The 57,671-nt window shown below is 30.8% G+C and carries 61 protein-coding genes (2 of these 61 cut by a window edge); 37 read left to right on the forward strand and 24 right to left on the reverse strand.

What is annotated here, in order from left to right; translation table 11 throughout:
* The 3 genes in view from mltG to dapF are tightly spaced (each overlapping or abutting the next) and all read right to left on the reverse strand, a layout consistent with a single transcriptional unit that may run on beyond the window.
* A protein-coding gene (gene mltG, locus ACKTTV_RS09475) for an endolytic transglycosylase MltG (RefSeq protein WP_408030598.1) crosses the window boundary here: on the reverse strand, positions 1 to 860 show its 5' portion. Its footprint begins 169 nt before the window's first position; the window shows 860 of its 1,029 coding nt (coding positions 1-860); it begins with the start codon at positions 858 to 860; its stop codon lies beyond the left edge, outside the window.
* Positions 853 to 1,377, reverse strand: coding sequence for a GNAT family N-acetyltransferase (locus ACKTTV_RS09480; protein WP_408030599.1), 525 nt, complete (start codon positions 1,375 to 1,377; stop codon positions 853 to 855). The genes mltG and ACKTTV_RS09480 overlap by 8 nt, the downstream gene beginning before the upstream one ends.
* Positions 1,377 to 2,153 (reverse strand): diaminopimelate epimerase, encoded by a 777-nt coding sequence (gene dapF, locus ACKTTV_RS09485; protein ID WP_408030600.1) that lies wholly within the window; start codon positions 2,151 to 2,153, stop codon positions 1,377 to 1,379. The genes ACKTTV_RS09480 and dapF overlap by 1 nt, the downstream gene beginning before the upstream one ends.
* Before the next feature lie 132 nt (positions 2,154 to 2,285).
* Here dapF and ACKTTV_RS09490 point away from each other — a divergent pair, with 132 nt between their 5' ends.
* From ACKTTV_RS09490 to ACKTTV_RS09530, 9 genes are all read left to right on the forward strand, one after another.
* Entirely contained in the window at positions 2,286 to 3,662 is a 1,377-nt protein-coding gene (locus ACKTTV_RS09490) for a trypsin-like peptidase domain-containing protein (RefSeq protein ID WP_408030601.1), read from the forward strand.
* Positions 3,663 to 3,792: 130 nt separating this feature from the next.
* Complete coding sequence (locus ACKTTV_RS09495; protein ID WP_408030602.1) at positions 3,793 to 5,235, forward strand: glyceraldehyde-3-phosphate dehydrogenase; 1,443 nt, start codon at positions 3,793 to 3,795, stop codon at positions 5,233 to 5,235.
* A 99-nt stretch (positions 5,236 to 5,334) separates the two neighbouring features.
* Positions 5,335 to 5,709, forward strand: a complete 375-nt coding sequence (locus ACKTTV_RS09500; RefSeq protein WP_408030603.1) for a lipocalin-like domain-containing protein — start codon at positions 5,335 to 5,337, stop codon at positions 5,707 to 5,709.
* 168 nt (positions 5,710 to 5,877) lie between these two features.
* Positions 5,878 to 6,450 carry a DinB family protein gene (locus ACKTTV_RS09505; protein ID WP_408030604.1) on the forward strand — a complete coding sequence of 191 codons (573 nt, stop codon included), beginning with the start codon at positions 5,878 to 5,880 and terminating at the stop codon, positions 6,448 to 6,450.
* Between the two features lie 21 nt (positions 6,451 to 6,471).
* Complete coding sequence (ligA, locus tag ACKTTV_RS09510) at positions 6,472 to 8,469, forward strand: NAD-dependent DNA ligase LigA (RefSeq protein WP_408030605.1); 1,998 nt, start codon at positions 6,472 to 6,474, stop codon at positions 8,467 to 8,469.
* A gap of 27 nt (positions 8,470 to 8,496) precedes the next feature.
* Positions 8,497 to 9,147 (forward strand): lysoplasmalogenase, encoded by a 651-nt coding sequence (locus tag ACKTTV_RS09515; RefSeq protein WP_408030700.1) that lies wholly within the window; start codon positions 8,497 to 8,499, stop codon positions 9,145 to 9,147.
* Between the two features lie 93 nt (positions 9,148 to 9,240).
* Positions 9,241 to 9,909, forward strand: coding sequence for a lysoplasmalogenase (locus ACKTTV_RS09520; protein WP_408030606.1), 669 nt, complete (start codon positions 9,241 to 9,243; stop codon positions 9,907 to 9,909).
* A gap of 55 nt (positions 9,910 to 9,964) precedes the next feature.
* Positions 9,965 to 10,684: a helix-turn-helix transcriptional regulator gene (locus ACKTTV_RS09525; RefSeq protein ID WP_408030607.1), complete on the forward strand. Its 720-nt coding sequence runs from the start codon at positions 9,965 to 9,967 to the stop codon at positions 10,682 to 10,684.
* A 37-nt stretch (positions 10,685 to 10,721) separates the two neighbouring features.
* Complete coding sequence (locus ACKTTV_RS09530) at positions 10,722 to 11,180, forward strand: GyrI-like domain-containing protein (protein WP_408030608.1); 459 nt, start codon at positions 10,722 to 10,724, stop codon at positions 11,178 to 11,180.
* 53 nt (positions 11,181 to 11,233) lie between these two features.
* On the opposite strand, the gene pdxR is transcribed toward ACKTTV_RS09530, so the two are convergent.
* Entirely contained in the window at positions 11,234 to 12,688 is a 1,455-nt protein-coding gene (gene pdxR, locus ACKTTV_RS09535) for a MocR-like pyridoxine biosynthesis transcription factor PdxR (RefSeq protein ID WP_408030609.1), read from the reverse strand.
* 84 nt (positions 12,689 to 12,772) lie between these two features.
* Between pdxR and ACKTTV_RS09540 the strand changes: the two genes are divergently transcribed.
* Genes ACKTTV_RS09540 through ACKTTV_RS09555 form a run of 4 tightly spaced genes read left to right on the forward strand, consistent with a single transcriptional unit; the run spans position 12,773 to position 17,738 of the window.
* Entirely contained in the window at positions 12,773 to 14,005 is a 1,233-nt protein-coding gene (locus ACKTTV_RS09540; RefSeq protein WP_408030610.1) for a M14 family metallopeptidase, read from the forward strand.
* 18 nt (positions 14,006 to 14,023) lie between these two features.
* Complete coding sequence (locus ACKTTV_RS09545) at positions 14,024 to 15,019, forward strand: NAD(P)H-dependent amine dehydrogenase family protein (protein ID WP_408030611.1); 996 nt, start codon at positions 14,024 to 14,026, stop codon at positions 15,017 to 15,019.
* A gap of 9 nt (positions 15,020 to 15,028) precedes the next feature.
* Positions 15,029 to 16,195: a M14 family metallopeptidase gene (locus ACKTTV_RS09550; RefSeq protein WP_408030612.1), complete on the forward strand. Its 1,167-nt coding sequence runs from the start codon at positions 15,029 to 15,031 to the stop codon at positions 16,193 to 16,195.
* Positions 16,185 to 17,738: an N-acyl-D-amino-acid deacylase family protein gene (locus tag ACKTTV_RS09555; RefSeq protein ID WP_408030613.1), complete on the forward strand. Its 1,554-nt coding sequence runs from the start codon at positions 16,185 to 16,187 to the stop codon at positions 17,736 to 17,738. The genes ACKTTV_RS09550 and ACKTTV_RS09555 overlap by 11 nt, the downstream gene beginning before the upstream one ends.
* Before the next feature lie 61 nt (positions 17,739 to 17,799).
* Here the strand turns inward: ACKTTV_RS09555 and ACKTTV_RS09560 are convergent, their stop codons facing one another.
* A complete protein-coding gene (locus ACKTTV_RS09560; RefSeq protein WP_408030614.1) occupies positions 17,800 to 18,186 on the reverse strand; it encodes a DoxX family membrane protein in 387 nt (128 codons plus the stop codon).
* Between the two features lie 100 nt (positions 18,187 to 18,286).
* Between ACKTTV_RS09560 and ACKTTV_RS09565 the strand changes: the two genes are divergently transcribed.
* From ACKTTV_RS09565 to dapA, 3 genes are all read left to right on the forward strand, one after another.
* Positions 18,287 to 19,363 (forward strand): esterase-like activity of phytase family protein, encoded by a 1,077-nt coding sequence (locus tag ACKTTV_RS09565; RefSeq protein WP_408030615.1) that lies wholly within the window; start codon positions 18,287 to 18,289, stop codon positions 19,361 to 19,363.
* A 63-nt stretch (positions 19,364 to 19,426) separates the two neighbouring features.
* On the forward strand, positions 19,427 to 19,939 hold the full coding sequence (locus ACKTTV_RS09570; protein WP_408030616.1) for a DUF6913 domain-containing protein: 513 nt from the start codon (positions 19,427 to 19,429) through the stop codon (positions 19,937 to 19,939).
* On the forward strand, positions 19,939 to 20,814 hold the full coding sequence (gene dapA, locus ACKTTV_RS09575) for a 4-hydroxy-tetrahydrodipicolinate synthase (RefSeq protein WP_408030617.1): 876 nt from the start codon (positions 19,939 to 19,941) through the stop codon (positions 20,812 to 20,814). The genes ACKTTV_RS09570 and dapA overlap by 1 nt, the downstream gene beginning before the upstream one ends.
* A gap of 88 nt (positions 20,815 to 20,902) precedes the next feature.
* Here dapA and ACKTTV_RS09580 read toward each other — a convergent pair whose 3' ends face one another.
* Positions 20,903 to 21,088: a hypothetical protein gene (locus tag ACKTTV_RS09580; protein WP_408030618.1), complete on the reverse strand. Its 186-nt coding sequence runs from the start codon at positions 21,086 to 21,088 to the stop codon at positions 20,903 to 20,905.
* Positions 21,089 to 21,440: 352 nt separating this feature from the next.
* Between ACKTTV_RS09580 and ACKTTV_RS09585 the strand changes: the two genes are divergently transcribed.
* The 10 genes from ACKTTV_RS09585 (at position 21,441) to ACKTTV_RS09630 (ending at position 30,959) form a co-directional block, all read left to right on the forward strand.
* Positions 21,441 to 21,953, forward strand: coding sequence for a ferritin (locus tag ACKTTV_RS09585; protein WP_408030619.1), 513 nt, complete (start codon positions 21,441 to 21,443; stop codon positions 21,951 to 21,953).
* A 213-nt stretch (positions 21,954 to 22,166) separates the two neighbouring features.
* Complete coding sequence (locus ACKTTV_RS09590; RefSeq protein ID WP_408030620.1) at positions 22,167 to 22,988, forward strand: outer membrane protein assembly factor BamD; 822 nt, start codon at positions 22,167 to 22,169, stop codon at positions 22,986 to 22,988.
* 3 nt (positions 22,989 to 22,991) lie between these two features.
* Positions 22,992 to 23,312: a DNA-directed RNA polymerase subunit omega gene (locus tag ACKTTV_RS09595; protein WP_408030621.1), complete on the forward strand. Its 321-nt coding sequence runs from the start codon at positions 22,992 to 22,994 to the stop codon at positions 23,310 to 23,312.
* Between the two features lie 6 nt (positions 23,313 to 23,318).
* Positions 23,319 to 24,527: a bifunctional phosphopantothenoylcysteine decarboxylase/phosphopantothenate--cysteine ligase CoaBC gene (gene coaBC / locus ACKTTV_RS09600; RefSeq protein WP_408030622.1), complete on the forward strand. Its 1,209-nt coding sequence runs from the start codon at positions 23,319 to 23,321 to the stop codon at positions 24,525 to 24,527.
* Positions 24,520 to 25,410 (forward strand): type IX secretion system protein PorD, encoded by an 891-nt coding sequence (gene porD / locus ACKTTV_RS09605; RefSeq protein ID WP_408030623.1) that lies wholly within the window; start codon positions 24,520 to 24,522, stop codon positions 25,408 to 25,410. The genes coaBC and porD overlap by 8 nt, the downstream gene beginning before the upstream one ends.
* A 72-nt stretch (positions 25,411 to 25,482) precedes the next feature.
* A complete protein-coding gene (gene recN, locus ACKTTV_RS09610) occupies positions 25,483 to 27,138 on the forward strand; it encodes a DNA repair protein RecN (RefSeq protein WP_408030624.1) in 1,656 nt (551 codons plus the stop codon).
* A 255-nt stretch (positions 27,139 to 27,393) separates the two neighbouring features.
* Positions 27,394 to 28,206: an enoyl-ACP reductase FabI gene (locus tag ACKTTV_RS09615; RefSeq protein WP_408030625.1), complete on the forward strand. Its 813-nt coding sequence runs from the start codon at positions 27,394 to 27,396 to the stop codon at positions 28,204 to 28,206.
* A gap of 187 nt (positions 28,207 to 28,393) precedes the next feature.
* Positions 28,394 to 29,182 carry a DUF3050 domain-containing protein gene (locus ACKTTV_RS09620; protein ID WP_408030626.1) on the forward strand — a complete coding sequence of 263 codons (789 nt, stop codon included), beginning with the start codon at positions 28,394 to 28,396 and terminating at the stop codon, positions 29,180 to 29,182.
* A 4-nt stretch (positions 29,183 to 29,186) separates the two neighbouring features.
* Complete coding sequence (locus tag ACKTTV_RS09625) at positions 29,187 to 30,188, forward strand: glycosyltransferase (protein WP_408030627.1); 1,002 nt, start codon at positions 29,187 to 29,189, stop codon at positions 30,186 to 30,188.
* A gap of 120 nt (positions 30,189 to 30,308) precedes the next feature.
* Positions 30,309 to 30,959, forward strand: a complete 651-nt coding sequence (locus tag ACKTTV_RS09630; RefSeq protein ID WP_408030628.1) for an outer membrane beta-barrel protein — start codon at positions 30,309 to 30,311, stop codon at positions 30,957 to 30,959.
* A 72-nt stretch (positions 30,960 to 31,031) separates the two neighbouring features.
* On the opposite strand, the gene ACKTTV_RS09635 is transcribed toward ACKTTV_RS09630, so the two are convergent.
* The 4 genes from ACKTTV_RS09635 to prfB form a co-directional block, all read right to left on the reverse strand.
* Entirely contained in the window at positions 31,032 to 33,854 is a 2,823-nt protein-coding gene (locus tag ACKTTV_RS09635; protein ID WP_408030629.1) for a M16 family metallopeptidase, read from the reverse strand.
* A gap of 140 nt (positions 33,855 to 33,994) precedes the next feature.
* Positions 33,995 to 36,823: a M16 family metallopeptidase gene (locus ACKTTV_RS09640; protein WP_408030630.1), complete on the reverse strand. Its 2,829-nt coding sequence runs from the start codon at positions 36,821 to 36,823 to the stop codon at positions 33,995 to 33,997.
* Positions 36,824 to 36,931: 108 nt separating this feature from the next.
* A complete protein-coding gene (gene arsC, locus ACKTTV_RS09645) occupies positions 36,932 to 37,273 on the reverse strand; it encodes an arsenate reductase (glutaredoxin) (protein WP_408030631.1) in 342 nt (113 codons plus the stop codon).
* Positions 37,274 to 37,284: 11 nt separating this feature from the next.
* Positions 37,285 to 38,385 carry a peptide chain release factor 2 gene (prfB, locus tag ACKTTV_RS09650; RefSeq protein ID WP_408030632.1) on the reverse strand — a complete coding sequence of 367 codons (1,101 nt, stop codon included), beginning with the start codon at positions 38,383 to 38,385 and terminating at the stop codon, positions 37,285 to 37,287.
* A gap of 156 nt (positions 38,386 to 38,541) precedes the next feature.
* On the opposite strand from prfB, the gene ACKTTV_RS09655 reads away from it, so the two are divergent.
* Positions 38,542 to 39,513, forward strand: a complete 972-nt coding sequence (locus ACKTTV_RS09655; RefSeq protein ID WP_408030701.1) for a threonine aldolase family protein — start codon at positions 38,542 to 38,544, stop codon at positions 39,511 to 39,513.
* A gap of 32 nt (positions 39,514 to 39,545) precedes the next feature.
* On the opposite strand, the gene ACKTTV_RS09660 is transcribed toward ACKTTV_RS09655, so the two are convergent.
* The 4 genes from ACKTTV_RS09660 to ACKTTV_RS09675 all read right to left on the reverse strand — a co-directional run bounded on the left by ACKTTV_RS09660 (position 39,546) and on the right by ACKTTV_RS09675 (position 41,966).
* A complete protein-coding gene (locus ACKTTV_RS09660; RefSeq protein ID WP_408030633.1) occupies positions 39,546 to 40,199 on the reverse strand; it encodes a hypothetical protein in 654 nt (217 codons plus the stop codon).
* Between the two features lie 7 nt (positions 40,200 to 40,206).
* Positions 40,207 to 40,701 carry an RNA polymerase sigma factor gene (locus tag ACKTTV_RS09665; protein WP_408030634.1) on the reverse strand — a complete coding sequence of 165 codons (495 nt, stop codon included), beginning with the start codon at positions 40,699 to 40,701 and terminating at the stop codon, positions 40,207 to 40,209.
* A 157-nt stretch (positions 40,702 to 40,858) separates the two neighbouring features.
* Positions 40,859 to 41,464 carry a hypothetical protein gene (locus tag ACKTTV_RS09670; RefSeq protein WP_408030635.1) on the reverse strand — a complete coding sequence of 202 codons (606 nt, stop codon included), beginning with the start codon at positions 41,462 to 41,464 and terminating at the stop codon, positions 40,859 to 40,861.
* Positions 41,465 to 41,471: 7 nt separating this feature from the next.
* Positions 41,472 to 41,966, reverse strand: a complete 495-nt coding sequence (locus tag ACKTTV_RS09675) for an RNA polymerase sigma factor (RefSeq protein ID WP_408030636.1) — start codon at positions 41,964 to 41,966, stop codon at positions 41,472 to 41,474.
* A 193-nt stretch (positions 41,967 to 42,159) separates the two neighbouring features.
* On the opposite strand from ACKTTV_RS09675, the gene ACKTTV_RS09680 reads away from it, so the two are divergent.
* From ACKTTV_RS09680 to ACKTTV_RS09715, 8 genes are read left to right on the forward strand one after another with little or no spacing between them, the layout of a single operon-like run.
* Complete coding sequence (locus ACKTTV_RS09680) at positions 42,160 to 42,573, forward strand: DUF2141 domain-containing protein (protein WP_408030637.1); 414 nt, start codon at positions 42,160 to 42,162, stop codon at positions 42,571 to 42,573.
* 9 nt (positions 42,574 to 42,582) lie between these two features.
* Entirely contained in the window at positions 42,583 to 43,941 is a 1,359-nt protein-coding gene (locus tag ACKTTV_RS09685) for a 2TM domain-containing protein (protein WP_408030638.1), read from the forward strand.
* Positions 43,942 to 43,952: 11 nt separating this feature from the next.
* A complete protein-coding gene (locus ACKTTV_RS09690; RefSeq protein ID WP_408030639.1) occupies positions 43,953 to 44,237 on the forward strand; it encodes a 2TM domain-containing protein in 285 nt (94 codons plus the stop codon).
* 6 nt (positions 44,238 to 44,243) lie between these two features.
* Complete coding sequence (locus ACKTTV_RS09695) at positions 44,244 to 44,531, forward strand: 2TM domain-containing protein (RefSeq protein WP_408030640.1); 288 nt, start codon at positions 44,244 to 44,246, stop codon at positions 44,529 to 44,531.
* A 6-nt stretch (positions 44,532 to 44,537) separates the two neighbouring features.
* Entirely contained in the window at positions 44,538 to 44,849 is a 312-nt protein-coding gene (locus tag ACKTTV_RS09700) for a 2TM domain-containing protein (RefSeq protein WP_408030641.1), read from the forward strand.
* Entirely contained in the window at positions 44,839 to 45,168 is a 330-nt protein-coding gene (locus ACKTTV_RS09705) for a 2TM domain-containing protein (RefSeq protein ID WP_408030642.1), read from the forward strand. The genes ACKTTV_RS09700 and ACKTTV_RS09705 overlap by 11 nt, the downstream gene beginning before the upstream one ends.
* An 8-nt stretch (positions 45,169 to 45,176) precedes the next feature.
* Entirely contained in the window at positions 45,177 to 45,494 is a 318-nt protein-coding gene (locus ACKTTV_RS09710) for a 2TM domain-containing protein (RefSeq protein ID WP_408030643.1), read from the forward strand.
* 15 nt (positions 45,495 to 45,509) lie between these two features.
* The gene (locus tag ACKTTV_RS09715) at positions 45,510 to 46,268 is read left to right on the forward strand and encodes a LytR/AlgR family response regulator transcription factor (RefSeq protein WP_408030644.1); all 759 of its coding nucleotides are present in this window, start codon (positions 45,510 to 45,512) and stop codon (positions 46,266 to 46,268) included.
* A gap of 7 nt (positions 46,269 to 46,275) precedes the next feature.
* Here ACKTTV_RS09715 and ACKTTV_RS09720 read toward each other — a convergent pair whose 3' ends face one another.
* From ACKTTV_RS09720 to ACKTTV_RS09765, 10 genes are all read right to left on the reverse strand, one after another.
* Positions 46,276 to 47,448 (reverse strand): hypothetical protein, encoded by a 1,173-nt coding sequence (locus ACKTTV_RS09720; RefSeq protein WP_408030645.1) that lies wholly within the window; start codon positions 47,446 to 47,448, stop codon positions 46,276 to 46,278.
* Positions 47,449 to 47,556: 108 nt separating this feature from the next.
* Positions 47,557 to 48,345, reverse strand: coding sequence for a helix-turn-helix domain-containing protein (locus ACKTTV_RS09725; protein ID WP_408030646.1), 789 nt, complete (start codon positions 48,343 to 48,345; stop codon positions 47,557 to 47,559).
* A gap of 4 nt (positions 48,346 to 48,349) precedes the next feature.
* Positions 48,350 to 48,628 (reverse strand): putative quinol monooxygenase, encoded by a 279-nt coding sequence (locus ACKTTV_RS09730; RefSeq protein ID WP_408030647.1) that lies wholly within the window; start codon positions 48,626 to 48,628, stop codon positions 48,350 to 48,352.
* Between the two features lie 60 nt (positions 48,629 to 48,688).
* Positions 48,689 to 49,696, reverse strand: a complete 1,008-nt coding sequence (locus ACKTTV_RS09735) for a formimidoylglutamase (RefSeq protein ID WP_408030648.1) — start codon at positions 49,694 to 49,696, stop codon at positions 48,689 to 48,691.
* Between the two features lie 5 nt (positions 49,697 to 49,701).
* Positions 49,702 to 50,934 (reverse strand): imidazolonepropionase, encoded by a 1,233-nt coding sequence (gene hutI / locus ACKTTV_RS09740; RefSeq protein WP_408030649.1) that lies wholly within the window; start codon positions 50,932 to 50,934, stop codon positions 49,702 to 49,704.
* A gap of 167 nt (positions 50,935 to 51,101) precedes the next feature.
* Positions 51,102 to 51,983 carry a nuclear transport factor 2 family protein gene (locus ACKTTV_RS09745; RefSeq protein ID WP_408030650.1) on the reverse strand — a complete coding sequence of 294 codons (882 nt, stop codon included), beginning with the start codon at positions 51,981 to 51,983 and terminating at the stop codon, positions 51,102 to 51,104.
* A 139-nt stretch (positions 51,984 to 52,122) separates the two neighbouring features.
* A complete protein-coding gene (locus ACKTTV_RS09750; protein ID WP_408030651.1) occupies positions 52,123 to 53,001 on the reverse strand; it encodes an AraC family transcriptional regulator in 879 nt (292 codons plus the stop codon).
* 49 nt (positions 53,002 to 53,050) lie between these two features.
* Positions 53,051 to 53,359: a DUF6122 family protein gene (locus ACKTTV_RS09755; protein ID WP_408030652.1), complete on the reverse strand. Its 309-nt coding sequence runs from the start codon at positions 53,357 to 53,359 to the stop codon at positions 53,051 to 53,053.
* A 2-nt stretch (positions 53,360 to 53,361) separates the two neighbouring features.
* A complete protein-coding gene (locus tag ACKTTV_RS09760) occupies positions 53,362 to 54,156 on the reverse strand; it encodes a TrmH family RNA methyltransferase (RefSeq protein WP_408030653.1) in 795 nt (264 codons plus the stop codon).
* Between the two features lie 49 nt (positions 54,157 to 54,205).
* Positions 54,206 to 54,718: a thioredoxin family protein gene (locus ACKTTV_RS09765; RefSeq protein WP_408030654.1), complete on the reverse strand. Its 513-nt coding sequence runs from the start codon at positions 54,716 to 54,718 to the stop codon at positions 54,206 to 54,208.
* A 498-nt stretch (positions 54,719 to 55,216) separates the two neighbouring features.
* Here ACKTTV_RS09765 and ACKTTV_RS09770 point away from each other — a divergent pair, with 498 nt between their 5' ends.
* Both ACKTTV_RS09770 and ACKTTV_RS09775 read left to right on the forward strand, forming a co-directional pair.
* A complete protein-coding gene (locus ACKTTV_RS09770; RefSeq protein WP_408030655.1) occupies positions 55,217 to 56,170 on the forward strand; it encodes a hypothetical protein in 954 nt (317 codons plus the stop codon).
* 229 nt (positions 56,171 to 56,399) lie between these two features.
* Positions 56,400 to 57,671, forward strand: partial view of a M1 family aminopeptidase gene (locus tag ACKTTV_RS09775; protein WP_408030656.1) — the 5' portion only. 1,179 nt of this gene lie beyond the right edge of the window; 1,272 of the gene's 2,451 nt are visible here — the first part of the coding sequence; the start codon lies at positions 56,400 to 56,402; its stop codon lies off the right edge, out of view.

The following is a 57,671-nucleotide window of genomic DNA, read 5'->3' on the forward strand; positions in this document are numbered from 1 at the left end:
TCCGGCATTGATATTAGAGTGGGAGGTAAACCTGTATTTTTATATGTATTGTAGGGAGAGTCAATAACAAGATCTTTATTCAGAACTCTTTTGACAACAAAATCTTGACCATTAAGTTGTTTTAAACAATAAATAATAGTAGGATCGGCTTGAAGGGGCCAATTACTTTTTAAACGATTTAAATATAACCCGGCAACAATTGGGCGCTCGCTTTTTTGAGCGGTTTCTTTTTGAACAATGGAAGCTAATGCGAGAACTTCAGATTTAGACAAATTCAATTTTTTAGCTTTAGCAACTCTTTTCTCATTCCAAAAGCGCTTGTATTCTTTTAACATGCGATTTCTGAATTTTTCAGCTGATGTATTCCAATAGAGTTCATAACTGTTGGGAACATACATTCCTAAAGCTGATTTTTCATTAAAACCATTAGTCTCTAAAAATTTCGGGTCTTTCATTACTTGTAATAAAGAAATAGAATCAGCCTCAATTTGTTTAGATATTCTACCAGCAAGTTTTTCTAAAGTGTCTTGGTTATTAAAAGAAAGTTTAATTGGTGTTTGCTTACCACTTCTTAAAAGATTGATAAGATCATTTAGACTCATGCCTTCTATTAATTCATAACGACCTCCTTTTGGATTTACATAATTTTTCTTTTTAGCAATCCATTCAAAATTGGAAGGAGTATCAATGAATTGTGCTAGCTTTGTTTTAACATCTGTTAATTCATCTGTAGATTTAATGAATAGAATACCGTTTTTAGTAACTGCGTTTCCAAAAATTTTGTTGTAGAAGCTAAACCCTGCAATTACAGCTATTGCTAAAACAATAGCTATAATTCCTAAAATAATTTTTTTACTCATTGATTAGTTGAAATAAAATTTCGTCTTTAAATTTTCCTTGATTATAAATCCAATCTTTTTTGGTTCCCACTTCTATAAAGTGTTTACCACGAAACAAATGTAAGCTATTTAAATTATCGGAAGTAATATTAGCATAAAGTTGATGTAAATTGAGATGTTTGAAGCAATACTCTATTAAATGATCCAAAGCTTCATTTGCATAACCATTTTTTTGATAGTTTGGATGAATAAGAATACCAATACCAGCACGTTTATGTTGAGGATTGAAATCAAACAGGTCAACCATACCGATAGGTTGTTCACTATTAGCAAGCTCAATTATTAAGCGTAACTGTTTTGCTTCATAAATATCCAAATGAGAATTTTCTAGATATTGTTTCAAGAGAAAACGTGAAAAAGGAGTTTGTGTATGACTTATTCCCCAGAATTGTTCATTGTTTTCAATATTGAATAAAAATGATAAATCTTCAGGTTCTAAAGCTCTTAAGTTAATATGTTTTCCTCTTAGCGTTTGCATTAAATAGTTATTTCTCCTTTAAAAACAAAGGTAGCAGGTCCAATTAAAAAAATGTTGGTATAACCATTATTATTTTTTTCAAAAGAAACGGAAAGTTCACCTCCTTTTACTGGTAATGTAATTGCAGAGTTATTTGTTTTTCCAGAAGCATGCATAGCAAGAGCAACCGCTGTAACACCAGTACCGCAAGCTAATGTTTCATCTTCAACACCTCTTTCATAAGTCCTTACCTTAAAAGTAGAATCATTTAAAGGTTCTACAAAGTTTACATTACTTCCTTCTTTACCATAAACATTATTTCTAATATCTCTTCCTTCGGTGAAAACATCGTAAGAATCTAAATTTTCGACTAATTCAACATGGTGTGGAGAACCAGTGTTAGCAAAACAATAGGTATCATATATAGAAACTTCATTAACATCTATCATTTGCAAAGAAACTATTCCATTTTCAATAGAAGCATGATGTAAACCATCAATAGCAATAAAAGAAGTGTTTTTTTCAAACAACTCTAATTTATGGGCAAAGGCAACAATACATCTTCCTCCATTTCCACACATAGTACTTTCGTTACCATCGGCATTATAATATACCATTCTAAAATCGGTATCGTTATCGTTTTCTAATAAGATAAGTCCATCAGCACCAATACCGAAATAGCGATTACACAATGATGAAATAATGTCAGCGTTATCTTTTGGAAAGATATTTGATCTATTATCAATAATTACAAAATCGTTACCTGTACCTTGGTATTTATAAAATGTCAAATTCATAAGGCAAAGATACGTATTTAGGTATTGATTCATCACTGTTAAACAGCGGTTAAAAATCGTTAAAAAGAAGTTAAACAGATTTTGTTAAAATGTTAAAATTGTATATTTGAGTAACTAAATTATTGTAAGCATATGAAGAAAATTTTAGGAATTTTAGTAGTAGCGTTTATTGGGGGCGCGGCGTCGCTTACTGGCTACAAAGTATTTGTGGAACAGCCTCAAGTGATTGTTCAAGAGGGAACACCAGCTTTACAAACAGTAAAAGCGAATTATGTAGCCCCAACTTTAACTAATTCTTCAGTACCAACAAATTTTACTGAAGCAGCAGAAAGTACTGTAAATGCAGTAGTGCACGTAAAAAACACGGCTATTCGGACACAACAGAACCCTTGGGCTGAGTATTTATTTGGAAGAGGTAAAGGTGGTAGAAAATATGAACAAGTAGGAACGGGAAGTGGTGTTATTATTTCCCCTGACGGATATATCGTAACAAACAACCATGTTATTGAAGGAGCTTCAGAAATTGAAATAACTCTAAATAATAGTAAGAAATTAAAAGCTGAATTAATAGGAACCTCAAAGAGTAATGATATAGCTCTCTTAAAAGTTGAAACAGACGAAGATTTACCGTATCTACCGTTTGCAAATTCAGATTTTGTAAAGATTGGTGAGTGGGTGTTAGCGGTTGGAAACCCTTACAACTTGACTTCTACAGTTACGGCAGGGATTGTTAGTGCAAAAGGGCGTGATTTAGATGGAAATAATAATACTGAATCATTTATTCAAACCGATGCTGCTGTAAACCCGGGGAATAGTGGTGGAGCCTTGGTGAATACAAGAGGTGAGTTGATAGGGATTAACACAGCTATTACATCAAGAACAGGTTCATTTATTGGGTATTCATTTGCCGTACCTTCAAATATTGCTAAGAAAATTATCGATGATTTGTTAGAGTTCGGTTCTGTTCAAGAAGCTATTTTAGGAATTTCAATAGACCCAGTAGATAAAGAAATAGATGGTGTTAAAATAGGGACAATTGATGAGAAAAGTGAAGCTTTAAAGGCAGGTTTAAAAGAAGGAGATGTTATTACAAAAGTGAATAATGTGAAAATTTCTAAGTTTTCTGATTTAAAAGGTCAATTAACTGCAAAAAGACCTGGTGACCTTGTTGATGTAACCGTTGATCGTGATGGAGAGAGTTTGACAAAAACTATAAAATTAAGCAAAAGAACATCTTACATTTCTCAATATTTAGGCACACAGTTTAAAGACTTAACCAAGGCGGATAAGGAAAAATATGGTTTAAGTGGAGGTGCTAAAATAGAAATTACTCAAAATCGAGCATTTTTAGAATATAAGGTTGGTAAAGGGTATATTTTGACAAAAATAAATGGTAAGAATATAAATTCAGCCTCGGAAGCTGTTGAGATTTTAGATAAGAACCAAAATGCAAGATTTGTTTTAGAAATGATAAATCCTGATGGTGAAATTGAAAGATTTAGGTACTAATATGAAGCCTATAAAATAAAAAAAAATCCTGTCCTAAAAAAGACAGGATTTTTTTATTTCAAAAAATTTACGAAATCGATTGAAATATGTACTTTTGCACAAATTTTTTAAAATTAGTTAACACACAACTATGTCAACAATAATAAATTACGAAAGTGAAGTAGCCAATCAAGCTCAGGTAAGAAGAGCTACTGTTGAATTTATCAATATTGTAAATGATTTATGGTATGATAAATCGATAGAATTAGTTTTATTTCGAAATCCTTTAGTTGATAAAAGAGCTAGTGAAGTTCTTAACTTAATCAATTATGCAAAAGAGTTTGTTGCTAAACCAATTTCTATAATAGATGCTCTTGAAATAGCTAGAGCAATACAGTCAATTGAATTGCCTGCTTCTAAGTTAGATATAGGAAAATTAGCTTACGAGTATCATTTAACAGATAATTCAGACTTAGATAAAGTTGAGTTTGTAAAAAATCAATTAAAAGATGCTACTGAGGCTGCTCCTTTTCAACCAAAAGATGTGGTTTTATACGGTTTTGGACGTATTGGACGTTTATTAGCTCGTGAGTTAAGTAGCAAAATGGGGAAAGGTTCTCAATTACGTTTACGTGCTATTGTAACTCGTGGTAAAATCGATCAATCTGTATTAGAAAAAAGAGCTTCTTTGTTAAGTGTTGACTCTGTTCATGGTGACTTTTTAGGAACTGTTCAGGTAGATGCTGAAAATAGCGCGTTAATTATTAATGGAACTACGGTTCAGATGATTTCTGCAAGTCAACCAGAAGATATAGACTATACTGAATATGGAATTAATGATGCTTTAGTAATTGACAATACAGGAGCATTTAGAGATAAAGAGGCTTTAAGTCGTTTATTAGCTTCAAATGGAGCAAGTAAAGTGTTATTGACTGCTCCAGGAAAAGGTATTCCTAATATTGTTCACGGTGTTAATCACTTAGAGAATAATCCTGATAATATCGATATTTTCTCAGCAGCTTCATGTACAACGAATGCTATTACTCCTGTGTTAAAAGTTATCGAAGATAATTTTGGAATTAAAAAAGGACACTTAGAAACAATTCATGCATATACTAATGATCAAAATTTGGTAGATAATATGCATAGTAAATACAGAAGAGGTAGAGCAGCTGGATTGAATATGGTAATTACAGAAACTGGTGCTGGAAAAGCAGTTTCAAAGGCGTTACCAGCTTTAGAGGGTAAGTTAACTTCAAGTGCAATTCGTGTACCAGTGCCAAATGGATCTTTGGCTATTTTAAACTTACAGTTAAATTCTAATGCCACAGTTGATTCGGTAAATGCTATTATGAAGCAATACGCTTTGGAGGGTGATTTAGTTGAACAAATTCAATATTCTTTGAGTAATGAATTGGTTTCTTCTGATATTATAGGAACAACAGCACCTTCAATTTTTGATAGTAAAGCCACTATTGCAGAAGGTGATACAATAGTAATTTATGTATGGTATGATAATGAGTATGGTTACTCGCATCAAGTAATGCGTTTAGCAAAACACATAGCAAAAGTACGTAGATATACTTACTATTAAGACAAGATTAAATCTTTACATAATTAAACCGAAACATGGAAATGTTTCGGTTTTTTTTTATATTTGGTATATTAACCTTATATAAATCCCCGAAATAACATGAAAAAAGCTTTGGCATTTTTTGTTCTGGCTATTGGTATTACCATGGCTTCTTACGCTCAGGATAGTTCTGATCAATCGTTTCTAACTTCTGGAAAATGGAAAATTGAATCCTTAAAAATTGGTGAAGAAAAAGAAGATTTTTCTGACTGTAAAAACAGTTGGTTAGTTTTTCAGGAAAATGGAAGTTATAAAATGATGATGAGAAAAAACCAAAAGCTAGGTCAATGGACCTTGGAGAACAACGAAAAATTATTAAAATTTGAAAACCAAGGAGCAGTAGATAACTTTAAAATATTAAAGTTAACAGAAAAGGAATTGTTGTTTTCAACTACAGATCAAGATATCGTATATACGATGACTCTAAAAAGATAAAAAATAATTTTTTATACATCAAAAACCGAGGTAAATACCTCGGTTTTTTTTGTACTCAATTTAACTGTTAAAATGTAAAGAAGTTTTCCTTAACTTAGCCAGTAGAACTGTGGTAAAACATGTTTTAGCTAGTAGTTCATTTTTAGTATTATAGATAATTAGATTTATATGAGAATTGTATTAAGTTTTGTAATGTTATTTGTCATGGGGAAAATAAACGCACAAGAATTACCGTATTATGAAATACCAGAGGCTCCAAAAAAATATACCGAAGGTACAGTAGCAGCCAGAATGTTAGATGGTTTAGGATTTCGTTATTATTGGGGAACTGAAGGGTTGAGAGAAAAAGATTTACAATATAAACCAAATGAAGAAGCAAGAACCGTTCGTGAAACTTTAGATCATATTTTAGGGTTGTCTATTATGACATTGAGTGCGTTAGAAGGGAAAGAGGTTGTTTTTAAAAAGAGTGATCATCTTTCATTTAATGAACTACGCAAAGAAACACTTGAAAATTTCAAAAAAGCTAGTGATATTTTAAAGGAATCTGACGATTTATCAAAATTTGTAATGAAAATAGCCAGACGTGATGGTGTTGCTGAATTTCCATTTTGGAATCAATTAAACGGACCTATTGCGGATGCTCTATGGCATGTTGGTCAAATAGTATCGTTCAGAAGATCTTCAGGAAACCCTTTTCCTAAAGGGGTTAGTTTATTAACAGGAAAAGTGAAAAAGTAAATAAAACAGTTATATTTTTCGATGACAATTAAGGATAAGATAGAAGCACTTAGAGAAGAATTACGTGAGCATAACTATAATTATTATGTATTGGATAATGCCACGATTACTGATTATGAATTCGATATTAAATTAAAAGAGCTAGAAAAGTTAGAGAAAGAACACCCAGAGTTTTTCGACGCAAACTCCCCAACACAACGTGTAGGTGGAGGTATTACAAAAAACTTTGATACCATAACACACAAAAACAGAATGTACTCTCTTGATAATTCGTATTCAAAGGAGGATTTACTGGATTGGGAGAAACGTTTGCAGAAGAATTTAGGTACAACTGAAATAGAATATACTTGTGAGTTAAAATACGACGGAGCCTCTATTAATTTAACATTTGAAAATGGGAAATTTTTAAGGGCAGTTACGCGAGGTGATGGATTTCAAGGTGATGATGTAACAACGAATGTTAAGACAATTAAGTCAATTCCTTTGATTCCAAAAAAGGACTTTCTTTTGGATTTTGAAATGAGAGGAGAGATTATTTTACCATTAGATGGTTTTAACAGAATGAATGAAGAAAGAGTTGCGAATGGAGAAGAAGCGTATCGAAACCCCAGAAATACGGCTAGCGGGAGTTTAAAATTACAAGATAGTTCAGAAGTTGCTAAAAGACCATTAGATTGTTTGTTGTATCAGGTAGTAACAAACGAAAGAAAATATGAAACACATTATGAGAGTTTAGAGGCAGCCAGAAATTCAGGATTTAAGGTGCCTCAAACAATTATATTAGCAAAAAATATTGATGAAGTTTTAGAGTTTGTTAATTCATGGGATGAAAAACGCCATGACTTGCCTTATGAAACTGATGGTGTTGTTGTTAAGGTAAATAACCTGTTGCAGCAAGAAGAGTTAGGTTATACTTCCAAATCTCCTAGATGGGCAATTGCTTATAAGTTTAAAGCTGAACAAGTAACAACTGTTTTAAATGAAATTACATATCAAGTTGGTAGAACAGGTGCCATTACTCCGGTTGCCAATTTAGAGCCAGTGCATTTAGCTGGAACAGTTGTAAAGCGTGCTTCATTACATAACGCAGATCAGATAGAAAAACTAGATATTCGATTAGGTGATACTGTTTTTGTTGAAAAAGGAGGAGAGATTATTCCAAAAATCATTAAAGTTGATTTAAGTAAAAGACCTGAAAATTCTGTGGCGACAGTATATGCAACACACTGTCCAGAATGTGATACAGAATTAATAAGAACCGAAGGAGATGCAAAGCACTATTGTCCAAATGAATTCGGATGTGCTCCTCAAATAACTGGTAGAATTCAACATTTTATTTCTCGTAAAGCTATGGATATTGACGGTTTAGGAGGCGAGACTGTTGATTTACTGAGAAAAGAGGGACTTATTAAAAATTATGCTGATTTGTACGAATTAACAAAGGAGCAAGTGATTCCATTGGAAAGAATGGCTGAGAAGTCCGCTCAAAATATGATTGACGGAATTAAAAAGTCAAAAGAAATTCCTTTTGAAAAAGTGTTATTTGCATTGGGAATTCGTTTTGTAGGTGAAACTGTGGCGAAAAAATTGGCGAAGCATTTTAAATCAATGGATAATTTGATGCAAGCTGATTTCGAAACCCTTATAGCTGTTGATGAAATTGGAGATCGAATTGCAAAAAGTATTCTTGACTTTTCATCTAATGAAGGTAATATAGAGTTAGTGAAAAGGCTTAAATCTTATGGAATTCAATTGGAAGTTTCAGCAGAAAGCATGGAAAACCAAACAGATAAATTAAAAGGAAAAGCATTTGTCGTTTCCGGTGTTTTTCATCAGTTGAGCAGAAACGAACTCAAGAAGGCAATAGAAGATAATGGAGGTAAAGTAAGTAGCTCAATTTCTAAAAAAACTGATTTTGTAGTTGCAGGAGATAAGATGGGACCTAGTAAATTAGCGAAAGCAGAAGATCTAGGAATAGCCATTATTTCAGAGCAAGATTTTATTGATATGATTAATTAATGGACTAAATATAGTTTCTTAATGAGAATGCAAACGAAAGTTATATTATCCCATTTACTTTTTCTAATAGTAGGTATAATTGACGTGTATGCAGTAATCATAGAAAATAGGAGCTTGGAACTTGTTTTTAAACCATTTTTAATGATCACCCTGTTGATCGTTTATTTTTCGGGAGTTAATAAACCGAACTCATGGTTTATAGCTAGTTATTTCTTTTCATTTTGGGGAAATGTATTTCTTATTTATGAAAAAAGTCACCTTATTTACGGTTTAATAGCTTTTCTTATTGTTCATATTATTTATATCAAATTGATTGTTGGTTTTTTGAAAAAAGATTCTGTTTCAAGGGTTATTGTTTTATCATTACCGTTTTCACTATTGTTTCTTGGAGTAATGTACTTCTTATTTAACAATCTTGGTAATATGGTGTTTCCAGTGATGTTGTATGGAGTAGTAATTGCTGTTTTCGGAATAATGTCTTTACTTAATTATTTGCAAGAAAGAAAAGAAGAAAATTTATGGCTATTATTTGGTAGTATCTTATTTATTTTTTCGAATATTTTTGTTGGATTTGATAATTTTTATGATCCTTATCATTCCTTTAATGTCTTACTTATTGCGTTATTTATAGTAGCTCAATACTGTATTTGTAGAGCAATGATATTAAAGGGAAGGTAAGTGTCGAAATGATTGTTAAAAGAGAATCATAAATCAGGAGTTAGAAGTAAATTGAAAGTATAAATTGAATAAAGAATAAAATTATAATTTAAAATGTCGAAACAAACCAAATTGACCATGGCTACCTTCTTGTTTTTATTGGTTGCCATTACAGATGTATATGCTGTAATTACAAATAACAAAGTATTAGAAATTATATTCAAACCATTATTGATGACAACATTGGTTGTTGTATATTTAATAGGTGTTGAAAAACCAAACTTTTGGTTTGTAAGTGGTTTGTTTTTCTCATTTTGGGGTGATGTTTTTCTTTTAGATAAAGAGAATTATTTTGTATTTGGGTTGGCTTCCTTTTTAATGGCACATGTTATATACATAAAAATTACCATTAGTTTTTTAGAAAAACATTTAACCTTCAAAATAATTACTTCCGCTATTCCTTTTGTTTTGTTGTTTATAGGAATACTGTATATTACCTATGATAATTTGGGAAGTTTACTTATTCCTGTGATTGTTTATGGAGTTACAATAGCAACTTTTGGAGCTGTAACCTTGCTTAACTTTAGACAAGAGAAAAGTACGGAGAACTTGTGGTTACTTTTAGGAGCTCTTTTATTTATAGCATCAGATAGTTTAATAGCATTGAATAATTTTTATGTAGCGAAGCATTTATTTAGTATTTTAATAATAGTTTTATATATCATAGCACAGTATTTTATATGTAGAGCAATGATTGCAAAAAATCAACAAGCACAAACTTGATCTATCTATGAGATGAACAACAGGGCGTTAAAAATCTATTCAATTAAAAGATAATATGGAAAAGCCGAGAATAGCGAGATTAACTCAAATTGTTACTCAATTACAATCGAAACGTATTGTCACTGCTAGAGAATTGGCCGATAAACATAAGGTTAGTATTAGGACAATTTACAGAGATATTCGAACTCTTGAAAATTCAGGTGTACCTGTTACTACTGAAGAGGGAAAAGGGTATACTCTTGTTGAAGGATATCAATTACCTCCAGTTATGTTTTCTGAAGAGGAAGCAAATGCATTAATTACTGCTGAACAGTTAATTTTAAAGAATAAGGATGCTTCCCTTATCGAAAATTATATGCATGCAATTACAAAGATTAAGGCAGTTTTGAAATATTCTCAAAAAGATAAAGCAAACTTGTTGTCACAAAGAATTGCCTTCAGAGCAAATATTACAGAAGAACGGTCGAGTAATTATTTAATTCAAATTCAAAAAGCTATAACCAATTTTAATTTACTAGAATTAGAATATAAATCTCTCGAGAATAAATTCACCAAAAGAATTGTAGAACCTTTTGCTTTATATAGCACAAATGAAAATTGGCTATTGATTGCTTATTGTAGACTAAGAAGAGAATTTCGAGCCTTTAGATTAGATTGTATGGTTAAACTGGTTGAGAGTTATGAAACCTTTGAGCCTCATGACATGACTATACAGCAATATTTTGAAATATGCAAAGAAAAATATTTAAAAACCCTTGACAAAGGGCTGTCATAAGCTGAATATATTTTTGTGTTGAATTAAAAACATAAAAATGGAAACAATACAAAAAGAAGAGTTTTATGTAGTAGGAATTTCAGTACGAACTTCTAACGAGAATCAAAGAGCTAAAGAAGATATTCCAATGCTTTGGGGACAATTCATGTCTAAGGATATGAAAAAACTTATCAGTAACAGAATTGACGATACTATTTGCGCGGTTTATACAAATTATGAATCAGATCACACTAAGCCATATGACACAGTTTTGGGATTTAGAGTTGAAAATTTGGATAATATACCCGATGAAATGGTAGGAATAACCATTAAAAGTTCTGCTTATAAAAAGTTTATTGCAAAAGGAGATCTAACTAAGGATGTTGTGATCAATAAATGGAAAGAAATTTGGCAAATGGATTTAAAAAGAGAATATACTGCAGATTTTGAATTGTATGGAGAAAAAGCAATGGATCCATCAAATGGAGAAGTAGAAATTTTTATAGCTGTGGCTTAGAAAATAAAAAACCATTGGTTTCTCGTTTTAAAAAAGAAACCAATGGTTACTGATTAAGGATTAAATAATTCAGACATAATCGTTATTTTTTCTCTCATTACTTTTTCATTTACTGAGGAATAACCAAGTACAAGCCCTTCTTTTTTCTTTTTAGTAATATAATAGTTGCTTAATGGATAGGCTACTACATTTTTAGTTAAAAGCTCTTCATGAATCAAATGATCACTTTTATTTGTTGTTTTAATTTTTCCTATTAGGTGCAATCCTTCAAAGGAAGTATCTATGTCTAAAAAACTTCTTGTTAATTTGGAAAATATTTTTTTTCGATTTTTAGATGCAATAATAACATTTCGAATATGTTTGTTCAAATAATCTTTGAGTATAAATTCATTGAGATTTTCCTGTAAATGAACCGAAACAAATCTACTGGATTGTTCATAAATACTTTTAATTGGTGCAATTAAATATCTAGGAACTACCATATAACCAATTCTTAAAGAAGGATGGAGCAGTTTGTTAAAAGTACCAGTATAAATTACTCTGTTTTCAGAATCTAAACTAAAAAGAGATGAAATTGGATGTTCCCAATTACTGAATTCATGATCGTAATCATCCTCTATAATTAGGGAATTATTTTTTGAAATCCAATCAAGTAATTCTTTTCTTCTGTCTTTACTCATTTTAATACCCAAAGGATATTGATTTGAAGGTGTAGTATAAATAAATTTAACCTGTTGATGTTTCATGGAATCTATATTGATGCCTTTGGAATCTATTCCGCAAGGAATAATATTCGCTTTTAAGCTTTTGAATAGATAATAAGCTCTGGGGAAAGTTGGGTTTTCCATGATGATAGTATCTCCTTTATTTAGTAGGCTGTTACCTATTAAATATAACGAGTGCAAAGAACCTGAAGTGATAATAATTTGTTGATAATCACAATTTATATTTCTATAAATACGAAGATAATTCATGATATTTACTCTTAATTTATCAAGCCCTTCAGTTGGAGCGTACGATAAATTTGTAGGGGTAGCTTCTCTCCAATATGTATTTGAAATTTGTTTCCATTGGTGAATAGGGAAAATATCTAATGGAGGTAAACCAGGTCTGAAAGCAACATTGTTTTTAGAGAATGTATCTGTATTTAAGTATACGTTTTTTAGAAAGTGATTGGCTCTTTTAGATATTGCAGGGTATTTATAAATAGTACTGTGCACATCTGATAAGCGTTTTTTAGTTTGATTGTAATTCACAAAAACACCAGCTCCTTTTTTAGATATGATAAATCTTTCAAAGCTTAATAAATCAAAAGCTTTTAGTACTGTACTTCTCGATATACCTAAATCGTCAGCTAATACTCTCGTAGGCGGTAGTTGAGTGTTATTAGGTATAGCCTTGTTTATGATTAAATATTTAAACGAATTATATATTCTCTTGTAAAGAGGAGTTTTATGATTGTTCCACTCTTTAGTTTCCTGTAGTAAGTTCTTAACATTAAAATACAAATTGGTATTCTTTAAAATAAATAATTGGTATGCACAATATACGTGTTTAACTCTATAAATTTATAATAATATAAAAAGTAATATATGAGAGTCAATTTAACCTTTATAAAATTAGTAGTTCTTTTTTTATTTATAATAGGTTGTACTTCAGTTAAAACCGTTCAATTTAAAACTCCAGTAGATACCACGTCTAAGAAAATTTATAAACAAACTAAACAGACATATGCTATTGATGCTATTGGAGTTTATGCGTCTAATAATTTTGATGCTGCACGTTTAAATGGATTTGAAATGGTAAACGATAGTACTGTAAAAGCTATTATTAGGCCAGAGAATACACCTATTAATAATAGTGCGTATTATTCCTTTAAAATATGGTCGAAAGACCCAAAATCAATTTATATACAGTTCGATTACCCTAAGGAGTTTAAACATCGATATCTTCCAAAGCTTAAAGAAAAACATATTAACTGGCATGCTATTGATTCTTCTGATGTTTATAAAAATGGAGAATCGGTTTATGTAAAGTTAAATGTATCAAAAGATACTACATGGGTGTCTGCACAAGAAGTGGTAACCTCAAAAGACACGGAACTTTGGTATAAAAGTTTAATCAAGAATAAATCATACGTACATTTAAAAAGTATAGGTAAAACTACTTTAGGACGTAACTTACCCGTATTAGATATTTACAAAGGAATAAAATCCAATAAACCTATTGTCGTATTATTAACAAGACAGCATCCACCAGAAGTGACAGGTTTTTTTGCTTATCAAGAATTCTTAAAAACACTTTTAAAAGAAAATAAATTAACATCTCAATTTTTTAATACCTATAGAGTGATAACTTTTCCAATAGTAAATCCGGATGGAGTAGATTTAGGGCATTGGCGTCATAATGCAGGAGGAGTTGATACCAATAGAGATTGGTCAGAATATCACCAACCAGAAATTAAACAGCTTGTGAAATTTGTTACAAATCAAAGTAAAAAAGGCAAAGCGAAAATTGTGTTAGGAATTGATTTTCACTCTACTTATGAAGATGTTTTTTATACCAATAAAATTAGAAAAACTACCGCTTTGCCCAATTTTATAGAAGATTGGTTTACAGCTTTAGAAGCTAATATTCCTAATTATAAGGTAAATGAAAAAGCAGCAAATAGTACGAAACCAGTTTCTAAAGGGTGGTTTTTATACGGACAAAATGCGGTGGGTATTACTTATGAAATAGGTGACGCTACACCAAGAGATAAAATAAAGTTAGTAGGTAAAGTTACCGCCGAAGAAATGATGAAAATTTTAATACAATCAAACTAGTAGTATTTTAAAAGAAATATGAAAAATATTTTACAAATTGGTTTTGGACCTTTAGGAGTTCAAATAGGGAAGTATATAGCCCAAAAAAAGACAGTTAAAACTTTAGCAGTTGTCGATATTGCCCCATCCTTAAAAGGAAAGTTATTATCGGAGTTAGATGAAGATTTACCGACTGATGTAACTATTTTTTCTTCTGTAAAAGAAGCTGTTGAAGATTTAAAAGTAAAGCCTGATGTGGCTATTATTACCACAGTTTCCAGTTTACAGAAATTAATTCCGCAAGTTGAAGAAGTTGCCAAATATGGAATTCCAGTAATTTCTACATGTGAAGAATTATCATATCCGTGGAAGTTACAACCAGAATTAAGCAAACGTTTGGATGATATTTGCAAGACACACAATATCGCCTGTTTGGGAACCGGAGTAAATCCAGGTTTTTTAATGGATTATTTACCATCAGTATTTAGTTCTATTTCAAAAGACATTGAGCATATAACAGTAGAGCGTATTCAAAATGCAAGTCCCAGAAGAATCCCTTTTCAGCAAAAAATAGGCGCGGGTTTATCAATAGAGAATTTTAGAAAAAAAGAAGCTACAGGAACTTTAAGGCACGTAGGTTTACAGGAATCGGTTTATTTACTGGCAAGTTCTATAGGGATAACGTTAGATGAAGTTACAGAAAGTCTTGAACCTGTGATTGCTGATACGGAAGTCGCTTCTGAAGCAATTCAAGTGAAAAAAGGAGAGGCGAGAGGCGTTGAGCAAATAGCTCATGGTTATAAAAATGGAGTGTGTAAAATTAAAATGCATTTTAAAGCTGCTATTGATGAACCTCGTTCTTATGATAAGGTAACCATTAAAGGAACACCAAATTTTTCGTCAGAAATAGATGGAGGCATTAATGGAGATATAGCGACTTGTGCTATTACGATTAATTGTATCAATAGTATTTTAAAAGCTCCTGCTGGATTACAAACAATGAGGTCTATTACTGTTCCTGGATTTATTAATTAATATGGTTTTATGATATCGTTTTTAAAAAGAATAGCATTTTTAAGTAGTACTATTCTGTTAATTTATGCTTGTAATGATGTAAAAAATAATGTGACATTTGATGCTTCGTTTAAAGGAGGAAGATTGGACAGTGTTCTTTTTTTAAAGAATAACAGTTATAGGTTATTGATAAACCCAGCTTTTGAACCTGTTAATAAGAGTCCGTACTTTGCATTTTCAGTTACTTCCAGTACTCCTGAAACAATTAATGTGGTATTAGATTATGGAAAGTATAAACACCGATATATTCCGAAGTTAAGTACTGATAAAAAAAATTGGAGAAGCATTGAAACCAAAAATATTTCAATGGATACCATGTCAGGAAATGCAAACTTAAAACTACATATTTCTTCCCAAAAACTATTTGTAGCAGCTCAGGAAATTGAAGCTTCAGATGATACTTATTTATGGGTAGATAAAATGATAGCAAAGCACCCAAAAATAAAAAAAACTGTAACAGGGAAAACAGTTTTAAAGAAAGGTAATTATTGTTTAGTATTTGAAAGTGATACTATACAACACACTATAGTATTGGTAGCACGACAACACCCACCAGAAATTCCAGGAGGAACTTTTAGTTTTAAAGCATTTTTTGAAGAGTTATTTGCCGATACCGATATAGCAAAAGAATTTAGAAATAGCTTTAACATATATACATTTCCATTGTTGAATCCAGATGGTGCTGATTTAGGAAATTGGAGACATAATGCTAATGGAGTAGATTTAAACAGAGATTGGATGGATTTTACACAACCAGAAACACAAATGGTAAAAAACGTTGTTGAAGAAAAAGTTTCAACTGGAAAGAAAATCCAATTTGCTATAGATTTTCATACTTCTTATAATGGACCTTATTTGTTAATTCTTGATTCTATTAATGAGATAAAAACTAAAAAGATAATTCCAGATTGGATTAACAATATTGAGAGTAAATCAAAATTTAAGGTAGAAGCTAGAAGACGAAGTCAAGAATTACCTTACTGTTATAACTATTTTATAAATGCTTTTGGTTGTGAGGCTGTTACTTATGAAGAAGGAGATGAGGTAGACAGACAGTTGATAAAGGAACGAGCAAAAGCTTATGCACTAAATTTGATGAAAACAATGCTCACTAAATTAAAAAATAATGAACTATAAAATTTATATATCATTACTTGTTATTGTGCAATTTTTTTCTTCGTGTTCAAAGAAAAAAATTGAAGCCGATATTTTGATAAAAAACGGAACCGTTTACAATGGAATAGATATAAAACCTAACAATAATTCCATAGCTATAAAAGACGATAAAATTGTATTTATAGGACCTGAAAACTCAGTAAATGTTAAAGTAGAAAAAACAATTGATGCTAAAGGATTCATTGTTTCTCCTGGGTTTATTGATCCGCATACACATGCTGATCGAGATCTTAACATCGCCGAGAATTCTCATAATAAACCTTTTTTGTTTCAAGGAATTACCACTGTCATCGTTGGAAATGATGGTGATAGTTTTTATCCAACTTCAAAATATATCGATTTGTATACTACTCACGGAATTGGAACAAATGCAGTCCCTTTGGTAGGGCATGGTACTATTCGAAATCAAGTGATGGGAAAGAGTAACAGAAAAGCCACCGCTGAAGAAATTACTGAAATGCAAGAGCTTGTAAAACAAGAAATGGAGGCTGGAGCCTTTGGAATTTCAACAGGTTTGTTCTACTCTCCAGGTAGTTATTCTAATACAGAAGAAGTCATTGCATTAGCAAAAACCGTAGCGCAATACGATGGAATATACGACACACATTTACGCGATGAAAGTTCATATACAGTAGGTTTAATTCCTGCTATCGAAGAAGCCATTGAAATTGGTCGCCAGGCAAAACTACCGATCCATATTTCACATATAAAATGTTTGGGAGTAGATGTTTGGTATCAAAGTAAAGATATTGTAAAGGCTATTGAAAAAGCACAAAAAGAAGGAATTGATGTTACTGCGAATCAATATCCTTACGATGCTTCTGCAACAGGATTGAAATCGGCAGTGGCACCACGTTGGGCAGAAAGTGGAGGAAAAGACTCGTTAATGATTCGTTATAACAATTCCGAGTTAAGAGCAAAAATTTTAGTAGATACCAAAAAGAATATCACACGTCGAGGAGGCCCAGAAAAACTACTCATTGTGAAATCAGAAGAATCAAATTTTGTAGGAAAAAATTTATTAGAGATTTCTCAAATGTTAAATGAAACCCCAGAAGAAGCAGTTTATTCTGTTTTAAAAACGGGGTATGTTCGTGTAGCATCTTTTAATATGAATCCTGAAGATATTCATCATTTTATGCAACAAAAATGGGTGGTTACAGGTTCTGATGGAAATACAGGTCACCCTCGGAAATATGGTTCTTTTCCTAGAAAATATAACAAATATGTAGTGAAGGATAAAATAGTAGATTTACCAACATTTATTAACAGTAGTACAGCAAAAACGGCAGCTATTTTTAAAATCAAAAATCGTGGAAGTTTGCAAACAGGAAATTTTGCAGATATAATCATTTTCAATCCTGAAACGTTTAAAGACAAAGCAGATTTTACAGATGCGTTTCAGCTATCAGAAGGTTTAGAATACAGTATTATTAACGGAAAGTTCGCTGTAGACAAAGGGCAATTTACCAATTCATTAAATGGAGAAGTCTTAAAAAAATAAAAAACCATTGGTTTCTCATGTTATAAAGAAACCAATGGTTAGTAATTAAACAAACAATAATTTAAATTTTATTTAGAAAAGGAACATCCTTTTTATTTATTATTAATAAAACACCTCCGATTAAAAATGTTGCTAAGGCCGAAGCAAATAGCACACCTCCATCATTATTATGTTCAATTCCTATTTTGGTTAAATGACTCATAATAGCACCGCCCATTAAACCTAAAGTTAAAATTGCACCCACCCAGGTTTTGTTTGGTACAAACAGTAAAATTGAGGCTATGAGTTCAATTACTCCCGTTCCTATTCTCATTATAGCTTCATTTTCTCCTGCTACTTTTGTAAAAAGATCAATACTTTCTTGTGCTCCCGAGAATTTAAAAAATAGAGTTTGAAGCATGATAATTGCCGCCATTACTTTTAACAATAAAGGAATATGTTTTTTCATGTTCTAGTGTTTTAAGATTTAGACGCATAAAATTCTATACCTTACATAGATAAATACTATTTTAGCACTTTTTATTGCTAATGGTACTAAATAGAACGGTATGAAATATGTTTTTTTGCTAATAATTGGAATGTGTTTTTTAGGATGCAAAAAAAACAATATTCATGTACGCTTTTTAGACGAGTATGTTTTACAGGACTCTAGTATTTTTCAAAAATCAATAGTTGGTGGATTATCGGGTATTGATAATTATGGAGGTAATTATTATTTTGTTGTTGATGATGCTAGAGAGCCAAGAGTGCTTGTTGGGGATGTAATTGTTGAAGACAGAAAGATTTCGGATGTTACTTTTAAGAAGACAATTTTTTTTAATGATACTTTAAACAAGTTTTATCAAAATGAGGTACTGGATTTAGAATCAGTTTTTGTCAATTCAAATGGGAGCTTGAATTTAACAAGTGAAGGATCAATTAGAAAGAAAAAAAGACCAACCGTGTTTGTAACGGATTCATTAGGTAAATTTGTAAAAGAAATATCGTTACCCAGTCATTTAGGAAATATTAATATTGGAAAACACAGGCATAATGGTGTATTTGAAGGTTCATGTAAGTCAACTGATGGAAAGGGGTTTTGGGTTTCGTTGGAGGCTCCTTTAAAGATAGATGGAGAGGAACCTTCTTATAAAGTCAAGAAATCTTCAGTCAGAATTACTTATTTTGATTCTGATAAAGGAAAGGCAACGAAACAATACGCTTATGAATTGGAGAATCTTGAAAAACCAAGGAAAGGAGATATTAACTTAAATGGTGTAACAGCTATCTTAGAGTTTCGTAAGAATGAATTTTTTGTTGTTGAAAGAATTTATCATAGCGGCTATGGAAGCTATGGAAATACAATACGGATATTCAGAGCATGGGCAGACGAAAATACGACGAATACGATTAATCTGGAATCTCTTAAGAAAGTGAATCACATTCCGTTAAAAAAAGAGCTTTTATTTGATTTCGAATCGGCAAAAGATCAGTTAACTGATGGAATTATAGATAATATTGAAGGAATTTGTTTTGGAGATGTTTTACCCAATGGGAATAAAACATTACTTTTAATTTCCGATGATAACTTTCAGCTTTATGGAAAACAGTTGAATCAATTTATATTGATGGAATTAGTTGAGTAATATTGTTGAAATTTCAAAAAATAATAGCCCCAATTATTAAATAAGATTACAAATTACAAAGAAATGATAGGTAATTTTAAAGAAAAATCTATTGAGAAACAATACAGTAAACTTAAGGAGAAAAGTGTAATTACTAATAGCCAAGGAGGAAAAATAAAATCCGTAGCAGTTATATTGGACAATGCTTCACTTGAAAATGTCATAACGTCTAACTTGGCTAGTAAATTAAATTTCGATAAAAAGAATATTACATTTTTGGTGTACCGTAAGTTTTCAAAAAAAGATGAAGTAACACCTAAATTTTTTACTGAAAAGGAAATTGGTTTTAAAGCAAGTTTGAAATCTGACAATTTGAAAAACTTTGTTAAAAATGATTATGACTTACTTATAAACTATACAAAGGTGTCAAATTTATATACTAATGTAATAACTTTGCATTCTCAAGCAAAGCTAAAAGCTGGCTTTGCTGATATTGATGATAAACTCTTCGATATAGTAGTTTCAGATCCTACATTTAACGAAGCGGTTTTAAATCAGGAATTAAAAAAATATTTAACGATTTTAAATAAAATATAATGCAAGAGTTTGTGGGAATGGGAGTTGCTTTAGTAACACCTTTCAACGAGGATTTGAGTGTAGATTTTGACGCTTTAAGAAAATTAGTTACTTATAATATTGATAATGGAACAAACTATTTAGTTATCAATGGAACAACTGCGGAAAGTGCTACCATTACGAAGGAAGAAAAAATCGAAATTATTAAGGTTATTGCCGAAGTAAATAATGGACAATTACCATTAGTTCTTGGTGTTGGTGGAAACAATACACAGGTTGTAATAGACGAACTAAATTCATTAGACTTGTCTAATATTGATGCAATTTTATCTGTGGCTCCATATTATAGTAAGCCAACTCAAGAAGGTTTTTACCAACATTTTAAAGCGGTAGCTGAGGCTAGTACAAAACCTGTTATTTTATATAATGTTCCTGGTAGAACGGCTAAAAATATGTTACCAGAAACAACTTTAAGGCTCGCTAGAGATTTTGATAACGTTATTGGAGTTAAAGAAGCAGGAAACAATCAACAACAGTATTACGAATTATTAAAAAATAAACCAGAAGACTTCTTAATAATTTCAGGAGATGACGATTTAGCATTAGGAACAGTTTTAGCTGGTGGGGCAGGAGTAATCTCTGTAATAGGTCAAGGGTTTTCAAAAGATTTCTCTGATATGATTCGCTTAGGATTGGAAGGAAAAAACAAAGAGGCTTACGCTTTACATTATAAGCTAATGGACGTTATCGGTTTAATTTTTGAAGAGAATAATCCAGCAGGAATAAAGTCGGTTCTGAAAAAATTAAATATTACTGGTGATAGTGTTAGATTACCATTAGTACCAGCAAGTACCGATTTACAAAACAGAATAAGTGATTTTATAGATAATCTATAGAGTTTAAAAAATAGAATATAAAGACCATAATGTTTTACATTATGGTCTTTTTTTTAATCTAAATTAGATTGAGTAGGTTTGTGTAATTTTATACTGGTTTTTCATTTTCACAATGCACTTCCTCCATCCATTTTCCGTTATAATAAACGGTAATTGAATAACAACAAGGTTCATTTTTTTCACAATTCTTTTTTGGGATAGTTCCAATTCCTCCTAAAATAGATTTTTGTTCATTACTGTTTAAAACTTTACCCAAGTTTTTTAAATTTTTCATAATAATAGTTTTTCTAAATTTGATATGCTTCGGTCGTTTAAGGACACCCGAAGATTATGTCCATACATTCTAAAGTCTTATTTATTCTTAAATAAAACCTAATAGTTTCTGATAAAAAATTATTGTTTTCGGGAAATAAAATGCTAGCAAATTTTATTTTCAATCAGCAATATTTGACGCTAACTTACAAAATGAATTACTAAAATGAAATGATTTATGAAACTTTAACTTTTGTCTAACTCCTTTAAAAATCGCTAGTTTCATTGCTATGATTTATAAAATATTGATAGCTAGTAGAGTTTTATCTTTTATGCTTTTTTTGCATCTTTGCAAATTAAAAAAACAATCAACTATGTTGTCTAAAAAAATAGAAGAAGCATTAAATAAGCAAATAAGAATAGAAGCAGAGTCTTCTCAAGTATACCTAGCTATGGCATGTTGGGCTGAAGTTCAAGGTTTTGAAGGAGTAGCTCAATTTATGTTTGCTCATTCGGATGAAGAAAGAATGCACATGTTAAAGTTGGTAAAATTCGTAAATGAAAGAGGTGGGCATGCTCAAGTTTCTGATTTGGCGGCACCTCCGACTGAATTTGGTTCTTTTAAAAATATGTTTGAAACCTTATTTAACCATGAGGTAATGGTTTCTCAATCAATTAATGATTTAGTACATATTACACTAGAAGAAAGAGACTATGCTACTCATAACTTTTTACAGTGGTATGTTTCCGAACAAATTGAAGAAGAAGCATTGGCTAGAAATATTTTAGATAAAATTAATTTAATTGGTGACGATAAAGGTGGTTTATATCTTTTTGATAACGATGTAAAGCAACTTGTTGCTGCTGGACCAGACGCTCCACAATAGTATTAACATACATTTATGAGTTCTTTACCGTTTTTGTAACAGAATATATGGTTTATTGCACTCAAAAATAGAAGGTTCACTGACAGAAAGGATTTATTGATATTTTTGGGTGAAAAGATTGAAATCTTTCAATAGTATTACTAAAAATTTGAATCTTAGTAAGTGAGTGAAAATTCATTTTAATAATCCATTAATAATACTTAATTTTGCCAGATGCGAAAAAATAAAAATTTAGCTTTATTATTTGTACTTATGTTGGTACTAACTTCATGTGGAGAGTATCAAAAGGTATTAAATAAAGGAACTACAGAAGAGCAGTACAAAATGGCTGTGAAAATGTATGAATCTCAAAAATATAGCAAAGCTCTGCGTTTATTTGAGAAAATTACACCTTCATATAGAGCAAAACCACAAATGGAACGTATTCAATTTATGGTTTCTCAAGCTAATTTTAATGTGAAAAATTATAGTTTAGCTGGATACTATTTTGATCGCTTTGCAAAGAATTACCCAAAAAGCTCAAAGGCTGAAGAAGCTGAATTCTTATCAGCGTTAAGTTATTACAAGGCTGCGCCTTCATTTAGCTTAGATCCAACTGATACCAATAAGGCATTAGAGTCTTTTCAAAGGTTTATTGATAAGTATCCTGAGTCAGGAAAGTTAGTTGAAGCCAATAAGTATTACGGCGAATTACGTTTTAAACTTGAAAAGAAAGCTTTTGAAATAGCAAAAACTTATTACAGAACGGCTCAGTACGATTCAAGAAATTACAAAGCGTCTATTGTAGCTTTTGATAATTTGTTATCTGATTATTTAGGAACAAGTTTTAAAGAAGAAGCGCTGTATTATAGATTAAAAGCGGCTCATGATTTTGCCATGAAGAGTACACCAAGAAGAAAGGCAATGAGGATAGAAGAAGCTGTAAAGGCTTATGATAAGTTGAAAAGAAACTTCCCTGAATCAAAATTTATGGAAGATTCTAACAAAATGCTAGCAGCATTAAATAAAGAACAAGAACAATTAGTTAAAAGTTAAATAATGGATTATAAAGAAACGAAAGCACCTGTAAGTACAATTACTTATGATAAAGAAGCTATCGAGCAACCAACAGAGAATATCTATGAGGCAATTTCTATTATAGCAAAAAGAGCTACTCAAATCAATTCTGATTTGAAGAAGGAGTTAGTAGATAAACTTGATGAGTTTGCAACTTATAATGATAGTTTAGAAGAAGTTTTTGAAAACAAAGAGCAAATAGAGGTTTCTAAATTCTATGAGCGTTTGCCAAAGCCACATGCAATAGCAGTAGAAGAGTGGTTAGAAGGTGGCGTTTACTTCAGAACACCAGACAATAAATAATAATATATGTCTGTACTAAGCGGTAAGAAAGTTTTACTAGCCGTTACCGGAGGAATTGCCGCATACAAAACGGCAGGTTTAGTCCGCTTATTCATAAAATCAGGCGCAGAAGTCAAAGTTATAATGACTCCTGCGTCTAAAGATTTTATTACTCCACTCACCTTATCTACACTTTCCAAAAATCCTGTTCACTCAACTTTTTATGATGAAGAAGAGAATGATTTATGGAATAATCATGTTGAATTAGGTTTATGGGCAGATGTTATGGTGATAGCACCTGCAACAGCAAATACTTTGTCTAAAATGACGAATGGTATTTGTAATAATCTAGTGTTAGCTACTTATTTATCGGCAAAATGTCCTATCTACTTTGCACCAGCAATGGATTTGGATATGTACAAACATCCGTCAACTAAAAATAGCTTAGATAAACTTCAGAGTTTTGGGAATATTATGATTCCGGCGACTTCTGGTGAACTAGCAAGTGGTTTGGTTGGAGAAGGGAGAATGGCCGAGCCAGAAGATATTGTAACCTTTATTGAGAAAGACATTGTATCAAAGTTACCATTAAAGGGTAAAAAGGTTTTAATTACAGCAGGACCAACTTATGAGGCCATTGATCCAGTTAGGTTTATAGGTAATCATTCTTCGGGTAAAATGGGGTTTGAACTGGCAAAATCTGCCGCAAACCTTGGTGCAGAAGTTATATTAATAAGTGGACCAAGTTCTCAAAAAGTAAAACATTCTTTTATAAATAGAGTTGATGTTAAGTCAGCTGAAGATATGTATCAGGCTTGTCATGAACACTATGAAAATAGCGATATAGCTATCTTATCTGCCGCGGTAGCCGATTATAGACCAAAAAATGTTGCTGATAAGAAAATAAAAAAGAAGGATGCAGCGTTAACTATTGAGTTAGAACCAACAAAAGATATTTTAAAATCTTTAGGTGAAATAAAAAAGAATCAATTATTAGTAGGTTTTGCGTTAGAAACGAATAACGAGTTGGAAAATGCAAAAAGCAAAATTACTAGGAAAAACTTAGATCTAATTGTATTAAATTCGTTAAGAGATAAGGGAGCTGGATTTGCTACTGATACAAATAAAATTACTATTATTGATAAGGATTTAAATCCGAAACGATTTGATCTGAAACCCAAAAATGAGGTTGCTAACGATATAATTAATGAAATAATATTAAAATTACATGCGTAAGTTTTTCTTTTTAGCGTTTATATGTTTTGCATCTTTAGCTGTGAATTCACAGGAATTGAATGCTTTGGTTACAATTAATACGGAGAAAATTCAAAGTTCGAATAAACAAGTGTATACAACACTTGAAACCGCATTAACAGAATTTATCAACCAAAAGCAATGGACGGATAAAAAGTTTAAGCTTCAAGAACGAATTAACTGTGCATTTACGATTATTGTAAATGAGCAAAATGGAAATAACTTTTCTGCAAGCCTTCAAATTCAAGCTACAAGACCAGTTTATAATTCATCATATGCTAGTCCAATATTAAATATTAATGATACCAATTTTAATTTTAGGTATAATGAGTTTGATCCTTTAATATACAATCCAAACATATACGATTCTAATTTGGTTTCAATGATTGCTTTTTATGCTTATGTTATTATCGGAGTGGATGCTGATACTTTTGCTAAAAAAGGTGGGCAAGACTATTTAAAGCAGGCAGAGAATGCAATGTTGCAAGCACAATCTAATGGTGAATCTGGTTGGCAAAACCAAATAGGAGAGCAAAACAGATTTGCTTTAATAGATAGCTTATTATCTGAAAAATTCGCGGCTCTAAGAACCATCTATTATGATTATCACAGAAATGGTTTTGATAGTATGACTAATAATATTGATGAGGCAAAACAGGCGATTGAACGTAGTGTTATTGATCTTGACAAGCTTCACAATATTACAGTTGGAAATTATATGATAAGAATTTTTCTAGATGCAAAAGCAGATGAAATTGTAAGTGTTTTTTCTGATGGTAAGCCTACCAGAAATCAACAAAAAATGTTAACTGTATTACAAACAATTTCTCCGACTTACGAAAATAAATGGGAAAAAATTAAATAGACTTTCCAAGTTAATTTACATTTATTAATTCAGTCAAAATTCTTACTTTTATTGCTTTCAAAGAGTTAGAATTTGCTTACACATTTATCAATACATAACTACGCTTTAATCAATCAATTATCGATTGATTTTACAAAGGGCTTGTCTATAATTACAGGAGAAACTGGAGCTGGAAAATCCATTCTATTAGGTGCTTTAGGGCTTGTAATGGGAAATCGAGCCGATTTATCATCTTTAAAAAACACAGAAAAGAAATGTGTTGTAGAGGCGGAGTTCGCGCTAAATGGCTATGACCTGAATAGTATTTTTGAAGAGTTAGATATAGATTATGAGGATGATACAATTATCAGAAGAGAAATTTTACCATCTGGAAAATCTAGGGCTTTTGTAAATGATACTCCTGTACGATTATCAGTTTTGTCAACACTTAAAGCTAGATTGATTGATATTCACTCACAACATCAAACACTTGAATTGTCAGACGAAGGTTTTCAATATTCTATATTAGATGCTCTTGCTAAAAATAGTGCGAAAATAGCTTCTTATAAAAGAGGATTAAGAAAGTACAATTCTTTAAAGAAAGTATTAAAAGAGCTTCAAGAAGAAGCACAAAAGTCAACTGAACAGTACGAATACAATTTGCATCTGTTTAATGAATTAGAAGAAGCTAATCTACAGTTAGGAGAGCAACAGGCTCTCGAAGAAAAATTGGATAAGCTTAACAACATAGAAGATATTAAACTTAACTTATCTGAAAGTCTTCATATTGTAATTAACGATGAGATAGGATTGCAAACACAATTAAATTCACTAGAAAATAAACTACAGAAAATTAGTGGATATGCTAATGAATATGAGGAGTTATTTTCTAGAATTGCTAGTGTCAAGATTGAGTTAGATGATGTTGTTGCTGAGTTGGAGTCAGAGAATGAGAAAGTAGATTTTAATCCTGCAGAAATAGAAGAGTTAAATGATAGACTTCAACTAATTTATAGTTTACAAAAGAAACATTCTGTTGGAAGTATAAAGGAATTATTAAAAATTTACGAAGATTTAGGAGAAAAAGTAGCTCAAGTTGAAGGAGCTAGTGATCTAATTCAAAATAAAGAAAAAGAAATTAAGGAAGTAGAAGGCAAGCTTGATGATTTAGCAAATGTCATCATGAATAAAAGAAATAAAGCCATTGCACCTCTACAAAAGGAATTAAAGTATTTGTTAGCAGAATTGGGAATGCCAAATGCTGAATTTCTTATTGAAGTAAAATCAAGCGAAACATTTAATAGTTACGGGAAGGATGAACTTACCTTCTTATTTTCAGCAAATAAAGGGGGGAGCTTTGGAGAGTTAAAGAAAGTGGCTTCTGGAGGTGAACTTTCGAGAATAATGTTGTCAATAAAAAATATACTATCAAAGAACGTTCAACTACCAACCATTATTTTTGACGAAATAGATACTGGTGTTTCTGGAGAGGTTTCGAACAAGATTGCTACCATTATGAATGATATGGCTAATCACATGCAGGTAATAACCATTACGCATTTACCTCAAATAGCTTCTCAAGGGCAACAACATTATAAAGTATATAAAGGCGAAGAAAATGGAGTAACAACATCCAACTTGAGGTTGTTGAGTTATGATGATAGAGTTGCCGAGATTGCAGAAATGTTAAGTGGAAAAGATTATTCTGAAAGTGCCTTAACACATGCAAAAGAATTACTCACTAAGTGAGATTTCAATGTTTAGACATAAGTGATGAAAGATAAACGATAGTTTTCTTTGAATATTTGTAGACTTACTCGGAGGTAATAGACTTCCAAATAAGATTGAAAAATATTTAACTGAAAACTATAGAATAGAGTAACTTTGAACAATCAACATAACAGAGTGTTGAGCATAAATTAAATCAAAAAGAACAAATTAACTTAATTAAGATAAAGGTTTATATTTGCCTTTACAAATAACTAAAGAAAAGACTACGATATTATGTATAATTTATTAAAAGGAAAGAAAGGAATCATTTTTGGAGCTTTAAATGAGCACTCGATTGCATGGAAAGTAGCTGAAAGAGCTCATGAAGAAGGAGCGGAATTTGTTTTAACAAATGCACCAATAGCTATGCGTATGGGTGAAATTAATGCTTTAGCTGAAAAAACAGGTTCTCAAGTAATTCCTGCTGATGCAACTTCTATGGAGGACTTAACGAATTTAGTTGAGAAGTCAATGGAAATTTTAGGAGGTAAAATAGATTTCGTTTTACACTCTATAGGAATGTCGGTAAACGTTCGTAAAGGTCGTCACTATACAGATTCTAAGTATGATTTTACTCATAAAGGGTTTGACGTTTCTGCTTTGTCTTTCCACAAAACAATGAATGTGTTATACAATAAAAAAGCCATGAATGAGTGGGGAAGTATTGTTGCTTTAACCTATATGGCTGCACAGAGAGTATTTCCTGATTATAATGATATGGCAGATAATAAGGCATATTTAGAATCAATCGCTCGTAGTTTCGGATACTTCTTTGGAAGAGATCATAAAGTACGTGTGAATACAGTTTCTCAATCGCCTACACCGACTACAGCTGGTAGTGGAGTTAAAGGATTTGATGGATTCATTTCATACGCAGAAAAGATGTCTCCGTTAGGGAATGCTACAGCCTTAGAGTGTGCTGACTATACAATATCTCTATTCTCTGATTTGACTAAAAAAGTTACATTACAAAACCTTTTCCATGATGGAGGTTTTTCTAACATGGGAGTAAGTGACGCAGTGATGGAAAAATTTACTGAAGAATAGAATTTTTAGATAAAATTTTAGAATATTAAAAAAAGCAAATCGTTAGATTTGCTTTTTTATTTGAATCTATCTAAATAAGGAAGAAAAAATAGTAAATAAACCAGTTTTATAAGTGGTTTCGTTAGGAAGAATTAATTTTGAAATTCAATTTAGGTAGTAACAAATTATTTTAGATCGTAAGAAAAAAATGAGCAAAATTACATTAATAGAAGAGGAGTTATCGACATTAAGAACTCAGTTGAAAGAGCACAATTTATATAAGTCGTTAAATGATATTGAAGATGTACGTTTATTTATGCAAGAACATGTATTTGCTGTATGGGACTTCATGTCGTTGTTAAAAGCATTACAGCAAGAATTAACTTGTATAAACTTACCTTGGGTGCCAGTTGTAAACCCTAAAACGGCAAGGTTCATAAATGAAATTGTATTAGGAGAAGAAACGGATGTGAATGAATTAGGAGAACCTAAGAGTCATTTCGAAATGTATGTGGAAGCCATGCAACAAACAAAAGCTAATACCAAAGAAATTGCATCGTTTATTTCTAAGATAATCGATAGAGAAGATGTAAGTTCTGTTATTACTTCACTCGATATTGCTCAAGAAACCAAAGATTTTGTTCTGTTTACATTTGAGGTTATAAAAACCAAGCAACCTCATATTATTGCCTCGAGTTTTACTTTTGGTCGTGAGGATGTAATTCCTGATATGTTTTTAGAAATAGTTAAAAATACCGAAGAAAAGGAAAAAGTGGATTATGGTAAACTTACATATTATTTAAATAGACATATAGAACTGGATGGTGATGAGCATGGTCCTTTATCATTACAAATGATTGAAGAGTTATGTGGTAATGATGAACAAAAATGGAACGATGTTTTATATTATGCAAAAGAATCTTTGGAAAAGAGAATAAACTTATGGAATGGAATAGAAAAGAGATTGTCAAAAAATAAGGAAGTAGTTTTAAGTTAAAAATATGAGTTTGTATTTATCCATTATAATTCCTGTTTATAATAGGCCCAATGAAATTGATGAATTATTAGAAAGCCTAACAAAACAAGATTATGATGAAGATTATGAAATTGTAATAGTAGAAGATGGGTCTGATGATTCCTCAGAGCAGGTAGTGAAAAAATACAATGATTTAAATATAAACTATTTATATAAAACCAATTCAGGAGCTGGAGATTCGAGAAATTATGGAATGAGAAAGGCTTCAGGAAATTACTTTATCATTCTAGATTCTGATGTTATATTACCACCACATTATTTGAGAACTGTACATGAATTTTTAAAGAAATCTTATATAGATTGTTTTGGTGGTGCAGATGCGGCACATGAAAGTTTTACAATACTTCAAAAAGCTATTAATTATGGGATGACTTCCTTTTTTACCACTGGAGGAATAAGAGGAGGTAAAAATAAAGTACAAAAGTTTGAGCCTCGAAGTTTTAATATGGGGATTTCTAAAGCAGTTTTTGAAAAGACGGGAGGTTTTGCAAAGATTAGCCCAGGTGAAGATCCAGATTTGTCGATAAGAATTCAAAGATCAGGATTTAGAACTACTTTTTTACCTAATGCTTATGTATTTCATAAAAGGAGAGTTTCTTGGAGCAAGTTTTATAATCAGGTTAAAGGTTTTGGTGCTGTAAGGCCAATATTAACAGCTTGGTATCCTGAAACAAAAAAAATAACCTTTTGGTTTCCATCTCTTTTTGTGGGGTTTTCTTTAACTTCTATTGTTTTAGCCATTGCAAGTTGGAATCTATCGTACCTTTTCCCTTTGTTATTATACTTGTTATTACTTCTGGTTCACTCCACAATAATTAATAAAAGTTTTAAAGTAGGGATATTGACTCCTTATGCTGTATTTATTCAATTTTTTGCTTATGGTATTGCATTTTTTAAATCAAGCTTCTATATCCGATTTTTAAAAAGAGACCCAAGAAAGCAATTCCCTAAATTTTTTCTAGATTAAAGAGTAAAAATTTAGACTTTCATTTTTTAACATTTATAACGATGTTAAAGTAGATTATATTTGACTTGTTGGTATGGACATTGTTTTATTTTCAGTAGTAAATTAAACTCAATTTTTAAAATGAAAACAAGATTAACACTACTACTATTATTATTTGTTACAACAGTTACAATTGGTCAAAATAAGCAAGACAAATTCAAAATTTCAAAGGGAACATGGTTACTAGAAGGAGACTTTTCTATAAATTCTTCAAATTTTAAAATTACAGATAACCCAACCCCTAATAAAGCTGATAGATTTAATTTTAGAATATCGCCAAAACTGGGCTATGCAGTCAATGATAACTTAGTTTTAGGATTAGGCTTAGAGTATAGTTACTCTGAAAATCAATATGAAAATTTGTATAATCAAGAAGATTCTTCAAATACTTATTCGATTGCTCCTTACATTAAAAAGTTTTTTCCTATAACATCAAGATTTGCGTTTCATCTTCAGGGAGAAACGGCATTTAGCTATTCAAAAACAAACAATTATGATGGGGCAGGAAACAGGGTTGCAAGCAATGGCACTAGGTCTTACGGAATAAGTTTAAGACCAGGAATTAACTATAGTTTGTCAAAAGGTGTTTTGTTAGAAATGAACTTCGGAGCATTGAGTTATAGCCATTCATCTCAAAAAAATGATGAGAATTCAAGTAAATATGTAACTAACAATTTTGGATTTAACCTTAGTTCTTCTAGTTTAATATTAGGAGTTTCAATTCTTTTATAAGCTTAACAAAATTCAATTTAAAATCAAAAACCGTCCAAATTATTTAGACGGTTTTTATAGAATAGAGGATATTTATTTTTCAGGATTCAATACTCCAAGTATATAGCCATTCGTTAGATATTTTTTAGCTACATCTTGTAAATCTTTAATGGTTAAAGAGTTTACACGATCTTCAAAAGTGAATGGGTCTGATTGATTGTTGTTCATATAATCAATGTTTTTCAAAGTTGATAGCCAGAAACGATTCTTCTTTAAATCTTCCTTATGATCATTAATCATTCCTTTTTGAGCTTTCATTAGGTCTTCAACAGTAGGACCGTTCTTTACTATTTCAGCCACATGATTCACAGAAATTGTTTTTAACTTATCAACATTTTCTGGAGCACAAGGAAAAGAAATACTTAGGCTATAGCGCCCATAAGGCAGTTTAGAAATACTACCACGAGTCCTTGATGAATACACACCACCTTCTTTTTCACGCAATTTTTCGATTAATTTGATACCAATAACATCGCCGAGAATATTAAAAGCAAGAGCTTCTTTTTCATCATAATTAGTTTCTCCTTGATAGGTAATTCGTACACTACTCTTCGGATCTTTTCCTTTTACTACTGTTTTAGAATGAGATCCTGATAAAGGTCTAAAATCATGGACTTTATATTTCTCGTTTGAATTTTTTCCTGGTAAACTTGCCAAATACTTTTCGGAGTATTCTTTTATCTTGTTTTCATTAACATTTCCAACGAAGTAGAAGTTGAAATCACTGGCATCGGCAAAACGTTCGTGATATTTTCTATAAGCAAGACTGTAATCCGCCTTTTCGTAAGCCTCTGGAGATGGAAAACCAGTGTACCTTGGGTTTCCATTATTCATAAATTCACCCATTTCTTTTTGAAAGAAGAAATTAGGACTTGCCAGCAAGTTTCCTAAAAAACTCTTTTGCTTGGTAACGTAAGATTTAAAAGCCTTTTCATCTTTATTTAAAGCTGTAAAATATAAATGAACCATCTGAAAAAGTTCTTCTGTATATTTTGGAGCTACCGTACCACGGAACCCTTCACTTAGTCCTCGAATATAAGGACGGACATTTACTATTTTACCAGACATCATTTTCGATAAATCGTTTTTAGAATATCCGTTAATTCCTGCCTCAAAAAGACCTCCATTGGCGAATGAAGTCGCCTTTAACTCTTCATTTGTATATAATGACGATCCTCCAAAGCTAAAAGCTTCAAATAAGATTTCATCATTCTTAAAGTCAGTTTTTTTGTAAATTACCTTAGCACCGTTGCTTAAGGTTAATGTAGTAGTTCCAAGTTTATCATTTTTTTGGCTCGAAACTACTGATCCTGGAGTAATTGGTTTTGTGATTAAAGATGAAGCAACCACTTTATCTTCATAAGGCTTTAATTCTTTAGTTTTAACGTTGTTTAATGCCTTGGTAACTTGTTCTTTGGTTACAATTTTTTCTGGACCTGTAATAACGACAACGCGATTATCGTCATGAAGATAACTATTGATTAATTTATTTACTTCTTCAAGTTTGATAGAAGGAAGCAATCCCATATGAATTTTATATTCCCAATCAATACTTGGAATAGGCTCTTTTTCTAAGTAGTTATTTATATATTCAGTAACAATACGCCTAGATTCTCTTTTGTCTTTATCTTTAAATGTTTTTTCCATTCTGGCAATAACATTCTTTTTGGCTCTTTCGAGTTCACCAGATTGAAATCCATATCGTTTTACTCTTTCACTCTCGTCTAATAAAGCTTGTAAACCTTTTAATTGACCATCAGCACTTGTACCAGCCATTGATTGATAGGCATTTTTTCCTCTGGCCCAAGTACCACCATGGAAACTGAATCCATAAACAAAAGGTGGATTTTCACTATTTCTTAATTCACTCAACCTATTATTAATCATTTGACTAAACAAAGATTTAATAATAGAGTTTCTATAATCATTTACAGTAACCATTGGAGTGGCTTGGTCATGATCTTTGTACATTAATTGAACTCTTGAAAAAGGAGCTTCTTTATCGGCTTCAATACCAATAAAAGTTTCTTGATGATTTTTCAATGGAGAAACTTTTCTTTTTCTAGGGTTTGTTGCAGCTGGAATTTTTTCAAAATGACTTTTTATTTTTTGTTCTAGAGTAGCAACATCTACGTCACCAACAGCCACAACAGCCATTAAATCTGGTCTATACCAATCTTTATGGAATCGTCGTAGACTTTCATATTTGAAGTTTTTAATGCTTTCTTCGGTACCAATAGGAAGACGATCGGCATATTTTGAACCGTGCATAACAATGGGTAAATATTTCTCTAGCATTCTACTATCAGCACCTCTTCTTGAGCGGAATTCTTCCAGAACAACACCTCGTTCTTCATCAATATCTTTTCCAGTTAACAAAGCCCCGTGAGCCCAATCTTCAATAATTTGAAACCCCTTTTCTAATTTGGCTTTATCATCACTTGGAATAGGTAAGATATAAACAGTTTGATCAAAACCCGTATAAGCATTCAAATGAGCTCCAAATTTTACACCAATTGATTGTAAATAATCTACTAAGTCGTTTTTCTTGAAGTTTTTGGTACCATTAAAGTTCATATGCTCCATAAAATGAGCTAGTCCTAGTTGATCATCATCTTCTAGAATTGACCCGGCATTCACAACTAAACGTAGTTCTACTTTGTTTTCAGGTTTTGCATTCTGTTTGATGTAATAGGTTAGCCCGTTCGAAAGCTTTCCAATTTTCACACTTGGATCAGTAGGTATGTTAAGTAAAGCGAGTTTGTTTTGTTTGGCTATTTTTGATTTTAGTTCTTGTGATTGTGTTGGTAGCACAAGAAAGGCGGTCAAAGAAATGGCGAAAAATAGTTTTTTCATAGTATTAAGTATTTGATTTCGAGGTTAAATTACAAATAAAATCTTTATCAACTAAGTTTTTAGTTGTTAAATGATGTTAAAAAAATAGAGCACCTTCCGAGTGCTCCTTTCTTCATAGAAGATTATATTCTATGATTTTATTATTTCTCAGGATTTAATACTCCTAAAATATAACCATTGGTTAAGTATTTTTTGGCAATGTTTTGAATATCCTTCGTTGTTATTTCATTTAACCTTTTTTCAAAGGTGAATACATCCTTTGGTTCATTTTTCAATAAATCAACATTAACTATTTGCTCAAGCCAATATTCATTTAGTTTACTTTGTTCTTTATAGTTTGCTAAAAGAATATTTCTTACTTTCATTAATACTTCTTCAGAAGGACCGTTGGTAATAAGAATACTGATTTGTTTTTCAACAATAGCTTTTAGTTTATCTACTTTATCAGGATTACAAGAAAAACCTATATTAAGTTCATACCATCCATAAGGGAATTTTTGAATATATCCGCCAGCTGAAGGAGAGTAGGTATCAGCTTCTTTTTCTCTTAGGCTTTCATTCAATTTTATTGAAATAATATCTCCAAGAAGTTTAAATGCAATGGCTTCTTTTTTATTATACTTATTTTCACCTTGGTATTTCATATAAACTGTACTATTTGGTTGTGACCCTTTGAATAGTATTTTTTTATGAGAACCTGATAGCGGTCTGAAATTTTCACTTTTATAGAATTCATTTCCACGTTTACCTCCGATACTAGCAATGTAGTTTTTAATGTATTGCTGAATTAATATTTCGTCTATACTTCCTACAAAGTAGAAATTAAAGTTACTAGGGTTGTTAAAACTTTCTTGATATTTTTTGAAAGCTAAATCATAGTCCGCTTTTTCGAAATCGTTTATATAAGGTGAGTTTATATTTTTATAATTTCCCTTAGATAAAAAATTCTCTAGTTCCATTTGAAAGTAATTATCAGGGTTGTTAAGACTAGTACTTACCAAGCTTCTATACTTGTCAAAAGCTAACTGATAACTTTTTTTATCTTTAAATGGAGTAGTAAAGTACAAATGAATCATTTTAAATAGTTCTTCTAGATCTTTTGTTGTGCTACCACCATTAAATCCCAGATTGTATTTATTAATAAAAGGAGAAACGCTACAATTTTTGTCAGTTAAAATTTTTATCATTTCAGTTTTAGTGTAGCCATTTAAGCCGATACCATAGTTATTGTCTACCATTATATCATATGCAATTTTAGTAGCTTCAAAATTTTCCATTGAATATTTTGAGGTTCCTCCAAATCGAAATGCATGGAAAAGGACCTGATCATTTTTATAATTTGTCTTTTTGTAGGTTACCTTGGCACCATTTTCAAGAGTAAACGTGGTAGTTCCTAAAATACTATCTTTAGCCGTATCAATAATTTGACCCGGTTCAGGTATGTCAGTCATTAGAGAACTAGCTATTGATTCATCCCTATAAGGAATAAGAACTTTAGTTTTTAATTCTTGAAGCGCTTTTTTTACCTCTGATTTGGTAATGGTTACATCTGGTCCAGATATTAAAACAACTCTGTTATCATCATTGAAATGTTGTCTAACAAATGTATTTATGTGCTCTAAGGAAATTGAGGGAAGTAATTCTTTAAGAACATCATATTCCCAAGAAATATTTATTACAGCTTTTTTATTTAGAAAACTGTTTTTTATATTATTAGCATGGTACTCAGAAGCGATTTTATCTTTGTTGTTATAAATGGACTCGACAGATTTAAAATAACTGTTTTTAACACGTTCAAACTCATTATGATTAAACCCAAACCTTTTTGCTTTTTCTTTTTCTTCTAGTAAAACCTTTAGAGCTATTAATTGAGTATTGGGAGCGGTTGAAGCTATTAAAGAATAAAAATCTTTTTCCTTACATAAATCTTCAAAGCCGATCGAAGCGTTGATATAAGGGGCGTTTTTACTCTGAGCTAATTCCTGTAACCTGTTGTTTATCATTCTGGTTACTAAGATTTTAAAAATATTATGTTGATACTCAGCTTCTGTATTAGCAGGAATTGTATTAATGTTTTTATAGTATAATTGAACCTTTGAATGACTTAATTCTTTATCAGTTTGTATAGAAATTAAGGTTTCTTCATGATTTTTAAGTGGAGTAATAAGTTTTTTTCTTGGATTTTTAACTAGCGGTATTTTTTCAAAATGCGATTTTATTTTTTGTTCTATTGTTTTAACATCGGCATCACCAACAGCGATAACAGCCATTAAATCTGGACGATACCAATCTTTATAAAAACGACGTAAACTTTCTGGCTTAAAGGTTTTAATACTTTCTTCTGTGCCAATTGGAAGGCGATTTGAGTAGTTTGTGCCGTACAATGTAAAAGGAAGAGTTTTAACTAATTCTTTATAACCCGCTTCTTGTTTCCCACGATATTCTTGTAGAATAACGCCACGTTCTTCATTAATATCCTCATCTGTTAGTAAAGCATTGTGCGCCCAATCTTCTAGAATTTGAAAACCTTTTTCTAATTTAACTTCATCATCACTTGGAATTGGCAAAATATATGAGGTTTCGTCAAAACCAGTTTCGGCATTGAGATGTGATCCAAAGCCTACTCCAATTGACTCCAAATAACTAATAAGTTCATTTTTTTTAAAGTTTTTGGTTCCATTAAAGAGCATATGTTCTAAAAAATGAGCTACTCCTAATTGATCATCATCTTCTAATATAGAACCCGCTTTAACCACTAAACGTAATTCTAACTTATTTTCGGGAATTTCGTTTTGCTTAATGTAGTAGGTTAATCCATTTGATAGTTTACCTATTTTGACGGAAGGATCATTGGGTATTTTATGAGAACTGGTAGAAGGAAATATTTCTTGAGAGGGTGTTTTACTTTGAGCTTTTACGAATGAGAGTGTTACACAACACAAGAATAAAAATAGTAGTTTTTTTCGCATAAATTAATGGTTTTAAAAGTTTCCATTAATTGTGCAAAACATATGCCGTAGATAGTGATAAACTGTTAAACAAAGCACAAAAAAAACTCTCAATTAAGAGAGCTTTTTTTATAATATTTTTGTGATATCTTCTGGAGGTCGTCCAATAATGGCTTTATCTCCATTTATAACTATAGGTCGTTCAATTAGTTTAGGGTTTTCTACCATAGCTTTTATGATGTCTACATCTGAAAGCTCTTTCCCTTTGAAGTTTTCTTTCCATATTTTCTCATTTTTTCTCACTAATTCAATAGGAGTTATGTTGAGTAAATTGATTATTTCAGAAAGTTCTTCAACAGTAGGAACATTGTCCAAATATTTAACAATTTCGAACTTTTTTCCAGAGTCTTCGAGAATAGCAACTCCCGAACGAGATTTACTACATCTATTGTTGTGATATATTTTTATCATACTAATAAGTTTTATAGATCTTTATCTTTTTGCCCCATAGTCATTAAATATGACTTTAAAAAAGGATTGATGTCTCCATTCATAACAGCATCAACGTTTCCTGTTTCATGTGCAGTCCTTACATCTTTAACTAATTTATATGGATGCATAACATAATTACGAATTTGACTACCCCATTCGTTCTTCAATTTATTGGCTTCGATATCGGCACGAGCTGCTAAACGTTTTTGAAGTTCTATCTCATATAATTGAGACTTTAACATTTGCATTGCGGTGGCTCTGTTGTCATGTTGAGAACGAGAAATAGAACATTGTATTTGTATTCCAGTAGGCTTGTGATGAAGCTGAACTTTGGTTTCAACTTTATTAACATTTTGCCCACCAGCGCCACTCGATCGAGCTGTCGTTATTTCAATATCAGCAGGGTTAATATCTATTTCGATTGAATCATCAGCCACAGGATACACATAAACAGAAGAAAAAGAAGTATGACGTTTTGCGTTACTATCGAATGGAGATATTCTAACCAAACGATGTACACCATTTTCACCTTTAAGCCAACCAAAGGCATAATCGCCCTCTAGCTCTAGAGTAACGGTCTTTATACCGGCTACATCTCCTTCTTGATAGTTTAATGTTTTTATTTTATATCCCTGTTTTTCTGCCCACATTGTATACATACGCATCAACATCTCAGTCCAATCACAGCTTTCTGTTCCACCAGCACCAGCCGTAATTTGAATTACGGCACTTAGGTTATCTCCTTCTTCAGAAAGCATGTTTTTAAATTCAATGTCTTCTAGAGTGTTTATCGTTTTTTCATGGTGTCCAGATAGTTCATCTTCTTCAACATCACCTTCTTTATAGAAATCATATAGTACCTGAAGATCTTCATTAAGAGAGACCATAGTATTATAATCTTCAACCCATTTTTTCTTCAAACGAAGTGATTTCATTAGGATTTCAGCTTCTTTTGGTTGATTCCAAAAATTAGGATCAGCTGTTTTTTCTTCTTCGTTAGAAATTTCAATTAATTTTTTTTCTATATCTAAATAGTCTTTAAGCTTCTCAACTCTATTTGATATATCTTTTAATTGTTCTTGTGTAATCATAATTACAACAAAAATAAGTTAAAATTTAAGATTGGAGTGAGAAGAGATTAAAATAACTGAGACAATTTTTTAACTTTATCAAATCAACTAAAAAGAGGTACAGTTTTGGGGAAAATCAATTTAATAAGTGATACGGTTACAAGACCAACTAAAGAAATGTTGGAGGTTATGATGTCAGCTCAGGTTGGTGATGACGTTTTTAAGTCAGATCCTACAGTGAACGCACTTCAACAGAAGGCTGCCGATATGTTTGGAATGGAAGATGCTTTATTCTTTCCCTCTGGAACTATGGCAAATCAAGCTGCTATTAAAATACATACGCAACCTGGCGATAGAATGTTTTGTGATAAATGGGCTCATGTTTATAATTATGAAGGAGGAGGTGCTGCGTTTAATGCTGGCGTAACTTCTTGTTTAATTGATGGAAATAGAGGGATGTTTACAGCTGATCAGTTGGCTAGTTTGGTTACAGGTAGAAATGATATTCATACACCTTTTAATAGATTGGTATGTATAGAGAATACGACAAATAAAGGAGGAGGAGCTTGCTGGGATTTTAATGAATTAAAAAAGATTTATAAAGTAGCAAAGTCAAACGAATTAGGTTATCACCTTGATGGTGCGCGTTTATTTAATGCTTTAGTAGCTAAAGATGAAACTCCAAAGCAATATGGTGAGTTATTTGATACCATATCAATATGCTTATCGAAAGGTTTGGGAGCACCAGTTGGTTCCATTTTGTTAGGAAGTAAAAAAGATATGGAGAAGGCCTTGAGAGTTCGTAAGTTATTTGGAGGAGGCATGAGACAAGCTGGTTACTTGGCTGCGGCTGGTATATATGCTTTAGAGAATAATATAGAACGGTTAAAAGATGACCATGCAAAAGCTAAAGCAATAGGAGAGGTTTTAAATTCTTGTTCATATGTGAAGAAAATAGAACCCATTGAGACGAATATTGTTATTTTTTATGTTCAGGATGGAATAGATGCCAATGACTTTATATCCAAAATGGAGTCAAAGGGAGTTCTTATGATTTCAATGGGAGAAGGTAAATTGAGAATAGTTACTCATTTAGATTTTACAGATAATATGTTGGAACAATTAATAAAAGAATTAAAAGAATACTAATGATAAAAAAGAGAAGTTTAAACTTCTCTTTTTTATTTAGCATTCTCAAGTTTGATGAGTTCTTTATAATTTTTATTTAGCTTATTCAACAATCGACCATATATTAATTTATAAAAGCCCCATAATAATAAAAACATAATGACAATAGCAATGCATAAGCTTATCATTAGCGAGGTAATGAAGGTTTCCTTATTATCGGGTGTCTCAATACCATGTGTATTATAATATTCTATTAATAAATCAACATCACTAAAAAGTAAGAATAAGAAAATTATATTAATAGCTATAGCGAATATTAGGTTAAAGTAAACATAATACTTTACTACTTTTCTAGTACTCAGAATTTTTTGTATAAGCGTTTTTGTATTATCTGAAATGGAAATTGATTTATAATTTTTATAAAATAAAACCAAGAATACAGTAATTACAAAGTAATGAAGGTAAACACTTGAGTAAATAAAAGCTTCTATATGTAGCGTTTCGTATAATTCTGTATACGAACTTCCTACGAAAGAAAGATTTAGTCCAGCCCAAAATAAAAGTTCTAAAATACCAATTATAAAAATCCATTTTACAATTGACGAAGATTTTGAGCGCGACATTTTATAAATATCTGCTTTCGAAACTTTATTAGCCTCTTCAGGTTGCTTGTCCCAAGCTTTTTTATATTTATCTAATGAATCCATATAATTCTTACGGGGTCAATATTTTTTTTAATTTATCTTTAGCTCTATTCATTTTTACCCTGGCATTTACTTCACTAATCCCCAAGGTGCTCGAAATTTCCTTATATGGTTTATCTTCTAGGTATAAAAAGATAAGCGCTTTATCAATATCATTTAATTTATGAATAGCTTTATATAGTTGTTTCAGCTGTTGTTCTTCGGTATCATCATAATCATGAGCTTGTATTTTAAATGCAACCTCACTAATATCTTGAGTTTTAACAGCTCTTGTTGATTTTCTATATAACGAGATAGCCGTATTTAAAGCTACTCTATACATCCATGTACTGAACTTTGCATCGCCTCTAAACTTGCTGTAATTTTTCCATAACTGAATTGTTATTTCTTGGAATAAATCATTATGAGCGTCGGGGTTTGTAGTATAGATTCTACAAACTTTGTGCACAATGTTTTGATTATTTTCAAAATCAGCCAAAAAATTATTTTCAAGTTCCTTCTGCACTAAGTTCAGTTATGTTTTGATGATTATAAGTAGCTCAAAAATATGAAACGTTACGTTATATCAATGCTTTTTTTCATTTTTCTCGAAGATACCAGAGTCTTCATACTTAAGATGGGGATATTTTAGTTCTAAAAAAACTAAAAAAATAGGTCACTTTTTATTTTTCTATTTCTTTTAGGATTTTATAATTTTTATTCAGCTTTTTTAGAAGAATTCCATAGAGCAACTGATATATTAACCAAAATACACCTATAAGCAAAGAGCAAACAATTATTAATGTAACTATAAAAACGACAAGTGCCATACCCTTAAATTCTGGGTGAGATTGTATTGCAGAAATGATAATTACAATAAACAATACACAAGCATAACCAAGATTAGTTAAAATATAATATTTAACAGTTTTTCTTGTTTTTAATATTTTATTCATTAATTCAGAAGTAGAATCAGTGGTTTTTATGTTTTTATAGTTTTTGTAAAAAAAGAAAATAAAAACTAAAACTATAGGATACATTACTATTTGAGAATACATAACAAAATTTTGCATTCCAAACTCTTCGTAGCCTTGATATATCTCATCGAAGTCCCAGAAAAGGTAAGTACTAAATGGTAGTAAAAATTCTAAAATACCAATTATAAAAATCCATTTTACAATTGATGAAGATTTTGAGCGTGACATTTTATAAATATCTGCTTTCGAAACTTTACGAGTTTCTTCAGGTTGCTCGTTCCAAGCTTTTTTATATTTATCTAATGAATCCATATAACTCTTAGGGGGTCAATATTTTTTTTAATTTATCTTTAGCTCTATTCATTTTTACCCTGGCATTTACTTCACTAATACCTAGAGTGTTTGAAATTTCCTTATAGGGTTTGTCTTCTAAATACAAAAAGATAAGAGCCTTATCAATATCGTTTAATTTATGAATAGCTTTATATAGCTGTTTTAACTGTTGTTCTTCAGTATCATCATAATCATGAGCTTGTATTTTAAATGCAACCTCGCTAATATCTTGGGTTTTAACCGCTCTTGTTGATTTTCTATATAAAGAAATAGCCGTATTCAAAGCTACTCTATACATCCATGTACTGAACTTTGCGTCACCTCTAAATTTGCTGTAATTTTTCCATAACTGAATTGTTATTTCTTGGAATAAATCATTATGAGCATCGGGGTTTGTAGTGTAAATTCTACAAACTTTGTGCACAATATTTTGATTTTTTTCAAAATCAGCTAAAAAATTATTTTCAAGTTCTTTCTGCACTAAGTTCGGTTATTTTTCGATGATTATAAGTAGCTAAAAAAGACTAATTGTTACATTCTCATTAATGTTTTTTTCAATTTTTCTCACAGACTACAATTCAGCTTAAAAAAATTACAGTTCGGTATCATTTAGTTTATAAAGGGAGATTCTCTCCTGATATTTGCTGTGTAATTAATCTTAAATACTATTAAAAATGAAATTTATATTAAATGTAACACTAGTTATAACCTTGATGATTGTTAAGGTTGCGTCTGCTCAAAATCAATCAATTGAAATTACAGTTGTAAATGCTACTTCAGATAAAGGAACTGTAAATTTTGCTTTGTATGATAAAGCTAGTTATATGAAACAACCTATTCAAGGAAAAACAGCTGGAATAACAAAAGGAAAGAGCACTGTAGTTTTTGAAAACATACCTTCTGGAGAGTATGCTGTTATTTGTTACCATGACAAAAATAGCAATGAAAAGATGGATTTTGAAGCCAATGGAATGCCTATGGAAGATTACGGAGCTACTAACAATGTGATGAATTTTGGGCCTCCGAGATATGATGATGCCAAGTTTGTAGTGGCTGATAAAAATGTATCTTTAGAAATTAGATTTTAATAATAGAATATGGAGGTAAAGAATACTACTTGGAAAGAACGTTTAAAAAGTGATTTATGGGTTTGCTTGAAAATGACACTACTGTTTGCAGTTATTTTTATTGTAATCAATCAGGAGTTTTCTATCAAAGGTATGGGAATAGTGTTTTTATTCTCAGGGTTGTATTCTTTCATCTTAGGAATGGGGAATGGAATAATCAATGATTATTTATCTATTCAATGGAGTTGGGTAACTGAAACAAATAAACGAGTAACAGCAGGTATTATAGCTACAATAATTTATACAGTAATAGCTGTACTATTTATTCATTATGTTATTTATGTATTGATACTGGGAAATAATATTGAAGGTTTTTTTAAAGAGAAGTTTATGTGGATTCATTTATTCGCGATTAATATTTCTCTTGGGGTGGCATCATTTTTACATGCAAGAGGCTTTATGATGGAATGGAAAAAAGAGGCAACCAAAGAAACTACCCAGCAACAGATTGTAGCAAAAACGGAAACAGCAAAATTTGAAACATTAAAAAATCAAATTGACCCTCATTTCTTATTCAATAGCTTAAACGTGCTAACATCACTAATAGGAGAAAACCCTTATCAAGCCGAAAAGTTTACAACGAAATTATCCAAAGTATATAGATATGTTTTAGAGCAAAGAAGTAAAGAGTTAGTACCAATTCAGGAAGAGTTAAAGTTTGCAAGAACGTATATGGAATTACTGCAAATGCGATTTGAAGATGCTGTAAAGTTTGATATTCCAACAGAGGTTAGTAATCCTGATTTGAAAATAGTTCCATTGTCATTACAGTTACTACTTGAAAATGCAGTTAAACACAATGTTGTTTCTTCTAACAAACCTTTAGAAGTAAAAATTTATGAGGAAGATGGTTTTTTACAAATAAGTAATAATATCAATCCAAAAGAAGCTATAGGAAAAAGCACAAAAGTCGGTTTAAGAAATATAGCAGACCGATACGGTTTAATAACCGATAAAAATGTAAAAATTAGTAATAATAATAAAATATTTACAGTGAGTTTACCACTGTTAAAAAATACACAGAACATGAATGTAAGTACCGAAAATTTAGGAAATAGTAAATATGTAAAGGCAGTTGAAAGAGTTGAGAAATTAAAGGAGTTTTATCAAAATTTAGTATCATATTGTTTAGTGATCCCGTTTTTAATTTTTATCAATTTTAGGTTCTCGCCACAATTTCAATGGTTTTGGTTTCCAATGTTAGGTTGGGGTATAGGGTTATTGTTTCATTATTTAGAAGTTAACAACTATAGTTTGTTCCTTGGAAAAAACTGGGAGGAAAGAAAAATTAAGGAGTTAATGGACGAAGAGAAAAAACGTAAACTTTAATTAAAATAATCATGAGAAATACAGAAATCGAAGAATACAAATATTTAAAAGCCAAAAAAAGAGTAGAGAAAATAAAAGGGTTTTACATTCATACAATTGTAACAATAATTCTTATACCAGTGTTAACCTTTATCAATTTGAAATTTGTTCCACAATACCATTGGTTTTGGTTTCCTATGTTAGGAATGTTATTAGGTCTTTTCTTTCATTGGTTCGGTGTATTTGGTACTGAAAAATTTGGATTTGGTAAAGATTGGGAAGAGCGAAAAATTAAAGAATATTTGGACGAAAATTAAGAAATCATGGAAAGTAAATATATTGAAGAAAAGAAATACTTAGATGCTAAAAAAAGAATTAAACAGATAAAAGCGTTTTATGTACATGTTGTTGTAAACATTGTATCGTTAGCCATAATCATAGTCGTAAACTTAATTTTTTCACCTCATTATCATTGGTTTTGGTTTGCAGTAATAGGAATTGTTCTCGCTACATTTTTTCATTGGTTAGGAGTTTTTGGAGCGAATATAATAGGTTTAGGTAAAGACTGGGAAGATCGTAAGATTAAAGAATATTTAGAAAAAAATAAATAAATAATTATGGAGAAAGATTATTCAAAAGAGCATAAATACCTTTTAGCAAAGAAGAGAGTAGAAAAGATTAAAGGATTTTATTGGCACGCCGTATCGTATGTATTGGTAAATATTTTTATCTCAGCGATAATAATCATCGGAATTACTTCAGATGGAGGTTCATTTAAAGAAGCTATTAATAATTTTGGAGTATACTCAACTTGGATATTTTGGGGAATAGGATTATTCTTTCATTGGTTAAGTGTTTTCGGGTCTAATTTTATTTTTAATAAAAATTGGGAAGAGCGAAAAATTAAAGAATTTATGAATGATAAGTGATATTATTATGGAAATAGATAATAAAGAACAACAAGAAAAATACTTAAGAGCGAAGGGTAGGGTTGATGAAATAAAAAAATATTACACTCATTTAGTCGTATATATTATTGTGAACATTTTTATAAGTGCAAACAAAATAATGAGAAACATGAGTAATGGAGAAACATTTTCAGAAGCATTTTTTGACTTTAATACTTTTGCTGTTTGGGTTTTCTGGGGAATAGGTATAGCTTTTCATACATTCAAAGTATTTGGATTTAACCTTTTACTAGGGAAAAACTGGGAAGAGCGTAAGATTAAAGAATATATGGATGATTAACTAAAGTCATGGAAGTAGATAAAATAAAAATTAAAGCTCAAGAACGAGTAAGAGAACTTAAAGAGTTCTACCAGCACTTGTTTGTGTATCTCATTATAAATGTAGTTTTCACCTTTTTGTCAAACTATTTTAATATTGTTATTAAAATTTATGGAGATCTCAAGATTAGTAATAAATTTACCGAAAATGGTTTTGAATATTATTCTTTATGGGGAATATGGGGTGTGGTTTTACTCATAGATGCATTTAGGGTATTTGGAATCAGACGATTTTTAGGCAAGGATTGGGAAGAAAGAAAAATTAAAGAATTAATTAACAAAGAATAAATAGACAATTCAATAATGAATATAGTAGTTATAGAAGACGAAAAACCTGCAGCAAGAAGACTTCAACGCATGTTAGCCGAATTAGATTTAGAGGTAACAAAAATGTTACACTCCGTAGAAGAATCTATAAATTGGTTTCAGCAGAACACTCATCCAGATCTTATTTTTCTTGATATTCAACTTTCTGATGGTTTATCTTTTGAAATATTTGAAGAAGTTTCTGTTAAGTCTGCTATTATATTCACAACGGCTTATGATGAATATGCTTTAAAAGCTTTTAAACTAAATTCTATTGACTATTTATTAAAGCCAATTGATGATGATGAATTAAAAATTGCAGTAGATAAGTTTAAAGAGCAAAATAATAGTAAACAAACCGACATACAGGTAAATATTGATGACATCAGAAAACTATTAATTAATCCTATTGATAGAAAATACAAAAAGAGGTTTACCATCAAAGTTGGTCAACATATTAAAATTATTCACTCCGATGAAATAGAGTGTTTTTACTCAGAAAATAAAGCAACTTATATTCATACCAGTGGAAACAGAAATTATTTAATAGATAATTCATTAGAACATTGGAATGAACAACTTGATCCAGAACAATTTTTCAGAGTTAATAGAACTTATATCGTACATATCAACTCAATCAAAGATATTGTATCCTATACAAACTCTCGTTTGCAATTAAAACTTCATAATTATGATGAAGCAGAGATTATTGTTAGTAGAGAACGCGTGAAAGATTTTAAAAATTGGATAGAATAATAAATACTTAAAGCTTAAATAAATCGTTAAACCTTAAGTAAACACCGTATGAATAATCGAAATTATTCTTTTTACTTTCTTGCGTAACTAAGGTTTCTATAGATTCGTTAAGTTGATAAAGTCCCTCTAATTGAACTCCTATTAAAATATTTTTAGCTAAGAGCTTTTCATAAAATACTTTGGCAAAAAGTAACTCTCTTTTAGGTTCTTGAAGGTTAAGATATCTGTTATCTAGTTCTCCATTCCAATAATTATTATTAACCTTAAGAGAATAAGAATTGAACATATCATTACCCAAAGCTGTGACAAATCTATTGCTTTTAAAATATGAAAGCATAAAATTTAAATTCTTATGCAAGTATCTTAATTTAAAATAGTTTGCATTTCCACTTGAAAAAGGATGCTCTGTCAAAGGAGCATTCGTAGTATGGAATAGAAAATAATAGCTCAATATAAATTGATGATCAGAATTTGTCTCAAACTTGTATTTAGTTCCTATCGCTAAATTATGCAGGTCATAAATGTCAATAATGTTTTGTTCATTTCGTATTTTTTTATTGATTTGACCTCCTTTATGTCTAGTAATAAATTGTATAGGAAAAGTTAGGTTTTCTGTGGCATTAATATTGGCTGAAGCTCCCAATGTAAAAACCTCTTTAAAGTCATCATTAGCACGGATGTAGTTTTCCCAGTTAAGCCAAGTATCTATAGTGAATCTTTTTGAGCGGTATTTATATTGTAAACCAGTTTCAATGACATCATCTCTCAGAATTTTCTCACTAGCTAAAATCGGTTCAATAGTTCCATGATTATTTCCAGCAAAGAAATTACCAATGGTGAATTCATGATTTCCATTAGAGTACTGGAAACTGAAAGTAGGGATAACATGTTCAACTTTAGTTTCTCCGAAATTCTTTTGAATAAAAACACCAGCTTTAAATCGAGTGTTTATTGAGTTGTTATATTGTATTTGTGGATAAATATGACTTCCTAAAAGAGTATAACCGTCGGCAATGAAATTGAAATATTCGTTGTTTTTAATGAAATTAAGATTATAAACTTCTAATCCGAATTTAGATGATACCCTATTTGAAAGTTGATTGGTTGAGTAAAAAATAGATTCTTGGGAATATGAATATAGAACAATAAATAGGGAGATTATAGTAAGTAGTTTTTTCATTTAAGAATCAAGAGTGTATTATATTAACAAAACTTCAAGAGTACTAAAATACTACTATTCCTATAAATAGAGGTTGATGTTATTAAAGAAGTAAATAATATTTGGGTATTAAATTGACTTATAATAGAAATGATTGCTAAAATTTTCTTTTACAAAGTATTTGGATGGTGTGATGCCTGATAGCTGTTTAAACTCTTTTATAAAGTGACTCTGATCATAATATCCATTGTCCAGAGCAATAGGTAGGTAAGAATCAGTTTTACTTAATAAAACTTCTTTAGCAGTTTTTTGGAGTCTTGTAATTCTTTGAAATTTTTTCGGAGTAATACCAAATTTTTCTTTAAAATTTCGTTCATATTGTCTATAACTAACATTGCATTTAAAGGCTAGTTCATGAAAATTTATAGAATTAAATTGTTTATAAAGTAGCTGTAAATTAGCATTCCAATTAATACTTTCATTTAAATGATGTTTCAAGAGCTTTTTTAATAAAAATGTCTCAATGCAACTTATTTTTTCTTCGATAAGAGCAGAATCATGTAATTTTTGTAAAAGAAGTTTTCCTTCAGAAGCCCAAATATCTTCAACGCTTAAATATTCATTTATAATATAAGAATATGGTATTGAAGTGAAATGTCTGAACGCTCCACTTTTAAAGCGAACGGCTAGATATTCAATCTTCTTATTATCATCAAACTTAAGTGCTGTTCTCGGGCATATAATATGTCCTTTAGGTAAAGACTGTTGGTGAATAGATAGCGTTTTTTTTAAGTGAAATAATAACTCTAAACCAGTTCCAGGGAGTACTAAAGGCAGATCAATGTTTTGCTTACAAACAAAATATCTATCTACATATGCAGATAGATATTTTGATGGTTTGTAATGCGTTTTTACCATAAGATTAGTAATTAGTAATAATGGGTTCGCTACTGAGCATATTGCCTACATCACTTAGAAATTGATGAAAATGATCCGATGTGTTGTGATAATTAACAGCCTCTTGATTCGTGTATTCTTCGAAAAAAAGAAACCTACCCTTTGAATCTATATGATTAAAGAGCTCGTAAGTAATACACCCTTTTTCATTATTACTTGTCTTTACCATTTGTTTAGCTAGCTCTATAAACTTTTCTACATCGTTAGCTTTTACCTGAATTTGTGCTATAATAGTTTTTTTCATAACTCAAAAATAGTGAGTGATAATTGATGAGTATTGTAAAAAAACGACATTGAACATAAATTATATCTCTTTAGCCTTGATAAAATCGGAAATTAAATAGCTAATAAATTTCCCAACTTGTACTGCTGTTGTCGGTTCATTTTTTACTGCAGGAGCTCCTTCACAAATATGTATGTATGAAGCCTTGTTATTTTTTGAGAAATGATGCACAAATTGACGTGTTTGCTGAGGTGTAAAACCACTAGGTGTCATGGCACTACTAGGAAAATACTGAATACAATCTAAATCTATTTCAATTCCATAGAAATTATCTTCTATAAAATTAGTAGCACGTTGAAGTTCATTTTTAAAACTAGTTACCTGAGATACTTCTAATTCCTCAAAAGTATTATACTCAAGATTTATACTATTATGAATTTTTTCAAAAATGTATTGTGGAGTATAATTTTCATGCAAACCAAACATAAAGTATTTGTTCAAATAGCCTTCTTCCAAAGCATATGAAAAACCATTTCCACTATGACGTTCTTCTAAACGTCTTAGATCAGTGTGAGCATCTAAATTAATAACATTGATTGGAGTGTTTTTAGCTAATGAAAGTCCTTTAATATTTCCATAAGCGTTATTATGACCTCCACCAATAATAATTGGAATTTTGTTCGATTTAATGATTAAACCTACAAGTTCCGATACCTCTTTATCAATGCTTTTTACCAATAAATCTCCCTTTTCTCGATCAGAAGGGTCAAAGTCCATAACATTATCAAAGCAATCTAAATACCCTAAAATTAAAATATCATCTCCTTTAATAAATTGATTTTGCTGTGTGTTAAGAAAAGCTTTAATTGCTGGAATAAAACTGGTATGAGCACCTCCATTACCACCGTTCATTTTAACTCCAATATCTTCAGGAACACCGAAAATAACAAAAGAAGCATCAGAGTTTTCCAATCCCTCTTCTAACGATTTTCTTGTATTTAGAACAGATACACACTCGCCCAACTTTATTTCTCCTTTACGTGGATTCGTAAAATCGTTTATGTTTTGTTGGTTAAAAATAGTAAGCATAATTATTATATTTTTTTACCATTTAAGTAAACATCATCAATCAAATTAGATCCAAAACTATATGGAATAAAACCATATGAAGGAATCTCTTTAGTAATGATGAAATTGGCTTTTTTACCTTTTGTAATACTTCCTACTTCATCAGATAAGTTCATGGCATAGGCACCATTAATTGTAGCTGCATTTATGGCTTCTTCTGGTGTCATTTTCATTTTTATACAAGCGGTTGCTACAACAAAGTTCATATTTCCAGAAGGCGTAGATCCTGGATTAAAATCAGTAGCCAAGGCCAATGGTAACCCAGCTTCTATAATATCACGAGCGGGTGTATAAGGAATACTCAAAAAATAAGAACAAGACGGTAATGCTACAGGCATTGTTTCTGAACCTTTTAAAGCGTTTATATCTTCTGTATTCATTATTTCCAAATGGTCAACAGATAAAGCGTTATGTTTTACACTAACCTGAACGCCACCAATAGTTGTAAACTGGTTTACGTGTACCTTTGGAATAAGTCCATAAGATTGGGCTGCAGATAAGATTCTGTCAGTATCGTCAACAGAGAAATATCCTGTTTCACAAAATGCATCAACAAATTCAGCTAAGTTTTCTTCAGCAACTTTAGGAAGCATTTCGTTGATAATTAAATTAATGTAACCTTCTTTATTATTTTTAAATTCAGAAGGAAATGCATGTGCTCCTAAAAATGTGGCTTTTATTGGTAAGTTATAGTTCTCTTTAAGCTTTTTTATTACTCGAAGCATCTTAATTTCAGCATCTACAGTTAAACCATAGCCCGATTTAATTTCTACAGCACCAGTTCCTAAGGCAATAACTTCTTCTAACCTTTTAGCCGATTGCTTGTATAAATCTTCCTCTGAAGTGCTTTGGAGCTTTTTGGCTGAGTTTAAAATACCACCACCATTATTTGCAATTTCTTCATAAGTCAAACCGTTAATACGGTCTACGAATTCTTGTTCTCTATTACCCGCATAAACAATATGTGTATGAGAATCACACCAAGTCGGTAAAATCATTTTTCCTGAGCAATCAATTTTTTTGTCAGCTGACTGAGGAACATTCTCCATTGAACCAAAGTCAGTAATAATGTCATTTTCTATAAGTAAATAGGCATTTTTGATAGTGGGTAAGGTTTTCATTTCACTACCAGATACCTTTTTAACGTCTGAATTTCTTACTTGAATTAATTCTTTTATGTTAATTAATAAAGTAGTCATGTGTTGTCTCGTATTTGTTACGACAAACTTACATTAAAAAAGAATAAATTAGGAGGAATTAAACTGAGATTTGATATTCAATTTTTATAACTGCTGAAAATAAAAACAGGTTGCCTTCTTCTAACAAAGAATAACGGCAACCTGCAAGCGAGTTAAGCTTTAATTTTTTAAAACATTCCGTTCGTATGAGCTAATTTTTCTGGTATTTCCTGAATAACATCCCAATGTTCAACAATTTTATCATTTTCTATTCTGAAAAGATCGTAAAATGTGTGAGGTTTTCCATGCCATTCTCCTTCACTCATTGTAAGAACAAAGTTTCCTTCCCCTAAAACTTTATGAGTTTTCTTATAAATAAACATATCGTTTTGAGAAATTAAGTACTCAATAGCATTATTTAAACCATCAAGACCATCTGCAACACTTGTGTTATGTTGATGATACTTTTCTGTACTCACATAATCAGTAATTTTCGTCGGATTATTGCCAAAAAGAACATCGTCAACAAATTTTTTGACTAATGATTTATTGCTTTCGGTTTTATCTAAATCTTCCACTTCAGTCGGTCCATCAAACTGAGATCTTCCACTCACTGTTTTAGATACGATTGGATTTATGGCATCCCAATGCTCAGCAATTTTACCATCTTCAATTCGGTAAACATCAAAAGTTACTATTTCTTTTGCTCCAAACGCTTCAGCATTATCATAAGTATTATGCATTACGATGAAATTGTCATCTTGGAATATTCTATGTGTTTTATAGGTTGTACCAGCTTTTTGTAGCATAGGTAAAAAACCTAATACAGGTTCAATACCAGTTGGTACGTGAGGATTGTGTTGAATGTATTTTTCAGAAAAGTATTTTTTTACTTCCTTTGGATTATATGTTGTAAAAAAAGCTTCTTGCGCCTGAGATGCTAAAGCTTTTAAGTCTTTTGTTTCCATTTTTTCTTCTTTTTTTGTGATTGAGTTTGTTTTCTTTGAACTAGTACAACCAATTGTAAAAGATGTTACTATGGTTAATGCTAGTAATGATATTTGTTTCATTTGTCCCCTTTTAATTTGTTTTTAAAAACTAATACAAAATTCTTCTATTTTAATTAATTGAATGCTATATAAATAATTAAAAAGACTGTAAAAAAGGGAAAGTTGTTAGATGTAATCCCAGAAGATAGGTTGTGTTAATCTAAGAATTTTGTTTTCTGAACAATTCAGGAGTAATGTTTGTGTGGCGCTTAAAATACTTGTAGAAATTAGGGATTTCTTCGAAACCAGATAAATAGGCAATTTCTTTTATAGACTCATTAGAGTTTAACAACAAACGTTTGATATGAGTAATATAAATATCATCTATAAAAGCTTTTGCAGAAAGGTTTATTATATTTCGACTAATGTTATTGAGAGTTTTAGAGGAAACATTCATTAGATTGGCATAATCACTAACCTTTGATAAATTGGTAACATTTGATTCTACCAAACTTTGAAATAAAATAAAATCGTTCAAATATTTTTTGTCGAATAAAGTATTATCATTTTTATATTTTAACCTAAACAGCTTTGTAATTAGGATATGAAGTTCGCTTCTTATGATACTTTGAGAATAGTTGTCCTTAATTCCAAAATATTCGTTATTAATTCTTTGTATAATGGAATTAAGTTCAATTAATTCTTTTGGGGTTAATTGTATTTTTGGGTTTCCTAACATTTCGTTGAAAAGTTGAAGAGTTTTTAAACTTTCAAGCTTTTCTAAATATGATACAAGAAAATCATCTGTAAATAAAAGTAAATCTCCTTTAACGGCTTTATTTAAGTGAAACCTATGTATTTGGTTTTTTCTAATGGTTAAAATAGTTCCAGGCTGGTAAGAATGTTTTTTGAAATCAATACTATGTACACCTTCTGATTCCTGAATAACAATAATCATGAAGAACTCCAATACTTGAACCTGATTAAAAGAATCTAAAAGTTCTTTTTTTTTAAAAAGCTCTTCAATTCTAATCATGTCAAATCCTGAATTAGGATTTTGTTTATTATTAAATTTAATATGGATTAAGTCGTCCTTCAATTATTTACTATTTAATAGAGTAAATGTACGTAAAAGAGAACAAAGAGATTTACATTAATAAACAATCGATATGATCTGTTAGCATGTGAAATAGAAGCCCTAAACCAATAAAGATGTAAGGTCTTTTTAAGAATAATAAGATTATATAAAAGCCAATAGCATAAAAGGTGTGAAGTGGATGAAAGTTAATACTGCATCGATTTGATTGAAAAATAGGAGTAGCCAATAAATGATCTAAATCAACAAGCATTGTAGCTAGAAAAATTAGGTATACTTTTTTCCATTCTTTTTTAAAAAAGATCAAAGCAATGACCAACGGAGCGATAAAATGTAAGAAATAGTGTATGAAAAAACGCATTTTTATTTAAATTCTCGCTGTCTTTTCGCTTCGAAAGTCAATATTGCGGCCGCCACCGAAACATTCATAGAGTCTATTTCTCCTTGCATAGGAATATTAATATTTTGAGTAGCGTTATTTCTCCAGATTTCGGTTAAACCTGTTGCTTCCGTACCAACAACTAAAGCAGTAGGTAATGTATAATCATTTTTGTGGTATTCATTTGAGTTCTGAAGTGTAGCACTATAGATATTGATTTGTTTTTCTTGCAAAAAACTACAAATTTCTTCAGAACTCCCCACTACAATTTGGTTAGTAAATAAGCAACCTACGCTTGATCGAATAATATTAGGATTAAACATATCGGTTTTAGGGTCAGCAATAAAAACTGCATCTAAATTTGCAGCGTCAGCTGTTCTAAGCATAGCACCAATATTTCCAGGTTTTTCAATCCCTTCTAAAACTAGAACCAGAGGACTTTCATGGTTAAAATGCAAAGACTCAAGATCAAAATTTTTGGTTTTAACAATGGCAATAATTCCTTCTGTAGAATCGCGATATGCTATTTTTTGATAAACATCTTTCGAAACTTCAATAATGTTCTTACTAGAAATATTGAATTGAGACACTTGTTCTATAGAAAAAACGGAAGGTTCAATTAAAACACTTTCAATTTTATAACCTCCTTTTAGGGCCAAAGACAATTCTCTCTGTCCTTCTATAATAAAAAATCCTTTTTTGCGCCTCTCTCTTGACTTATCTTGAAGTTTCAAGATATCTTTAATTAAGGGATTTTGAACACTATTGATTATTCTCATAGCGCAAAAATACTATTAAGATTGAAATATTAATACTAAAAAAATGAATCTAATGTCTGCTTTTGAATTCAGCAGTTATAATTTCAAGTTCCTTTTGAGATAACTTAGACGTTCTTTTAATTTTATCAATAAATTGTTGAATTTCTGAAGGAGCTTTAGGACATCCTAGATTTTGATTCGAAGAATTAAAGCAGTCTTCTAATACTTTTCCTTTAGAATCAAGAATTACCCAAAAAGGAAGACCAGCTGTTTTTCCATTTTGTTTTTCCAATAAATCACTTGCTCCAGGATTTTCAAGGTGTTTATTTCTAGAAGGTTCAAAAACTGTAAGATTTACAATTACATAATTCTTTTCAAATAAATCTTTGCATGTTGGACTCTTTATTTTTTGATCCATTTTTTTACACCATGTACACCAAGAGGCTCCATACTTTAAAAGAATGTTCTTTTTTTCTTTTTTTGCCTTTTGCATGGCCTTGTTCATAATGGTTTCAGCACTGTCTTGCGCTTGAATTTGAAAAATAAAGAAAAGCGAAATAAAAAATGCGGTAATAAGTTTCATATGATATTATTTAAAGGGAAATATTTATACAATAATAGGTAAAAAAAATAACTATTTGATTTTGTGGTATAAATGTGGTGAAAAAACTAACCCTTACCAATGGGATGGTAAGGGTCGGATTACTCTTAAAAGTGGAAACAATTAATTACAAATAATGTTGTGCTGTAACTTATTGATACAAAGGTATAGCGAACTCTTAAAATCGATTAATTACTTTTCGACACATTATGTTTAAAAAACGACAAATAGGATTTTTTAGTTGTTCATGATGAAGTAAGTAGCTTCATATCAGTTTGAATTTTTTATTTTCTTCTTTATGGTAAAAGAGCTAATTTTGTATTAGAATAAGTTGAAAATTGCTATAATACTTTATCATAAAACGGATCCCTTGATTTAGTCTATTGTATTTGTAGCTTTTAAGGCTTTTTAAATAATACGTGCAATTGAAACATTATAGAAGGTAAATTAAGAACGTTATAAATTTAAATTATTATGAAAATGGAATTTCGAAAAAAAGCTAGAATTTTATTGGGACTAATATTATTTGTGTTTATACAATCGTATGGACAGGAAAAGAATTTCGAATGGAATATACATTCGCCAGGTTTTGCCAATGGAGTTAATAATGAAGTAGCCTACATTAATTTCGGAAAGAATAGAGTTTGGGGCTGGGCGGAAGTTACGATTACTTGCGGCTATAATTATCAATTAGCAACTGGGAAGTATACCAAAAGATATAGCATTGGGAGAAATGTTGGTGATGGAGCTTATTTTCACCAAAAGTCGGAGGTACCAGTAATTTTTGGGCCAATATCAACTCAATTTAAGTTAGGAGAGTTTGAAATTAACGCTAATGGAGATTTGGTTCTTCCAATTTATCATTTGGTAAGTACAAGTAATAAATTATTAATTTCAGTTAAAGGAGGATCAACGATTCCTGTTGACACCACTTTATTTTCAATAATTAATCCCGTTGTAATTGCAAATTCTGAAACTAAAGATAAAATGTCATTCGAAAATGATATGGTTTTAAAAGGCAAGTTGGGATTAGGAACATTGTCTACTGGAAATCATAAATTGGCAGTTGAAGGTTCAATTGGTGCTAGAGAAGTTAAGGTTGAAGCCTATCCAAATTGGTCTGATTTTGTTTTTTATGAAAACTATGACTTGCCAACTCTTAATGAAGTAGAGAAACATATAAAACAGAAAGGACATCTAAAAGATATTCCAAGTGCCAAAGAGGTTGAAAAAAATGGATTTTATTTGGGGGAAATGGATGCCAAGCTTCTTCAAAAAATAGAAGAGTTAACTCTTTATACAATTGATCAAGAAAAGAGCTTAAATTCTCAAAAGAACCAAATAGAAAAGCAAAACTTGAGAATTGATCAACAGCAAAAAGAAATTCAGGAACTAAAATTATTGGTGAATGAACTTTTGAAAAAAGGTCAATAGATAAGTGAAAAACTAATTAAAAAGCATTCCTCTTAGGGATGCTTTTTTTATTGGTTTAATTATAAAATCCGATTTTAAGAGCTCAATTGTAGATGGTTGTTTTTAAATGACATGAGAGAGAACTATCACTTTTTTAACTGCACATTAACAATACCAGCTATAGAATTTCTTACTTTTGGAGCTACAAATGATTATAAACTAAAGACTTAAATTGGTTACCAGTAGATTTATGAAGTTTCAGAAAACAATTACCCTATTTATTTTATTGATTATCAGTAATACCTTCATTCAGGCCCAACAATCCTATAAAGCAGAGAAGGAGAAAAAACATGAGTTGCTGCATACAAAGTTAAAGGTCGATTTTAATTTTAAAGAGAAAGAATTAAATGGAGAAGAATGGGTAACAATGAAGCCTTATTTTTATGCGACAGATAAAGTTTTCTTGGATGCTAAAGCTATGTTAATTCACAAGGTTTCTTTAGATGGAAAGGAACTTGATTTTAATTACGATGATTTCGAATTGATTATTGATTTACCTAAAGTTTATTCAAGAAATGAGAAATTCACATTGTATATTAAATATACAGCAAGACCTGAAAAAGTAAAACAAAAGGGGAGTGCCGCTATAACTTCCGCAAAGGGGTTGTATTTTATTAACCCTAATGGATTAGATATAGACAAACCAACCCAAATCTGGACGCAAGGTGAAACTGAATCTAGTAGCTGTTGGTTTCCAACAATAGATAGCCCGAATCAAAAAACTTCTCAAGAAATTTACATAACGGTTCCAAGTAAATATGTAACATTATCAAATGGAAAGTTGGAGAGTCAAACTAATAATGCTAACGGTACTAGAACAGATTATTGGAATTTTACTCAAAAACATGCTCCATATTTATTTTTCATGGGAATTGGAGAGTACGAGATAATAAAAGATAAATACAAGGATATTCCAGTAGATTATTATGTAGAAAAGAAATATGCACCTGTTGCAAAAGATATTTTTGGGAATACTCCCGAAATGTTAGCGTTTTTCTCTAAAATAACAGGTGTTGAATATCCTTGGAATAAATATGCTCAAATTGTAGGAAGAGATTATGTAAGTGGAGCAATGGAGAATACCACAGCGGTAATCCATGGTGAACATGCGTATCAAATGCCAGGGCAATTAATTGATGAGAATACTCATGAAAACACTATTGCTCATGAAGCTTTTCATCATTGGTTTGGAGACTTAGTAACAGCGGAGAGTTGGAGTAACTTGACTGTTAATGAGAGTTTTGCAAATTACAGTGAGTACTTGTGGTTAGAACATAAATACGGAAAGGATATAGCGGATGCACATTTGTTTGAAGATCAACAAGCTTATAAAAATGGACAAAACTTTGACAAACATTTAGTTCGTTTTCACTATAATGACAAAGAGGATATGTTTGATGCGGTGAGTTATAATAAAGGAGGATCGATTTTACACATGCTTCGTAATTATCTTGGTGATGAG

Source organism: Tenacibaculum xiamenense (assembly GCF_964513065.1).
Classification (GTDB): domain Bacteria; phylum Bacteroidota; class Bacteroidia; order Flavobacteriales; family Flavobacteriaceae; genus Polaribacter; species Polaribacter xiamenense.

Excerpts from the sequence above, each read along its gene's own strand:
- ACKTTV_RS09480 (WP_408030599.1), bottom strand. The coding sequence starts at position 1,377 with ATGCAAACGCTAAGAGGAAAACATATTAACTTAAGAGCTTTAGAACCT.
- dapF (WP_408030600.1), bottom strand. The coding sequence starts at position 2,153 with ATGAATTTGACATTTTATAAATACCAAGGTACAGGTAACGATTTTGTA.
- ACKTTV_RS09490 (WP_408030601.1), top strand. The coding sequence starts at position 2,286 with ATGAAGAAAATTTTAGGAATTTTAGTAGTAGCGTTTATTGGGGGCGCG.
- ACKTTV_RS09495 (WP_408030602.1), top strand. The coding sequence starts at position 3,793 with ATGTCAACAATAATAAATTACGAAAGTGAAGTAGCCAATCAAGCTCAG.
- ACKTTV_RS09500 (WP_408030603.1), top strand. The coding sequence starts at position 5,335 with ATGAAAAAAGCTTTGGCATTTTTTGTTCTGGCTATTGGTATTACCATG.
- ACKTTV_RS09505 (WP_408030604.1), top strand. The coding sequence starts at position 5,878 with ATGAGAATTGTATTAAGTTTTGTAATGTTATTTGTCATGGGGAAAATA.
- ligA (WP_408030605.1), top strand. The coding sequence starts at position 6,472 with ATGACAATTAAGGATAAGATAGAAGCACTTAGAGAAGAATTACGTGAG.
- ACKTTV_RS09515 (WP_408030700.1), top strand. The coding sequence starts at position 8,497 with ATGCAAACGAAAGTTATATTATCCCATTTACTTTTTCTAATAGTAGGT.
- ACKTTV_RS09520 (WP_408030606.1), top strand. The coding sequence starts at position 9,241 with ATGTCGAAACAAACCAAATTGACCATGGCTACCTTCTTGTTTTTATTG.
- ACKTTV_RS09525 (WP_408030607.1), top strand. The coding sequence starts at position 9,965 with ATGGAAAAGCCGAGAATAGCGAGATTAACTCAAATTGTTACTCAATTA.
- ACKTTV_RS09530 (WP_408030608.1), top strand. The coding sequence starts at position 10,722 with ATGGAAACAATACAAAAAGAAGAGTTTTATGTAGTAGGAATTTCAGTA.
- ACKTTV_RS09540 (WP_408030610.1), top strand. The coding sequence starts at position 12,773 with ATGAGAGTCAATTTAACCTTTATAAAATTAGTAGTTCTTTTTTTATTT.
- ACKTTV_RS09545 (WP_408030611.1), top strand. The coding sequence starts at position 14,024 with ATGAAAAATATTTTACAAATTGGTTTTGGACCTTTAGGAGTTCAAATA.
- ACKTTV_RS09550 (WP_408030612.1), top strand. The coding sequence starts at position 15,029 with ATGATATCGTTTTTAAAAAGAATAGCATTTTTAAGTAGTACTATTCTG.
- ACKTTV_RS09555 (WP_408030613.1), top strand. The coding sequence starts at position 16,185 with ATGAACTATAAAATTTATATATCATTACTTGTTATTGTGCAATTTTTT.
- ACKTTV_RS09560 (WP_408030614.1), bottom strand. The coding sequence starts at position 18,186 with ATGAAAAAACATATTCCTTTATTGTTAAAAGTAATGGCGGCAATTATC.
- ACKTTV_RS09565 (WP_408030615.1), top strand. The coding sequence starts at position 18,287 with ATGAAATATGTTTTTTTGCTAATAATTGGAATGTGTTTTTTAGGATGC.
- ACKTTV_RS09570 (WP_408030616.1), top strand. The coding sequence starts at position 19,427 with ATGATAGGTAATTTTAAAGAAAAATCTATTGAGAAACAATACAGTAAA.
- dapA (WP_408030617.1), top strand. The coding sequence starts at position 19,939 with ATGCAAGAGTTTGTGGGAATGGGAGTTGCTTTAGTAACACCTTTCAAC.
- ACKTTV_RS09580 (WP_408030618.1), bottom strand. The coding sequence starts at position 21,088 with ATGAAAAATTTAAAAAACTTGGGTAAAGTTTTAAACAGTAATGAACAA.
- ACKTTV_RS09585 (WP_408030619.1), top strand. The coding sequence starts at position 21,441 with ATGTTGTCTAAAAAAATAGAAGAAGCATTAAATAAGCAAATAAGAATA.
- ACKTTV_RS09590 (WP_408030620.1), top strand. The coding sequence starts at position 22,167 with ATGCGAAAAAATAAAAATTTAGCTTTATTATTTGTACTTATGTTGGTA.
- ACKTTV_RS09595 (WP_408030621.1), top strand. The coding sequence starts at position 22,992 with ATGGATTATAAAGAAACGAAAGCACCTGTAAGTACAATTACTTATGAT.
- coaBC (WP_408030622.1), top strand. The coding sequence starts at position 23,319 with ATGTCTGTACTAAGCGGTAAGAAAGTTTTACTAGCCGTTACCGGAGGA.
- porD (WP_408030623.1), top strand. The coding sequence starts at position 24,520 with ATGCGTAAGTTTTTCTTTTTAGCGTTTATATGTTTTGCATCTTTAGCT.
- ACKTTV_RS09615 (WP_408030625.1), top strand. The coding sequence starts at position 27,394 with ATGTATAATTTATTAAAAGGAAAGAAAGGAATCATTTTTGGAGCTTTA.
- ACKTTV_RS09620 (WP_408030626.1), top strand. The coding sequence starts at position 28,394 with ATGAGCAAAATTACATTAATAGAAGAGGAGTTATCGACATTAAGAACT.
- ACKTTV_RS09625 (WP_408030627.1), top strand. The coding sequence starts at position 29,187 with ATGAGTTTGTATTTATCCATTATAATTCCTGTTTATAATAGGCCCAAT.
- ACKTTV_RS09630 (WP_408030628.1), top strand. The coding sequence starts at position 30,309 with ATGAAAACAAGATTAACACTACTACTATTATTATTTGTTACAACAGTT.
- ACKTTV_RS09635 (WP_408030629.1), bottom strand. The coding sequence starts at position 33,854 with ATGAAAAAACTATTTTTCGCCATTTCTTTGACCGCCTTTCTTGTGCTA.
- ACKTTV_RS09640 (WP_408030630.1), bottom strand. The coding sequence starts at position 36,823 with ATGCGAAAAAAACTACTATTTTTATTCTTGTGTTGTGTAACACTCTCA.
- arsC (WP_408030631.1), bottom strand. The coding sequence starts at position 37,273 with ATGATAAAAATATATCACAACAATAGATGTAGTAAATCTCGTTCGGGA.
- prfB (WP_408030632.1), bottom strand. The coding sequence starts at position 38,385 with ATGATTACACAAGAACAATTAAAAGATATATCAAATAGAGTTGAGAAG.
- ACKTTV_RS09655 (WP_408030701.1), top strand. The coding sequence starts at position 38,542 with ATGTTGGAGGTTATGATGTCAGCTCAGGTTGGTGATGACGTTTTTAAG.
- ACKTTV_RS09660 (WP_408030633.1), bottom strand. The coding sequence starts at position 40,199 with ATGGATTCATTAGATAAATATAAAAAAGCTTGGGACAAGCAACCTGAA.
- ACKTTV_RS09670 (WP_408030635.1), bottom strand. The coding sequence starts at position 41,464 with ATGGATTCATTAGATAAATATAAAAAAGCTTGGAACGAGCAACCTGAA.
- ACKTTV_RS09680 (WP_408030637.1), top strand. The coding sequence starts at position 42,160 with ATGAAATTTATATTAAATGTAACACTAGTTATAACCTTGATGATTGTT.
- ACKTTV_RS09685 (WP_408030638.1), top strand. The coding sequence starts at position 42,583 with ATGGAGGTAAAGAATACTACTTGGAAAGAACGTTTAAAAAGTGATTTA.
- ACKTTV_RS09690 (WP_408030639.1), top strand. The coding sequence starts at position 43,953 with ATGAGAAATACAGAAATCGAAGAATACAAATATTTAAAAGCCAAAAAA.
- ACKTTV_RS09695 (WP_408030640.1), top strand. The coding sequence starts at position 44,244 with ATGGAAAGTAAATATATTGAAGAAAAGAAATACTTAGATGCTAAAAAA.
- ACKTTV_RS09700 (WP_408030641.1), top strand. The coding sequence starts at position 44,538 with ATGGAGAAAGATTATTCAAAAGAGCATAAATACCTTTTAGCAAAGAAG.
- ACKTTV_RS09705 (WP_408030642.1), top strand. The coding sequence starts at position 44,839 with ATGATAAGTGATATTATTATGGAAATAGATAATAAAGAACAACAAGAA.
- ACKTTV_RS09710 (WP_408030643.1), top strand. The coding sequence starts at position 45,177 with ATGGAAGTAGATAAAATAAAAATTAAAGCTCAAGAACGAGTAAGAGAA.
- ACKTTV_RS09715 (WP_408030644.1), top strand. The coding sequence starts at position 45,510 with ATGAATATAGTAGTTATAGAAGACGAAAAACCTGCAGCAAGAAGACTT.
- ACKTTV_RS09720 (WP_408030645.1), bottom strand. The coding sequence starts at position 47,448 with ATGAAAAAACTACTTACTATAATCTCCCTATTTATTGTTCTATATTCA.
- ACKTTV_RS09725 (WP_408030646.1), bottom strand. The coding sequence starts at position 48,345 with ATGGTAAAAACGCATTACAAACCATCAAAATATCTATCTGCATATGTA.
- ACKTTV_RS09730 (WP_408030647.1), bottom strand. The coding sequence starts at position 48,628 with ATGAAAAAAACTATTATAGCACAAATTCAGGTAAAAGCTAACGATGTA.
- ACKTTV_RS09735 (WP_408030648.1), bottom strand. The coding sequence starts at position 49,696 with ATGCTTACTATTTTTAACCAACAAAACATAAACGATTTTACGAATCCA.
- hutI (WP_408030649.1), bottom strand. The coding sequence starts at position 50,934 with ATGACTACTTTATTAATTAACATAAAAGAATTAATTCAAGTAAGAAAT.
- ACKTTV_RS09745 (WP_408030650.1), bottom strand. The coding sequence starts at position 51,983 with ATGAAACAAATATCATTACTAGCATTAACCATAGTAACATCTTTTACA.
- ACKTTV_RS09755 (WP_408030652.1), bottom strand. The coding sequence starts at position 53,359 with ATGCGTTTTTTCATACACTATTTCTTACATTTTATCGCTCCGTTGGTC.
- ACKTTV_RS09760 (WP_408030653.1), bottom strand. The coding sequence starts at position 54,156 with ATGAGAATAATCAATAGTGTTCAAAATCCCTTAATTAAAGATATCTTG.
- ACKTTV_RS09765 (WP_408030654.1), bottom strand. The coding sequence starts at position 54,718 with ATGAAACTTATTACCGCATTTTTTATTTCGCTTTTCTTTATTTTTCAA.
- ACKTTV_RS09770 (WP_408030655.1), top strand. The coding sequence starts at position 55,217 with ATGGAATTTCGAAAAAAAGCTAGAATTTTATTGGGACTAATATTATTT.